Raw genomic sequence first — 57,671 nt, 5'->3', positions numbered from 1 at the left:
GAACGGGCAATGCTCGTGGGCAGTTTAATGCTAGTACCGATTGTCGAATTACTCAATTCAGCGATTGAAGCAAACGTTGATCGCGTGGGATTAGAACGGCATGAATTGTCCGGTCGTGCTAAAGATATTGCGTCGGCTGCGGTATTTAGCAGCATTGCGTTTGCCTTAGTGATTTGGGCGTTAATTCTAGTGCCGCGCTGGCTATAATGACCATCAAATAATCGTTCTTATGCGCCAACGCGGGAACGTGCTTAATAGATAATAATCATATGACGCATCATCATCACCACGCCCCCGGCGAGTTTTTACCACTCGCTATCGCCGTATTAACTGTCTCCGACAGCCGCACAGCCGCAAATGACCAATCAGGCGAATTATTGCAAAATAAAATCATTAACGCCGGACACTGTCTTGCCGCTCGAACACAAAGCACTGATGACATTTATCAATTGCGGGCGCTATTATCAACTTGGATTGCCGAGAAAAGCGTACAAGTCATTATCACCACCGGCGGCACCGGCGTGACGGGACGTGATCGCACTCCAGAAGCCGTGTTACCATTATTGGATAAAGCACTGACTGGCTTTGGAGAATTATTTCGCCAATTATCTTTTGCGCACATTGGCACTGCAACCATTCAATCCCGCGCTCTTGCTGGGATTGCGAATGGCACCCTGATTTTTTCATTACCCGGATCACCAGCCGCTTGTCAATTAGCCTGGGATGACATCCTCGCCGCGCAATTAGATCGCCGCACCAGCCCGTGTAATTTCGTGCAATTATTACCGCGATTATTAGAACAATGACTACTATCCAATCCAATTCAATAACCAATAATACTTGTGCAATGGATGACCGTCCTATTCCGGTCGCGCAAGCCTGCGGTTATCTATTAGAACAGGCGCACTCGGTGAATGAAACTGAATTAGTCACTTTGAATAAAGCACTGGGGCGGGTGCTGGCTGTGCCAATCATTAGCCCAATAGATTTGCCCGTGTGGGATCAGAGCGCGATGGATGGCTATGCGATTAACAGCGCCGATTTAACTGCCAATCAAACTGATTGGAGTATTAGCCAACGCATTGCGGCGGGACAGGCGAGTGCGCCATTATTACCGCATACCACCGCACGGATTTTCACCGGCGCACCGCTGCCAATTGGAGCGAATACGGTGATTGTGCAAGAGGCTTGTCAAGTCAATGACAATCGAATGCAGTTAATTGATTCAACCATGAGCGCGGCAATTAAACCCGGAGCAAATGTGCGGCGGCGCGGTGAAGATGTCGCCAATGGTCAAACATTAATCACCCCGGGTACGCGCTTACAACCGCAACACCTGGCATTAATTGCCGCTGTTGGTATTGATGCAATCAGCGTATATCGGCGGGTGCGTGTGGCGATCATTGCGAGTGGTGATGAATTAGTTCCGCCTGGTCAGTCATTAAACGCCGGGCAGATTTATAATTCCAATAGCACCCTATTAACTGGACTACTAACTCAATTAGAGTGCGATGTGTTAGAATGCGGTCAAGTGAATGATAACCGCGCTGCGACCGAATTGTTATTAACCCAAGCGGCGGCCAACGCTGATTTAGTGATCGTGAGTGGCGGCGTATCAGTCGGCGATGAAGATCACGTCCGCCCGGCCATTGCGCAATTAGGCACGGTGGAATTAACGCAGGTGGCAATGCGCCCTGGTAAGCCATTGGTTTTCGGGCATATTGGCACGACACCAATTCTAGCCACGCCCGGCAATCCTGTGTCATTATTTGTCACGTTTCATTTATTCGCCCGCCCGTTAATATTGGTGATGCAGGGCATATTAGGCATTGTCACACCGCCGACTATTCCCGCTCGGGCGGCATTTAATTGGTCAAAACCAGATAAACGCTGCGAATATCACCGCGCTCGTTTAGAATGGACTGATGCCGGTCAAGCAATGGTGCAGGTCTTTCCCAGTCGCTCATCCGCAGCAATTACATCATTAACATGGGCAAATGGATTGGTAATGATTCCGCCGCACACCACCCTTATTGAAGGGGATGCCGTGACCTTTTTACCGTTTTATTCGCCACTGTAATTTTATTTGTTGACTGAGTCATTAATTACGCTACAGCCAATGCTCTCTAATTTAACGATGCCAACGTTCATCACGCTTACATTAATGATTGGCGGCGGCGTGATTTTATTAATCAGTGTGATTTGGTTTTATTACCGCCGTCACCCGCGCAGTGCTATTTATTCATCCACCACTGCCCCAGCGCCCAGCGCTCTCACCACTGAGGCGGCAACGATGTCTGAGCAGGCGCTCGTGCCAACAGAAATCAGTGTTAATTCAAAAACTTGGCGCCCACCGCCGCGTGAGCAATTGTTGCGACGGCAGGAGGCACTGCTGCGGTTGACAGCAGCCGCGCCGTCGTATCACGAGCCAGCGCGTCACGGTAATCACTCGCATCCGATTGATTTACATAATGAAATGTCACAGCGGCTAGAGATCACTGACGGTCACGCCGCGCATCCCAATCCCGCCGCGCTGGTGTTGAGCAGTGGGCGAAATGGAACACCGCGAGTATCGCGTATTGGGCGGCAACGACAAGGATTAGAAAGTTTAATTACGGAATTGCCATCATCGGCGAATGACACTGATAAATAATGGTAATGGTAACGCATGAAAATACTAATAAAAACTGACGCGGTTTAATTCACACTTGCCCAATTGGTGCCCAGCATGACGCGAATGCCACCTGAATCAACCGCATTACCGCAACCCGTGACCGAAGTGGTCGCGGTGGTCAGTCAACGCGCTGGCATCGGGCGCACCACCACCGCCGTCAACCTCGCATTGGCGCTCGCCGCCGCCGGGCGTCACGTTTTATTACTTGATTTAGACCCGAAAGGCGATACGGGGCGCTGTTTGGTGCGCGGCGGCGGGCAGGGTCACGGTCACGCCGGCAGCGAGCGCGTATTGCTGGAAGCGGCGCTCACCCGAGATATGTTGGTTGCAACCGAAATACCTGATTTATATCTTGCCCCTGCCGGCAGTGCATTAGGCCGAATTGAAAGTGAATTAACTTTAATGGGTGATAGCCGCACCCGTTTATATCAGGCACTGATTACACTGCCGGCAATGCCACTCACATTTGACCACATTATTATTGATTGTCCAGCGACGCTTGGGCTATTAACTTTAAATGCACTCACCGCCGCGCATCGCGTCCTGTTACCAGTGATCGCCGACGCGCAAGCCGTCACCGAGCTTGGCAATATTCTCAAGACAATCAGTCGGTTACGCGCCAGCTTCACCCACCCACTGTACGGCGTTTATGCCCTAATTAGCCAAACCGATCAGGCGCCCACTGCCGCATTGACGCAATTGCAGCATGATTACGAGCGAATGCTGCTTACCACCACCATTCCTTTTGCCGCCGCGCTACGCGATTCATCTGAATTAGATCGGCCAGTATTAGCGCAGGGCATTGAAACGCCAATCAATCAAGCATATCTTACATTGGCGGCTGAATGGCTCACGTTAAATGAAACCGGCGATCAAGCAGATGGTACTTGGCAATTAAAAACTCAGCAAATGCGTATGAATTACCATCGCACCGCTATACAAACGCGCATTGCAGCCTGGTTAATTGATCCGTCGTCCTTATTATATGATCCGACCGAGGCTATGCGCCATCAAGACGCGGTAGTATTAGAAGAACTATTTCAAGTCACCCAGCCGGCGCGGCGCTTATCAATTAAACAGCCGCCAGTTTTAGTGAGCGCCGTATTATTATTAGTCGTGTTATTACCGTTATTGGGCTGGTGGCGTGGCTGGCAATTCGATCAACAATGGCGAATTGAACTTGGCGCTCTGTTGATTGGAAAAGCTGGCTATTGGCAAGCCGGCAGCCAGTTGTTAGCACTGGCTGATGCAACCGCTTATCGTGAATTGTTATTTGCCACGCAGCTGATTGAAAATAACCGCGCTCAATTATTGCAATGCAGCGAACATGCGCAGCACACTCGTGATTCAACCAATTGCACAATCCGCGTACTACCCAAATGAACAGTGGCGCAACGTGGGTAATCAGTGGTGCGGTATTAGTGATTGCAACTGGTATTCACTCTGCCCCGCCACCGACCATTTTACCATTACCGCACCCGTCTATTAATCCTGATCCACGCTGGGTTAATCAATTACCATCGCTCATCTTACCCTTGCCTAAACCCGCCGCGCATTCTATTCAGATAGCACCACTCTCTATTCGTCAAGCGCCCCCATCTGAATTATTAAAACCAGAGTCAAATCAACCAATCACACCATTAAATCCTGCCTTTGCCAGTGAATTACTCGCAGCAGACTGGCCACCACTATTGTTAGAAAATGATCCATTGGATAACAATAGCAATGAGCCAAATGAGGCGGCGGAGATGATTAAAGTTTTAGAAACGACAGCTATTGGCCGGCCGCGTTCTCAATTAGCACCAACACACTTATTATCGCCAATAAGATCGCGCTACCGCTGGCATGTACAATTATTAGCGGGGCGCTCGTTAGAACGAGTCAAAGTAGATCAACGCACCTTTGTACAACGCTATGGCTTTTTATTACAGGGATTAACCTTGACGATTAGTCAATCGCGTTATGGCGATGTCCGTGATGAATTTTACCGCCTGCGCGCAATTGAATGGTCAAATAAAGCCAGCGCAGTGGACTGGTGTCATCAATTGCGCACCAATGGCCATCAATGTTTTGTCACGCGCATTACTTTACCCGCAACACCGGTCATCACACCTTAAAACCTGTGTTAATAAAACAGGTTCACTGCAACAAAAAACATCAATAATGACTCAACTAAACCCGCCCCCGCCAACATTGCAAGTGCGTTTTCAATTACCCAATGGCAAATTAGGCGTACCGTATCAGGCCGTGATTACTGGTCAATTAAACAGCGGCGCTTCAGTTGACATTTTATCAATGACACTACCATCGGAATTGGGGTTAAATTTTAATGCTGATACTAATGAATTACATGGAATACCAACACAATCTGGCGATTACACTGTGACCATTAACTGGCAAATAAATGCGCAGCAATCTTATTGTAGTGATTGTCTATTTATCATTAACCCTGATCCAAAACAATTGTGGAAAATTCTTGAGCCAGCGCCAACTGAACCCTATGCAAAACCGCATCAAGCGCATCAATTCTTGCCGAATGACACTGTCAATCTTCTTGCAGCCAGCACTCGTGGTCGTGCTCATGCGCACATTGGCCAATTCCGTGACGATGATTATTTCATTAATTATCATCCCGCCAGCGGCTGGAGCGTATTATTAGTTGCCGATGGCGCAGGGAGCGCAAAGTTTTCCCGTGAAGGGGCAAAACGTGCCGTCAAAACTGCGGGTGAATATTTAATAATGACATTGGCGAGTGACTTGGCTACACCATTAGAAACTGTATTAAACAACTGGCAGGAGCAGGCAATAGATGATACGCAACTATTAATTACACAGAGCCAACCGTATTGTCATCTTTTATTCAATACCGCCGTCATACGGGCAATTGAATCATTAGAACAAGCCGCGCAAGAACAACATGCTAACGTTAATGACTATGCCACAACCTTATTAACGGCAATCGTTAAACGCCATGCACACGGCACTTTTATCGCAACCTGTTGGATTGGTGATGGTGCGATTGCCGCATATGATGCAGCAGGCATTGTATCTCTATTAAGTATACCAGACAGTGGTGAATTTGCTGGTCAAACTCGCTTTTTAGCGCGTACCATGTTAATAAATTCAGCGTTATCTGATCGCATTCGGATTGGTTACTATTCTAATTTAACGGCATTAATATTAATGACCGACGGACTTTCTGACCCGCGCTTTGAAACTGATAATGAATTGCGCGATGTCCGCCATTGGGATGAACTGTGGAATGAATTAGTGCCATTGCTCGATACACCAAATCCTAGCCAAGCATTAATTGATTGGCTCGATTTCTTTTCGCCTGGACACCATGATGATCGTACATTAGCTTTACTATGGTAAGCAATTTTATTTGCGGTTATCTATACAGCGTTGGGAATTAATGCAATGCTAAATATCATCACTTGCAAAACTTTAGATGGTAAAAAAGTTGAATTTGTAAATACAATGATTGGCAGTGGCAGCATGAAAGAAGTGTATTTCGCGCCGGACAAATCCTATGTCGTTGCCTTTTATAAGAAACCACCAGATACGCAAGCACAAGACCGTTTGCGGATGATTACGGGACAATACCGTGACAGCATTTTTAATCAAATTGGCGGTGACTATTGGCAACGATTGTTTTGTTGGCCGACTGCATTAGTCGAATATCAAGGGCAACAGGGTATTGTCGCTCCAACCTATTCCAAACATTTCTTTTTTACCTATGGTTCACGCAATAATGACATGCTGAATATTCAGGGTAAAGAAAAAGAAGGGAAATGGTTTGCGTCGGCAAATTTGCGTAATCGTTTAGTGGATCCGCGTGAATTAGGGGATTGGTTAAATCATCTCAAGATTGGTTTATTATTAGCACGGGCGGTGCGGCGAATGCACATGGCGGGATTAGCACATTCAGATTTATCTTATAAAAATGTGTTAATTGATCCGTCGCATGGGTTGGCGTGTGTGATTGATATTGATGGATTGGTGGTGCCAGGTAAATATCCCCCTGATGTCGTTGGAACACCAGATTTTATTGCACCTGAAGTTATTAAAACTGCGCATTTAGCCAAACAAGATTCGCAGCGTTATTTGCCCTGTCGAGACACTGATCTTCATGCGTTGGCGGTATTGATTTATATGTATTTACTCTATCGCCATCCGTTGCGTGGTGGTAAAATCCATGATTTGAATAATGCACAAGAAGACGAGCGCTTGGCAATGGGTGCAGCGGCGTTATTTATTGAAAATCCAACCGATTTAAGTAATCGGATTCATATTGCTGACATCAAATCAACGGAATTACCCTGGCTGAATACAGATCAATTACCGCTCACGCTGACGGGGCCGTATTTGGCGCCGTTATTTATGCAAGCATTCATAGATGGATTACACAATCCAGCGCAACGCCCATCGGCAAATGATTGGGAAACGGCACTTGTTAAAACTATTGATTTAACACTACCTTGTTTAAATCCGCACTGTGAACAACGATGGTATGTATTTGATAATCGCATTGCACCTACTTGCCCATTTTGTGGCACTGCATTTCGTGGGCAATTACCTGTATTAAATCTGTATTCGTCGCGTCAAGCGGGTGTGTTCCGCCCCGACAATCATCGGTTATTAGTATGGCCAGGGCAGAAATTATTTGCATGGCATGTAAATAGTCGAATTGCACCTAATGAAAAACTGACAGATGTACAAAAAAAACGAGTAGGATATTTTGAATTTCATTGTGGGCGCTGGCGATTAGTAAATGAAAACATGCCGGGATTACTTGATGTGACGGATAAAAATAATAAGAAAAAAGTTATAATAGGAGACGCATTAACGCTGCGAGATCAGCAGCAAATTATATTAGATCAGGGCGATGATGGTCGCCTGATCGTTGTACAAATAATTGAAGTCTAACGCTACTTTAGTTAAATAACGGGATGAAATAATGAATAAGCATTATATCTATAGTACTGATGCGCCGCAGGCAATTGGTCCGTATTCGCAGGCGGTGCGGGTTGGGCAACATGTTTATTTATCGGGACAAATTCCATTGGATTCTGCGACATTAGAATTAGTGACGGGCGATATGGCAATGCAGGCACGGCGTGTATTTGATAATTTACAAGCGGTTGCGGGAGCAAGTGGCGGCAATTTATCTGATGCTGTGAAACTCACCATCTATCTAACTGATTTAAGTCAATTCGCCATTGTGAATCAAGTGATGGAAGAATACTTCACTGCACCCTATCCTGCGCGTGCCACATTAGGTGTAGCCGCTTTACCCAAAGGTGCGGCAATTGAAGTAGAAGCAATTTTAATACTGTCCGATTAAAAAAGCGGGCAGTATTTGGTAAAATTTGTTCAAGAGTTATTCAACTATCTGCCGCCACAGTGATTGGGTTGTCAACGTGGCAACCCCATCCATTAGCTACTGTTTGATTATCAATTGATTGAAGCGTATTTCAATCGTTTTAACAAACTGATCGAATTGCTCAAAACCGGTTAATTCCATCATGTCATAATCATATTGTCGTTGCCGTTTCTGTTGATATTCGTCTAGTTGTTTTAGCTTTATTGAAAAATCATTGGGCAATTCCAGTTCAAGTTGTTGATAAATAGCGTTAATAGTCGTGAATAACTGGCTGACAAGGTGACGCCAAGTGATTGGAATTTGACGTTCTAAAGGGATTTGTTGTTGACATAAGCCCGTTAAATACAAGCTGTCATCACGCATTCGTTGAATAAAAACATCGTGCCAATTGGGTAAACTCATTGGGTCAATGCCGTTTTTTGCCTGTGTTGAAGTGCGCATCAATCCAGATAATGAACTCATAAATGCCGCTGCTGGACGAGTAACAATAATGAACCGCGCCTCGGGATAGAGCGCTATTAACGCGGGTATTTTAGTGTGACTGGTGACTTCTTTTGATAAATAATAGGCTGTTGGTTGTTGCCGTAAATATGCAATTTTTTTAATCACTAAATGATGCGTATTGAGCATCTGTTGTCGTACGCCCGCTGGCAATGATTGAAATTGATCCACCGTGTGCAATAGTGTTGGATAGGGAAAGCGTAAAAAAATAAAAAAGTGATGTAAAAAACACTCCTCAAAAAAAATACCATCTTCTTCCCAATCAGCCAATGTATCTGGGTGCATTTTTGCCGCTAAACGCCCGGCAACTGTATTTGGCCAATAATTCTTAGTCGCTAGACGGCGATTAATACCAAATAGCGCAAATAACTGTTGTACACAAATAAACGGGTAACGCCATTCGCTATGCCGAATGGCAAAGAAATGTTGATAATCATTGGCAAGTGTGCGGTGCAATAAGGTTGTACCACTGCGCGGCTGACCGACAATAAAGATCGGTTTAATCATGGTAAAGCGGTATTCAGGAAATAACCACTCATCTAAATACCAAAATAACGTCCATATTGGATTCATTAGTCCGCATTTTAATAAAAACACGGCTTGTTTGTATTTGGCAGTCAGGGTCACTTGAGATGACCAGTTTAATAAAACATACCGCCATAATAAAAAATAGGTTGGCCAATAAGGAAAATGGCTGAATCGTGCTATTAACGTGTAGCTTAAAACGATTGCACTGATGATTAATACGCTGGCTAACATACCCTGTTTAATATCCTATCAATAATGAGTTTATTGTGCAGATAGCTGTTGGATTATTTGTTCGACCATTGCAACACGTTGTTCCGCTGTTGTTATTGCTGCAAAAAATTTTAGGGCGCCCCGCGCCGGGTCAAACTTAAACAGTTTAGGTTTAGTTTGTATTAATTGTACGAGACGTTTATGGTCAATACTGGGTTGTTCATCAAATAAAAAACGTCCACCATTTGCGCCAACTTCTATTTTACGAATTCCTAAAGGCTGGGCGCATAGTTTTAATTTCGTGACTGCAAACAGATTTTTTGCTGGCTCAGGTAATAATCCGAAACGATCAATCATTTCAACTTTTAAGACACGCAATGTTTTACTATCAGTAGCGCTGGCAATTCGTTTATAAGTGACTAGGCGAATGTGAACGTCGGGTAAATAATCACTTGGCAATAATGCAGGTATCCCCAAATCAATCTCAGTACCGTGACTTAATGGCCGATCTAGTTCGGGTGATTGACCAGATTTTAATGCCATGACAGCACGTTGTAATAACTCCATGTATAAACTAAACCCAATTTCATGGATTTGCCCCGACTGTTCATCACCTAATAATTCACCCGCCCCGCGAATTTCTAAATCATGGGTTGCGAGCGTAAAACCCGCCCCTAACTCCTCTAATGATGCAATCGCTTCTAAACGCTTTTTGGCATCTTCAGTCATTGTTGCCGCTGGCGGTACAATTAAATACGCATAAGCACGATGGTGCGAGCGTCCAACTCGTCCGCGCAATTGATGCAATTGTGCCAAACCAAGTTTATCCGCTCGGTTAATTAAAATCGTATTGGCATTAGGGACATCAATACCGCTTTCAATAATCGTTGTGCAAATTAAAATCCCGAAGCGCCGATGATAAAAATCCTGCATCACCCGCTCCAATTCAGCCGTACGCATTTGACCATGCGCAATTTGCACCCGTGCTGTTGGTAGTAATGTTGCAACACGTTGGGCGGTCTGTTCTATGGTATCCACTTCATTATGCAAAAAATAAATTTGTCCACCACGTTGTAATTCACGCTGACAAGCTTCTTGAATGAGAATGTCATTCCAGGATGTAATCACTGTTTTAATCGGATGACGTGCCACTGGCGGAGTAGCAATAATAGATAAATCCCGCATTCCTGACATAGCCATATTCAAAGTACGCGGAATAGGCGTGGCGGTCAAAGTTAATACATCCACCTCTGCGCGCAAATGTTTTAATTGTTCTTTATGTCGCACACCAAAGCGATGCTCTTCATCAACAATAATTAAGCCGAGATGTTTAAAACGAACATTGGGTTGTAATAATTTATGCGTACCAATAATAATATCAATGCTGCCATCTGCCAATCCATTCAAGATTTGCGACTGTTCTTTTGCACTCCGAAAGCGCGATAGGCTATCAATACAAATTGGCCAATCCGCAAACCGATCCAAGAAATTTTGATAGTGTTGTTGCGCTAATAACGTCGTTGGCACCAATACAACAACTTGACAACCACCGCTCACCGCCACAAAAGCGGCGCGCAATGCCACCTCGGTTTTGCCGAACCCCACGTCACCGCACACGACACGATCCATCGGTTTTTGGTCAGCCATGTCGCGCAAAATGGCATCAATCGCTCGTTGTTGATCGGGGGTTTCCTCAAACGCAAAAGCATCAGCAAAAGCAACATAATCCGTCCCAGGGTCGGGGAACACATGCCCCTGACGCGCACTGCGCCGGGCATATAAGTCCAGCAATTCTGCTGCTACATCATTGATTTGTTTAGTAATTTTTTGCTTAGTACGTTCCCATTGGTCGCTACCCAACCGATGTAACGGCGCTTGTTCGGCAGTGCCGCCGGTGTAACGTGAGATCAAATGCAGCGAACTGACCGGCACATATAACTTAGCATTTTGCGCATATTCGAGGGCCAAAAACTCGGTTTCGATCCCACCAACAGTGAGCGTTTGCAATCCCAAAAACCGTCCAATGCCATGTGTCTCATGTACCACAGGCGCACCAGAATGCAACTCCGTCAGGTTGCGAATGATGGTATCAGGGTCACGTTCTCGGGCAAATTGTTGCGGTTGACGCACACGTTCGCCATACAATTGGGTGGCAGTGATGAGCGCGAGTTTTTCATTCGGTAATAAGAGCGGTTCTTCAATTGGTGCAATTGTCAGCGCACATGGCATATTACCGTGAATAAATTCAAGCCAACTATTTATATTCACAGGGTGAATAGCAAAACTGGCTAATTGTTCATTCAACAATTCGCGCCGCCCAGCACTTTCCGCAACAAATAACACCCGTTGCTGTGCTGTTTGCATAAATGATTGAAGCGCATGGGCAGGCGCCTGATTTCGCGCTTGAATCACTAATGAAGGTGGCATTGCTGTAGCAAAATTATACACGGCTGCATAGCCTTTACGCCGTTCGTTAATTGAATCAGTTTGCCAATTGATACCCGGCAATTGATTAAGGTGGGCAGCAAATTGATCTGCCGTGAGATACAGTGCAGATGGTGGTAATAACGGCCGTTCAATATCATGACGGCGCTGTTCATAGCGGGAACAGATGGTATCAATAATTTTTTGGGCGGATGAACGAATTGTGGAAGACTCAATGATTAATGTTGTGGCGGGTAAATAATCAAATAGAGTCGCCGTGTCATCAAAAAATAATGGCAAGTAATATTCTATTCCTCCAGGAAAGCGGCCGGCGGAAACTTCATTATAAATTAAACTCACTTTTGGATCATGATCTATTGCTGCACGATAGCGTTGGCGAAATCCTGCAATTGCTTCTTCTGTCACGGGGAATTCCCGTGCCGGCAATAAATAAATCTCTTCTTGTTTGTTTTTAGATCGTTGCGTATCAGGATCAAAGGTACGGATCGAATCAATTTCATTGTCAAACAGATCAATACGCAGCGGTGCTTTGCTACCCATTGGAAATAAATCTAATAATGCACCGCGTACCGCAAATTCACCGTGTGTAATCACTTGTGAAACGCAGCGATAACCTGCACGATCTAGTCGTGTTCGGAGTTGATCTAAATCGAGGCGTTCGCCACGTTTTAATACAAATGAATACGCATCTACATAATCACGCGGTGGTAATTTAGCTAATAAAGTGGCAATGGGGACAACTAATATACCTCGTGTGTATTGTGGCAAGCGATGTAGAGTTAATAATCGTTTAGAAACTAATTCTGGTAGTGGTGAAAAAATATCATAAGGCAATGTTTCCCAGTCAGGAAAATTGAATACTATAATTGAATCATCGGGTGATATTTGGTGTAAAAAAAACTGTAACTCCGCTTGCAAACGTGTTGCTTCAGCGGTATCAGTCGTAATCACCAAAACATATTGTTTAATTTGATATGCGACCTGTGCAATAGCAAGCGCCGCAGCGGCGCCCTGTAAATTGCCCCACAATAAGCGCGTATTAACTCCATCAGGTATGGGGGGGGCTAGAGGTGAATAGGTAACAGAAATTTGATTCATGGATTATTTCAAATAAATTGGAAAAATAAAGGAAACCGTCTGCTGATTAAATGATCTGACAAGATTCTTCAGTCAACAAAGTTTAGATTGACAATTTTCATTGTCAGAAAAAATTATTTTTGTTAGCTTAGTGTAGATCATAAGATACTCGCGCATAGCATGGCAGTTAGCATCTCACTATTAGTGATGTGCTGTTTAGTACAACTGCCTTTAGATGTTTAATCTGTTGATGATTTTGGTAGGCGCTTGATATTTTAATATGGTTTGATTATTTCACAACTTGCATTTAAGGTAAATACATAATGGATAACTTTACTCGTAACTACAGCATCGTTCTAGGTATTATTGTTGTATTATTATTAGGGATGTGGATTAAATCTATATGGCAGCCGCGTGTTTGGGAGTTGAATGACTTACTTGCTTCCGACACAGAGCTTGCTAATTATCCCTATCAATTTCGCTTGCGCTCACTACAGAACGGAATGGCTATTCTGTCAACCCCGCGTTCATTTGAGTTGCCAGCTATACAATTTTTGCCCATTATTCACCCGGAACTTGCCAATTTAGCACAAGATGATCCGCGTATGATTGAAGCGCAGCAAGAGTTAATCAATCATCAAAAACGCGCTCAAGTGTTAATGTTGGGTCAAGAAGACATAAAGAAAGTGGATTGGGAATTAGATGTACGCTGGTTGGCAGATCATGGCATTCAATTGCCAACTCGTTAAATCACTACTTCAATAGTGAACCATGCGGATTATATGCTGTTAGATAAACTGGCAGCATACATAATACCATACGGATTAAAAAATGTAACTCTAGGGAATAAAAGTAAATAACACGGCAGCTTCAGTTAATTCGATTAGCGCCCCTGCAGTATCGCCCGTGAAACCACCAAGACGATGGCACATGCTATACCGCCAAATAAAAAACACTGCAACCATGACCGATAATATCAATACTGATTGGAACTGAAACCATCCAACGGTTGCTAGGATGACTACAATAAAAACCGCCCATGCGCTGCGACGTGGTAGGTATTGACGCAAAGCAGCACCCAAACCATCAGGGCGGGCGGCGGCGGTAGTAACTGCTAATAGCAATAATTGACTACGCGCTAATAACGGTGTCCAAATGAGCGCAGTGATAGCCAGTGTTTGACTTGTCGTTAATAAGCTATGAATTGCTGACCATTTTGTTAATAATACTAGCACAATTGCGGTGGCACCCATTGTGCCAAGATGCGGGTCTTTTAGAATCATAAAAGTTCGTTCACGATTACCCAACCCACCTACCCACGCATCAGCGCAATCGGCTAGTCCATCTAAATGAAGTGAGCCAGTGAGCCATACCCATGCAATGATGATAGCAATAGCGGCGCTCTGTGAAATCCACATTGCAAATAGCCAGGCAAAACATCCTAATAATGCGCCTAATAGTAACCCGACAATCGGATAAGTTAATGCTGCTTGTCCGGATTCATTTGGCGTAATTGGATATGGATCAGGCAGCGGAAAACGAGTTAAAAAACGTGTAGCTATCCAAATCGCTCGAATGACGCGCATTAACAACCGCCCAACTGGTTTAATCTGGGTCATTATTTGATTCATCTCAGCAGCAATTTATTAAAAAGTTGCGACGAAATATGTCCAATGATGTGTCCGTTATTATTGATGAGTTGTTAGTTAACATTTGAACACACATATTTAAGCAACAGTCAAAAAATGATGAACTTCTTCCTGATTTAACCAGCGTCGCATCAATGGATTTATCAATTCTTGGTGTCGTTCTATAATCCAATCTGCTAATAACCGTGCCGCGGGTACTAACGGTGCATCGCGTAGTGGATCGACTAATCGCCATATTGTCATTCCAGCTTGACGTGTTCCTAATACTTCGCCCGCACCACGCAAACGTAAATCGGCATCGGCAATTTGAAAACCGCTGCATTCTTGACGCAAAATATTGAGACGTTCAGCAGCGGCGGCGGTTAATGGTGGACGGTACAATAATAAACAAAAACTGGCAGCATGACCACGTCCAACCCGCCCGCGTAATTGATGTAATTGCGCTAATCCAAGACGCTCAGGATTTTCAATAATGATTAAACTGGCATTAGCGACATCAACACCCACTTCAATGACTGTTGTGGCAACTAATAAATCTAATTCGCCCGCAATAAATGCCGACATCACGGGTTCGCGTTCAATTGCTTTCATGCGACCATGTATGAATCCAATCCGCAATTCTGGCAATTGCCCAATTAAGTTAGCTGCTGTTACTTCCGCAGCTTGGCATTGCAAAACATCTGATTCTTCAATTAATGTACAAACCCAATAGGCTTGCCGTCCTTGTGCGCAGGCGGCGCGCACTCTTTCAATCACTTCAGCCCGACGTTGATCGGGTACTGCAACAGTCGTAATTGGCTGGCGGCCAGTTGGTAATTCATCAATTACAGATAACTCTAAATCAGCGTATGCAACCATTGCTAATGAACGGGGAATTGGCGTCGCTGTCATAATCAATTGATGTGGAATACGCCCATGCGCTTCACCTTTTGCGCGTAATAATAATCGTTGCTGTACACCAAAACGATGTTGCTCATCAATAATGACCAAACCTAATGCAGCGAATTGCACTGCCTCTTGAAACAGTGCATGAGTACCAACTATAATTGCTGTGTTTTCATTACGAATGCGCGTCAAAATATGACGTCGTTCAGCACCTTTATGTCGACTAGATAAAGAAATAGGTTGCAATCCCAATGGATTAAGCCAGCGGCGCAAGTGACTAAGATGCTGTTCTGCTAATAATTCAGTTGGCGCCATTAACGCGGCTTGATAACCTGCCTCTATTGCTTGCAATGCTGCTAATACCGCGACAATAGTTTTTCCCGAACCAACATCCCCTTGTAATAATCGCATCATTGGCTGTGTCTGCACAAGATCACAGGTTAGTTCATTAATCACGCGCTCCTGTGCCGCAGTCAGTGTAAATCCTAATCCTGCCCGTAATTGTTTGCGTAGATGTCCATTGCCAATTAAGGCGGTGGCGCTAAAATGATTACGGCAGGTGCGTAGTTGTTGTAAAGCTAACTGTTTAGCTAAAAGTTCTTCTAATACGATGCGTTGAAATGCCGGATGGTGCCGTTTGATAAGTGCATCTATGTCAATCGTGGCGGGCGGATAATGGAGTAAACAAAATGCCTCAACTAAAGTTGGCAAAGACAGTTTAGTTAACTGTTCAGGTGGAATAAACTCAGGCAACAAGTCATCTGCTGAGATTAAAACAGCTAAGGCTTGTTTGGTTAAATGACGCCATATTAATTGGGTAATACCGGCTGTTGAAGGGTATACCGGAGTTAAGGTTGTCGCGGTGGTGATAGGGTCAAACTGTGGATAAAAATCACATTCCGGATGAATCATTTCTAAATCATAAGGTCCCTGACGGGCTTCACCGTAACAGCGCAATTGATTGCCACGAGTGAATTGGTGAATTTGCGCTGAAGAGAAATGAAAAAAGCGTAAAATCAACAATCCACCACTATCATCACAGAGTGTAACTTTTAATGACCGCCGTTTGCCGTGACTAAATGCGACACTCATGATAGTGCCTTCAACTACGACTTCTTGTCCGACTCTTAAATCCGCAATGCAGTGCGCTCGTGTTCGATCTTGATAGCGAATAGGTAGATGCAATAGCAAATCAAAAACAGTCGCAATACCAATCCGTGCTAAACGAGTAGCAACTTGTTCACCGACACCAGGCAGTGTTTTAACTGATAATTCTTCAAGTGCGGTGCGATTCGTTAGGGATTGGGTTGCGTAGCTAATGAGAGTTTCACCAAGTTGTTTCGGTGCTGTGAAAGTATAATCCCATTTGGATTATTTTGTTCAACAATTGATCTGATTATTCGTAATTTTACTGTATTTTCTTGTATTAGTTAAGGGGGTTATTGCTTTAGTTGTGAAACTATCACTTTGGTGTGGCGCTGTAACCGATATAGCTTTAAGTGTTTAATCAATTAAATATATTTTCCGCGTTTAAACCGATATAAATGGCAATTTAGAATAAAAATTCTGCATTTAATAATGCACCTAGTTGATTTAAACGTGTTAGAATGCGTGACCAATTGTGAGTGAGGTGCATTATTATGTTGACACTGACAACACTAGCACAGCAAATACGGCAAATCGCATTCGCTGAAATCCTCCCCCGCTGGCGGCAAACGCCGGTGGAAATTAAAACAGACGGTAGTTTTATTACCGCCGCAGATTTAGCGGTGCAAAATCGTTTAATGGCTGTTTTGCGTGATCATGATCCGTACATACCGATTTTGAGTGAAGAATTACCCGCTGCTGAACAATCGTCATTACTTGCAGCTGCAATAAACGGCAAACGATTTTGGTGTCTTGATCCAGTGGACGGTACCAGTAATTATGCCTGCGGGTTTCCGTATTTCGCCGTGTCATTAGCATTATTCACGGCCGGTCGCGCACAATTAGCCATTGTTTTTGATCCAGTGCATGATGAATGCTTTACGGCAGAACGCGGTCAGGGCGCTTGGTGTAATGGTCAACCAATCACACCATTTGCGCCCAGTCCATTATTAACCAATGCGTTGGCAATGATTGATTTGAAACGCTTGCCAGCGGCGCGTTTAGCACCATTATTAACAAACAATACCTTTCGGTCACAGCGCAATTTAGGCTCAGTTGCATTAGATTGGTGTTGGTTAGCCGCCGGGCGTTATCAATTGTATTTGCACGGCGGGCAACGCTTGTGGGATTATGCCGCCGGGCGTTTAATTGCCACTGAAGCGGGCGTGACGAGCGCGTTATATGCGCGTGATGGAACACAATCGTTTAATGATCTTGATTTAATGCCGCGCATTGCCATTGCCGCCGCGAATACCAACTTATTCGAGCAGTGGCAAAGTTTTGTCAATTTACCATTGGAAACGGCGTAATCGTTCCCATATTTTTTATGGTTATCGAGTGGATAAGATTTTTATTATCGCGGTGGGGCATTTGCATGTGTTATTAGGCGATTGGCTTAATAGCACAGGTTTAATTGGACGGCGTTCTAATTGGGAGTGAAGATAATGATTGATTCATCTGTGCCAGAGTCTATTACCGAACAGGATGTGATGTTGAGCAGTGGGATTGCCGCATTTGAAGCCAAACAATTTTCCCGCGCTGTGGGTTTATTAGCGCCATTAGCGGAGGGCGGTCATATTGATGCGCAATATCGCATGGCAATTATGGCGCAGAATGGCTTGGGGATGCTGGCGAATCCGTTAATGGCATTTAAATACATGCAGGCGGCAGCGACTGCTGGATTGGGATTAGCACAACACGGTTTAGGATTTATGTATTTGGTGGGTGAATGTGTGGATAAGAATCCGCAACGGGCAATGGAGTGGTTTAATAAAGCGGCCGATCAAGGATTAGCCGGAGCGCAGGCTATGTTGGAATCATTGCGCGATGCTGAGAATCAACCAGCCAATTAACCGTGATGAGTTTGGCAATGATCTGCAATTGAATTGGGCTAATAAACGCGATCTTGCGGGGGAAATGAACTGATTGTCAACGGCTTGGTGCGCACGGGTTTATATTCAATACGATCACCAGTGCGGGTGTATAAACTGTGTTTTAACCAGCGTTCATCATCTCGCTGCGGAAAATCCACCCGTGAATGCGCGCCGCGACTTTCCTGCCGTGCCAGCGCCGCGGTGAGGGTCGCCATGCCAACGTCCACGAGGTTATCAAGTTCCAATGCCTCGATGCGGGCGGTGTTAAACACGCGGCTGTGATCTTGTAACTTCACCCCGTCGAGGCGATCACGCAGCGCCCGCAGCTTGTGCAAGCCGTCGCGCATGGTGGCGTCATCGCGGAACACGCCGCAGTGCGTCTCCATTAATTTGCGCAATTCCGTCTTCACAACGTGGACGTTTTCGCCATCGCCGCGCCGTTCCCACCGTGCCAGGCGCGCCAGTGCCGGGGCGATGGTGGACTCGTTGAGCGGCCGATGTCTGGGATTTTCAAGCACATAGCGCAGGATGTCGCTGCCCGCCGCTCGCCCAAATACGAGGATGTCGAGTAGCGAGTTGCCGCCCAAACGATTCGCGCCGTGTACGGACACGCAGGCGCATTCGCCCGCGGCGTACAGTCCCGGCACGACTTCTTCTGGCCCGTGACCGGCGGGGGCGACCACGCGGGCGTGGCGGTCGGTGGGGATGCCGCCCATTGCATAGTGCGCGGTGGGGAATACGGGAATTGGGCGGACGGCGGGGTCAATGCCTAAAAAAACGCGGCAAATATCGCATACGCCGGGCAAGCGTTGGTGAATAAGATTGGCGTCAAGATGATTTAATTGTAATAAGACGTGATCTTTTTGTGATCCACAACCGCGGCCGGCGCGGATTTCATTCACAATTGCGCGTGCAACCACGTCGCGGCCGGCAAGATCGCGGGCTTGCGGGGCGTATTGTTCCATGAAGCGTTCGCCATTGGCGTTAATTAAATAACCGCCCTCGCCGCGGGCGGCTTCGGTAATTAACATGCCTTTGCCGGCCACACCCGTTGGGTGGAATTGAAAAAACTCCATGTCTTGTAATGGAATACCGACGCGCAATGCTAATCCCATGCCGTCGCCGGTATTGATATGTGCATTAGTATTGGTGCGAAATAATTGCCCATAACCGCCGGTGGCTAATAAAGTTGTTTTGGCAGCAATAATCAACGGGGCGCCGCTTTCAATGTCTAATACCAATGCACCGAGGACATACCCATCTTCATCGCGCAATAAATCAACGGCGAAATATTCATCAAAAAAATGACTGCGGGCGCGAATGTTTTGTTGATAAAGCGTGTGCAAAATTGCATGACCGGTGCGGTCAGCGGCGGCACAGGTACGCGCTGCTTGTTCACCGCCAAATGCTTGACTTTGCCCACCAAATGGCCGTTGATAAATCTTGCCATTCTCTAATCGAGAAAAGGGAACACCGGCGTGTTCTAATTCATACACGGTGGGAATAGCTTCACGGCACATGTATTCAATGGCGTCTTGATCGCCGAGATAATCCGATCCTTTGACGGTATCAAACATGTGCCATTGCCATTCATCAGGTGAGACATTGGCTAATGCGGCATTCACACCGCCCTGTGCGGCAACGGTATGAGAGCGCGTCGGGAATACTTTTGACACAATTGCGACGCGCAAATCAGCCTGTGCTAAACGCAATGCGGCATTTAATCCAGCGCCACCTGCGCCAATAATGAGTGCGTCAAAATGGCGCTGGGGAATTGAATGTGACATGGCTGTTTTTTTAATTAACCCGCGTTGAAATGTGCGCGTAATAATGCTTGCCCCGCCCATAGACCAGAGGCAAATAATAGGGCGGCAAACAGGATTAAAAAACCCAAGCGCAGCGTAAAGGGTTTCAAGTAATCAATCGCAATGTTGCGCCCGCCAATCCAGGCGTGAATGAGCAGCAGTGGAATAAATAATAACATGCCTAAAAAAACGGCGGGTGTCACTAACCACTGGATTAAATCGCTGTAATGGTGGGCGGGTGCGTAGGCAAAATGTCCAATGAGATAGAGGCTAAATACCGCTAGATAGGCGGCGGTCAACCGCTGCATGAACCATGCTTTTAATCCCGATGCTTGGCGGCTGTTCATAATAATAAACTTCCAAGGAGCAAGGTGAATATGACACTGACAATGAGCGTGGCCGCAGCGGTGTAACGCGCCATTGGTCGTGTGATTCCCCAGCCAAAATCCAGTGCCAAATAGCGTACCCCGGCAATGAGATGATGCACACACGCCCAAATTAAAACTAACCGTACTAATTTAGTGGCGGGATGAGAAAACAGGGCGGCCGCGGCCATAAACTCGGCTTCACCGACCAGGGCATAAGCGAATAACCCAATCCCAATGGGAATGACTAATAATAATATCAACCCGCTGAGACGGTGCAGAATAGATACCACGCCCGGCAATGGTAAATGAATATGGCGTAGGTCAAGAAATACGGGGCGCTGAGTGCGCGGCGGCATTCTATCTAATGGCAGTTTGGTTGATAGCATTGGTGTCTAATAACCCACGCGGGTTGACAATGGAGTGATTCATTTGAGATAAAATGAACCCCGGTTATAACTGCGCCACCAATTGCTCGAAATCAATAAAGGTGACATTGGGTTCTGGGTCGAGCGGTTCACCAGTTTGTGCGTCAGTTAAAAATGCCTGCCGCATCTCACCCGCAGTTAATGAATGTACTTCGCCATCTTGAATAAAACAGCCAGCAATACGTTTAATTGGAATACCTGTCACTGCGTCGCGCAATGCAGTGAATTCGCGGATGACTAATGACAACACACCTGCTTTTTTGTTCTTTGAGTATTTATGCCTCTGCAATTTTGCCAATTGAACTAATGTCCAGGGTAAAAAATGTTCGATATTGTCAGGACCAAATGTTGACACTTCATTTGCCGTCAAAACAGTGATAAAAAGCGATTTTTTCGAGTGTGCAATACGCTGCACGAGTTCGTCTGTTTCCATCACATGACCAATGATTATGTTGACGAGTGCGGTGTCTGCGTTTTATCACGTTCAATCAAGGCATAAGCCGAATGATTATGAATGGATTCAAAATTTTCCGATTCAACAATATATGACAAAATACGCGGGTCATCATTCAAGCATTGGGCGACATCGCGCACCGTGTCTTCGACGAATTTGGGATTATCATAGGCGTGTTCTGTGACATATTTTTCATCAGGGCGTTTTAATAAACCGAATAATTCACATGAGGCTTGCGCTTCAACCAAATCAATGATTTCTTCAATCCACACGAAATCAGAAGTGCGGACTTGCACCGTCACATGGGAGCGTTGATTATGCGCACCATAGGCCGAAATTTCTTTTGAACACGGACATAAACTGGTGACAGGTACGACAACTTTCATTGCCATTGTCGGATGTTGGTTATGGATTTCACCAATAAAAGTCACGTCATAATCCAATAAACTTTCGACACCACTCACTGGTGCTTTTTTATTGACGAAAAACGGAAATCGCATTTCGATATGCCCAGCTTTTGATTCAAGTCGCTGCGCCATATCGGTCAGCATTTCTTTAAAACTATTGACGCTGATCTCGCGTTCGTGGCTATTCAGAATTGCGACAAACCGCGACATGTGCGTCCCTTTAAAATTATGTGGCAAATACACATACATATTAAAAGTTGCGACAGTATGCTGCTCGCCGCCACTGCGATCACTCACGCGCACCGGATGACGAATATCTTTAATCCCTACGCGATCAATCGCAATATGACGGCGATCCACGCCCGATTGCACATCGGCGATTACCGTATGATCTGATTTGCTGCTGGCACAGCAATTGGCAGCGTCAGATGCCATCATTATTTCCTCTTGCATCATAAAATACTGGTGTTAATGATCGCGCTTAATAATATATTCAGCAATATTACGCAGGGCATCAGCATTGTCATCAAATAATCGTAAACTCGCCAGCGCTTCATTGACCAAATTAGCTGCCGCTTCATGTGCCGGTTTCACACCTAATAATGCGGGATAAGTCGCTTTTTGATGCGCAATATCTTGACCACTGCGCTTGCCAATAATAGCGGTTTCACCTTCAACATCTAGTAAATCATCTTGAATTTGAAATGCCAGCCCAATACATTTAGCATAGTGATCTAATGCCGTGCGCTGTTCTATTGACAAATGCGGTGCTGTTGTGGCGGCCATATTTACACTGGCACGAATTAATGCACCAGTTTTATGAATATGAATGTTTTCTAGCATCACTAAATCTAATTCTACGCCTTCGGACGCTAAATCGAGTGCTTGACCACCCACCATTCCCAATGAACCGCTGGCATGTGCCAATTGTTCAATTAAACGAACACGCACAGCGGGCGGGTTCATTTTATCCTGTGCCAAAACATAAAATGCCAATGTTTGCAACGCATCACCCGCAAGAATGGCCGTTGCTTCATTAAATGCTTTATGACACGTCGGTCGCCCACGCCGCAAATCATCATCATCCATTGCTGGCAAATCATCATGAATGAGTGAATAAGCATGAATCAATTCTAATGCAGTGGCAGCTGTATCAATCTGTTCTAATGGAATGCTACAGGCATGGGCGGCGGCGTATGCTAAAGTTGGCCGCAAACGTTTCCCGCCACCGAGAACGGCATAACGCATCGCAGCATGAAGTTGCCCAGGCGGTTGATCATTAGTAGGCAAATGGGTATCAAGCACATGTTCAACCCGCGCCTGACAAGCATGTAGAAATGTGGCAAAAGCGTATTCAGACATATTGGTTAGCAGATATTATTAAATGGTCAGGAGTCGTAATACTAATACCGCGCAGCGCGTAGTATATTAAGTATAAATTAAATCGTCATCGGATGTCATCTATTTTAACTCAAATCCATTTAAGATAGCAGCACTCTATTAAACAGTTATCATACTCAACCATATCTAGCATTTTATCCAATCCCATGATACTCGGCATGTTGGTAATTCAACCAATTTTTAGGAAAAATAATGTTGTATACGACACTTGAAACTTTAAATGATTTATTAACTAATCCGGTATTGTTGTATAGTTTAGCAACGATAGTTGGTTTAATAGTTGGCAGCTTTCTTAATGTCGTTATTTTGAGACTGCCGCGCATGATGGAATTAGCATGGCGGCATGATTGCAATGAATTCATGCGCTCACTTTCGCCGGCATCAGTGCTGAACGACAACCCATCATCAGAACAATCTACAGTAGCACCTTTTAATTTAGCCTATCCACCTTCACACTGCCCAAACTGTCAGCATCGTATTCGCAGCTGGGAAAATATTCCGATTTTGAGTTATTTAATATTGGGCGGGCGGTGTACGGCTTGTCAGTGTCATATCTCACTACGTTATCCATTGATTGAAGCATCCACTGCATTATTAACCGTTATTGTCATTTGGCAGTTTGGCATTACATGGCAGGGTGTTAGCGCACTGGTGTTAACCTGGGGGTTGATTGCGTTAGCGATTATAGATTTTGACACTCAACTATTACCTGACGTGGTCGTTCTCCCATTGTTATGGTTAGGGTTGCTATTGAGTGTATTCAATATATTTGTAGATAGTTCAACCGCAATTTTTGGCGCTGTGATTGGGTATCTCAGTTTATGGTTTGTTTTTCATTTATTCCGATTATTGACGGGTAAACAAGGCATGGGCTATGGTGATTTTAAGCTTTTTGCCGTCTTTGGGGCATGGTTAGGTTGGAGTGCTTTACCGCAAATTTTATTGTTATCCGCACTCCCCGGCGCGGTTGTTGGTATCGCTTTGATTGCCTTAAAACGTCAACAACCACAGTCACCTTTACCATTCGGACCCTTTTTAGCTATTGCGGGTTGGATCGCTTTATTATGGGGTCAAGACATCACAACAGTATATTTAAGTTGGAGCGGTTTAGGTTGAGAATAGAGTTTTTTGAGATTTAGCTAAGTAGCCAATCGTACAAAATTCATTCACTGGAATATGTATTCAATTGCCATTTTTTGTGTTGGTATGACTAAAATATATTCGCATTTGGCAATCCCATATAGCGCAATTTGTAAACCACCATCTCTAGATGTTTATGGTTGCTATTGCATAAACACTAGCAATTCATACTGATTTTGTTTAATTTCACATTGTAATCCACCAAGAACTGATACTTTCAGTGAGTAATGGCTATAATACATCGTCAACAGAAGCGGAAATCATGCCGTTGCTATTGGCTATGTGGTGAAAAATCCGTCGGCTTGCCCCTTAGGGTAATTGTTTTCTCGGCACTAATCACTAATCTAAGCAGCTATCACATCGTTAATCTAATACAAGTAGCGAAACCGCTTGACAAATATGTAAAATTTTTCGTTACATTCAAATGGATTAGAACTAAAGCATTCAACTGTGATCCCTCAATTTAATTTCGTATTGGAGTACAATTTTATGAATACAAATACTGATTATTTTGACTATTGTGATTCGTTCAATTTACCCGCAATTGAGCGCATTCGCTATTACCAGCGTGAACTAGAGAAAATTACACCACCTAAAAGTTTTCGCGATCAAGTATTGGTAAATGTTTATCGGTGTTTATTAGTGCAATACACCCTCGAGTTGCCATTAGAGCCGTTTATTAAAAAAAAACAGACGCAGCATCCAACTGCGACAATTCACTATCTGAATACGCGCTCGCGTCTTAACAGTGAACGTCCTCCTATTATAGCGCATCACATGATGCAACTGAATCGAAATCAAACATCTAATTAAATATTACACCACAATGCTCAAACAGCGTCGCAACACGACAACATTGCACTGGGTTAAATTCAAATATTAATTAGAGATAACCTGTTTTTAATAAAGCCTCTAATTCATGGGGTAATTTAGGGCGACACAATCCGAATCCTTGCCCCGTATCACAATTAAGACCGAGCAGGTGCTGACGCTGTGCCTCAGTTTCAATTCCTTCAGCAATGATTTCTAATTGCAAACTTTTACCCAACTGTACAATCCCTTGTAAGAGGGCTTCTGATTTAGGTGAATGACCAATGGTACTCACAAATGAACGATCAATTTTTATAACATGAAACGGGAAAGCATGAAGATAAGTCAACGCACTATAGCCGGTACCAAAATCATCTAACGCGATTTTAATTCCCATTTGCTCCAATGTTTGTAGTAGTTGCAGGGTGCCGGGAAAATCTTCTACTAATAAACTTTCCGTGACTTCTAATTCAATTTGGTCAGTTTTTACACCGCTGGTTGATAGTGCAGTTTCAATTTGCGTTAATAAATTATTGCCTTGAAATTGTCGGGGCGATAGATTGACTGCCATACATAGGGGCGGGAAACCAGCTTGTTGCCATTGCCGTGCTTGCATTAAAGCAGCCTGCAATAGCCATTCCCCGACTTGTAAAATTAACCCGGTTTGTTCCAGTACGGGAATGAATTGCGCGGGGGAAACAATGCCACGAATTGGATGACGCCAACGCAATAATGCTTCGACACCGCGAATACGTCCTGTCGCCAGATCGAATTGTGGTTGATAGACTAAAAAAAACTCTTCGCGTTCTAATGCCCGATGTAATTCCGCTTCAAATTCCAATTGTTCCCGCACCCGCGCATCCGTGCCGGGATCGCAAAACGCATAGGGCAAATCAGTTTGTTGTTGTGCTTGTGCTAAAGCAGCTTCGGCGCGGGCAAGTAAATCCGCTGTATTCGTGGCATCTTCTGGATAGACGGCAGCACCAATATGTAGGGCGGGGCGAATTTCAACTCCATTGAGTTCAATTGGTGAATGCAGGCGGGCTATGAGGTTTTCAATAAAGTCTGCTAAGACCGCGCTGTCTTTGCCTAACCCGGGTAATACAATTAAAAACCGGGCGCCTTCAACGCGCCCCAGCACAGTGCGTTGACCAATTAGCAATTGTTGCAACCGATCTTTTAATAACCGTAATAAATCATCGCCTGCTTCATAGCCAAAACTTTGATTAATGCGCTTAAATTGCTGTAAAGCTAATAACAAAATGGTCGTTGATTGTGTGTCATCTAACGCATTACCAAATGTCTGTTGCAATAATTGCATGGTATAGGTGCGATTTGGTAGCCCCGTGACAGAATCAAAATGGGCATAAAACCGTAAGCGCTGTTGTTCGGCTAATTGTATTGCCAGCATGTTTTGAATGCGGACTAATAATTCAGCACGATCAAATGGTTTAGTCACAAAATCCCGCGCTCCACCTTGCAATGCGCGCAGGCGAGATGTTTGATCACTTTGCGCCGTTAATACCACGACTGGCGGCATGGTATTGGGTGTATGAGTACGCAATTGTTCCAACACCGCAAAACCGTCTAAATACGGCATATTGAGGTCTAATAAAATGACCCCGGGGCGATGCGCATCAAATAAGGTGAGTGTTTGGCGTGGATCATTAGTTACAATGACAAATTGGTAGCCTGCTTTAGTCAGAATTTTATCAAGCAAACGGGTATTAGTTGGTTCATCATCAACAACGAGAATTGGCATAGAAAATAGCGTGTCGTCAGACTTAAGCATAGTATCAATTCCAAATACAGGTTATGAATGCAACACACGACATTATAGTAACGGAAATCCCAGTAAGCCAATTATTATTGAGACACACAGAGCTTAAAACCTCTTGTAACAAAGAGGTGCAATTTATTAGCCACGTCATGTTCGGTAACGGCGAATCATAGCATTTTTTAAGATAGTAAGCATGTTTGTTCATAATTCAGTTTCTGCTTGTATCAAATTGCTTATTTAGTTGTACATTTTCCATGAACTTTACAAATTGTTCAGCAGCGCTTGATATAGTCAATTCAAGATAGTTTGATTCTAATACTGCAACAAATAAAATCCTCACTCACACGATAACGGGAAACCAGAATATGGCGCTGCTGGATTCCAGCATATGCGGGAATGACACAAAGAGAGTAGCAATTCAACAATCATTTTATATTAGTTTACTTTATTAGATGTTAGGGTTGTGTGTGGATTTATCTAACTGTCTTAACGATTCTGTAGTGCATTTCACAATAGGATTTTAGGCAAATTTTATGTCTTCTATTCAGCTGGATACACCCGATTGATCCTATCAAGCACTGCACCATAATGATCAAATACTCTCTTCTAGTTCTTGAATTGGTGCTGATTGCGGCAATGATTGAACGTCAGTTGGTGATGGTGCGAATATCAATCGCGGCGGGGCGGCAGACTGTGCTAACTGCGCAATTAACGCAGCATCTTGCTGATAGATATCCGGACGAAAACTGAGATGCCTATGTGTATTGGCAAATACGGTTAAATAATACAAAACCACTGGCAGATGTTGGGGTAATTGCACATGACGGGTGCGCCCGCGTTCTAATACCTCAGTAATGTGCGTTGTATTCCAACCTGAATGAGACTGTAAAACTCGCCGTGCCAATTCTAATGGCTGCTCAACCCGCACACAACCGTGACTAAAGTCGCGTCGTGTTTTTTTGAATAGATGCTTTGCGGGGGTATCATGCAAATAAACCGCTAAATGATTCGGGAATATAAACTTGACTCGTCCTAGCGCATTTTTATCTCCCGGTACCTGCACTACCCGATAGCGCTCGGTATTCGATACATGACGTTGATTAACACGTTGTCCGGTGCGCCGATCAAATACCTGATATTGTTTTTGATTGACTGTTTGCATCGTGCGTTGAATTGAAGGCGGCACTATCCATGTTGGATTAAAAACAACATGTTCCAGATCATCGCGCAACATAGGGGTTGGGCTGTCGGTCGCGCCAACAACAACTGCAGTTGTCCAAACCGTCTGGTTATTTTGCACTAGGTGCAATTGAAATTGTGCAATATCAACAAATAAAAAATCACTGGACAGGTCATTATAAAGCCAGCGCATCCGTTCCAAGTTGGCCGCTATTTTTGTTAATATTTTTGGCAATGATACGTTGAGTGCTGCTAATGTACGCGCTCCAATAATGCCATCTGCTGTTAATCCCGAGCGCCGTTGAAATTGTTTAATTCTTTTAATGAGACTGTCATCATACACTTGAGCGTTAGTATGAGATGGTAATGGCTCACCATCTAATAAGGCAAGACGGGCGCGAATTGCGGGTAATCGTGCATCATGTTGTCCTAGTGCTAACGCTGTGCTATTTGGAATTGGTGCGCCGAATCCATTGGCAATAGCTAAACGATAGCGCTGATAAACTTCGACTAATTGTGTATAAAAAAAAGGGCGGGGTAAATGCGTTGATAACCAGCTAGATAAGTCCGGTGCAAATAGACTGGCGGCCATGTCGGCTTTTATTAATTCGGCATTAGCTGCGTCGCGTACTGCTAAACAACTTCTAATGATTTTTGGATCATATTTGCCATAACGGTGATGGTGAATATAGCGCACCAGAGCATCACTCAGTAATAAATCGGCATCAATACGCTCTGGAATCACAAAGCGATTGAAAGTGCCTGATAATAGTAATTGTGCAATCGCTGTGGCATGAAAATCATCTGGATTAAATCCTTCATCTTGACTGGCAATCGCTAGGTTTAATAATGCTCGCGCCTGCACTTCGTGCCAAAGTGGCTGCGAGGGGCTATAGGTGGCATAAAATTCAATAATTAACCGTGCAGATAGCGGTGTCCACGCTTGCGCATGAGTGATGGTAGACGCCGGGACTGATGACGAAAACCGCCCGCTGTCTATTGCGTTCACTGGTGCAGTGAACAGACAACAAACAAATAAAATAGGGAGTATAAAACGAATTAAAAAAATCATGTCAACAACCACGCTATAACCATGCCGACATGACTAAAATGCTGGTGCGTAGGTGTCTTAATTGATTAAATAACATGCAGCAATTGCGTTCGGTGTTCATTACCAGGGTATAAATGAGTTCATCGTATTCATTGGACGACTGATGCTGTTACTCATATTACCCAGATCATCGCGCATATTCGCTGTGGTATAGGTCATTAATTGCATAGAGCGCCCCATATTTTCAATACTGGCTTGCATGGGTTCTAGGGTGCGCACATCTCGCGCCATTGAATCAACTCCGACTGACATATTACGCACATTGACGCTGATTTGCGTCATGTTATCAGACATGGCCTGCATATTACTGGCCAGAATGGTCATATTTGAATCAACGCTAATGGCAAGGTAATGCACATCTTTGGCGAGACTGAATACGAGATAAAACCCGTAGGCGGCGAGGATAATAAACGCAAAGAGTGACGGATAGGCAATGAGTTCCCAACGGCGGGCGCTGGTTTCAAAGGCCTGGGATAATCGCCCAACGGCAAACGCATCAGCGCGAATCTCTACTTCGCGTTGTCCGGTATTGATGTCATTTTGGGAGTCAATTGGCGCTGCTGGCACCGGCTGATCGGGTGATGATTCGTTATTCACACGGCGTGCCTTTGAGAATGAATGGTTGGGGGAATGACGTAAGGATTAATTGACAATGGCGGTGGTGTTTATATTTGGACTTTTATTAATTGAAATCAACGATGACCTCGGGTAAAATTGCGTGACTTACGCAGCAAATGTAATACAATTGTGCAGTAAAATAGCTGGTTGATTAATTGAATGTTAAACGATCTTTAGTTGATTAGATAGCGCAATATCAATACGCACCTTATGGTGCGTTGTTTAAAGCACTACGAAAGCCTTTTAACACCACAACTCGCGCCGGGGTCCGGCATGAAGAGACGGTTGCCGTATAGCTTGCGCATTGCAAATCAAGAAAGATCGTTGTCCCGCCGCCGGTTTTATCTCGAATACGCGACACGATTAAACTAATGTCTTCATCGGAGGTGGGCGGCAGGGTTAACATCACTTTATCACTGCTACTTTCAACGGGCATGGTGGCATGAGTTTCCACATAGCTCACTGCCTGACGCCATAATTGATCACATTCAGCGGGAGTGGTGCAAACAATGAGATTATCTAGCTGCATCGGCTGTGCTTCTTGGGCAACTTCTTGCGGTGTGGCTTGAATATCTTTTAATCGCCGGAAGCGTTCCAATTCGGCCGCAAACTTTTCATAAATATCTTGTTTTGCACGTTCGTGGCGTAGAATAGCGCCCAAATCATCTTCAATGCCGTTTTCGGTGGCAGTGACATCACGAATTAACGCGGGATGAACCGGTTTGCCCACGCGCTCCAAATTGGCTGCATCCGCCTGCAAGCGGTTTAATCGGTTTTGTTGCCGGCGGATATTGCCTTTGGTGGATTGAATCATCACATCAATCGCGGCTAATTTGCCGTCGCGCATCATCATTAAATCATCGACCGAACGGTAGGTGCGCAATAATAAGCGGTCAGCGGCGCGTTGCCGTTCTAATAATTCTGCGCGCTCGTCACGCAGGCGTTGTAATTCCTGTTCCCGCCGTACTTCTTCGGCAGATTTGACCGGATCAATGGTGCGAATAACAGCGCCTTCATTAGATAATTCAACATGCGCTTTATCTATCGCGGTTGGGGGTATGCGGTCAGAGTATTGTACTCTGCCGGTTTCATCAACCCAGCGATACAATTCAGCCGGCGCTTCGCTGCTGGTTATTAATAAGCATAATAACGCGCTGGCGCTAATCAAGTTAGATTGGAGCGACATAACCGACAATCCCGAATAACACAGGGGACGTATTCATTATGATTGAAAGGATGCGTATCTCACAACACAATTTAATAATGGTTGTCAGTGGCAGTTTGCAATGAAGTTTGGCGTGATTGGAATTGGCGGAGAGGGAGGGATTCGAACCCTCGATAGGCGATTAACCTATACACACTTTCCAGGCGTGCTCCTTAAGCCGCTCGGACACCTCTCCATTGAGAATCAATTGCTGCGGATCGGGCTGAATTGAAAAACCGACAACGGGCGCTGTCGTGCAATCGCCTGAATTAGCAAGATAGCGCGATATTAGCGGTAAAATCAAGTGTTGAGTGACGGACACTGCCCGTGCGGGTGGCGGGCGCGGTGCGAATTGACTACCGCCCGGGGCGACTGATGGTATAAATTCAGCCCGATCAGTCGCGTTGCCGCCGCCGCTGCGTTGACGCTCAGTGGCACGGACGCCGATTTCCATTGCCGTTTGATCCGCACTGTCACACAGTAATCCTGTTATGTTCAAAATCCAAACCTTAAATAATATCTCAGTCACCGGCTTGAATCGTCTGCCGCGTGAACGGTACGAAATCGCCTCCGAATTGGCGCATCCTGACGCAATTTTGGTGCGTTCGGCCAAGTTGCACGAGCTGCCGATCCCGCCGTCACTCAAAGCGGTGGGGCGGGCGGGTGCCGGGGTGAATAATATCCCAGTGGACGCGCTGAGTGCGAAAGGCATCGCGGTGTTCAATACCCCGGGCGCAAATGCCAATGCCGTCAAGGAGTTAGTGCTGGCGGGTATGTTGCTGGCGGCGCGTAACATTGCGCAAAGTTGGCAGTTTGCCCGCAATTTGACCGGCGATGATGCGGCGTTAAATCAAGCAGTTGAGGCGGGTAAAAAGCAATTTGTCGGGTTTGAATTACCCGGGCGGACGCTCGGCGTGATCGGGTTGGGCGCGATTGGCGTGTTAGTTGCGAACGCGGCGCGGGCGCTGGGGATGCGGGTAATTGGTTATGACCCGAGCATCACGGTGCGCAGCGCGTGGCAGTTGGAGTCGCAGGTCGAAGCCGCGCTGTCGGTGGATGATCTGGTGACGCGCTCCGATTTCATCAGTTTTCACGTCCCGCTGACCGAGCAGACACGGCACATGATCCACGCCGAGCGGCTGCGGGTGATGCGCGACGGCGCGGTGCTGCTGAATTTTTCCCGCGCCGGCATTATTGACGATCACGCCGCTGTTGAGGCGTTAAACAGCGGCAAGTTGTATGCGTATATCTGTGATTTTCCAAGCAATTTGTTGAAAGATCACCCGCGAGTCGTCACGCTGCCGCATCTGGGCGCATCCACGCATGAGGCGGAGGAAAATTGCGCGGTGATGGTCGCCGATCAGGTGCGGGCGTATTTGGAGGACGGCAGTGTGCATAACTCGGTGAATTTTCCCGATATTCACCTGCCACGCAACGGCGGGACGCGGCTGGCAGTGGTCAACAGTAACGTGCCAAATATGCTCGGGCAGATTTCGACCTGTTTGGCGGCGGCAAAATTGAACATTCTCGACATGCTCAACCGCTCGCGGGGCGATCTGGCCGTCACCCTGATTGACAGTGACCAGCCGCCATCACCTGACACATTGGCGCAACTCAGCGCGATTGACGGCGTGTTATCGGTGCGCGATTTGGGCTGCACCCACCGCGCCAGCACCAACGGGTAAATCAAGCAATGGACGCCGCCACTCGCCTCGCCGACATCCGCCAACGCATTGATGCGATTGATAGCCAACTGCTCGCGCTGTTATCAGAACGCGCCCGCTGTGCGCAAACGGTGGCGGAGATCAAAGCCGATACCGTGCCCGGCAGTCATTACTACCGCCCCGAGCGCGAGGCGGAGATTTTGCGGCGGATCAAAGCCGATAACCCCGGCCCGTTGGATGGCGAAGAGGTAGCGCGGCTGTTTCGGGAGATCATGTCGGCGTGTCTGGCGCTGGAGAAACCGCTGGCGGTCGGCTACTTGGGTCCCGAAGGCACGTTCACGCAGGCGGCGGCGCTGAAACATTTTGGCCACTCGGTTCACACGCTGCCGTTTGGCACCATTGGCGACATTTTCCGCGAAGTTGAGGCCGGTTCGTGCCAATTCGGCGTGGTGCCGGTGGAAAATTCGACCGAAGGCGTGATTAATCACACGCTCGACATGTTTTTGCAGTCACCACTGCGCATCGTCGGCGAAGTCACGCTGCGCATCCACCAGCACCTGATGAGCCAAGCGGGCGTCGTCACGGCAATTAAACGCATTTTTTCCCACCAACAATCGTTCGCCCAATGCCGCGCTTGGTTGGATCGCCATTTGCCCAACGCCGAGCGCATCCCCGTCGGCAGCAACGCCGAAGCCGCCCGCCGTGCCACCGAATCCACCGACTGCGCCGCGATTGCCGGTGAAGCGGCGGCGGAATTGTATTGCCTGCGCATTCTCGCCAATCGGATTGAAGATGATCCCGGCAATACCACGCGCTTTTTAATTATCGGTAAAGAAGATGCGCCAGCCAGCGGGCGGGATAAAACCAGTTTATTATTATCCTGCCGCAATGAAGCGGGCGGATTGTATCGGTTATTAACGCCCTTTGCTGAACAACAAATCAGCATGACGCGCATTGAATCACGCCCCTCGCGGCAGGGGATTTGGGATTATGTGTTCTTTGTTGATTTAAGCGGTCATCGCACCGATCCACCCATTGCCGCCGCGCTTGAACAATTAAAAGCGGCGGCCAATTTATTCAAAATTCTAGGGTCTTATCCCGAGGCTGTATTATGACTGTGCCAACGCATCCCGTGTTGTCTTGTGCTGCGCCGCACATTGCCCAATTAAACCCGTATTTACCCGGCAAACCGATTTCTGAATTAGAACGCGAATTGGGATTGCACGGCATTATTAAACTTGCCTCGAATGAAAACCCACTCGGCCCCGGCTTGTGCGCCCGCGCCGCTTATATCGAAGCCGGCAGTGAATTGGGGCGTTATCCCGACGGCGGCGGATTTGAATTACGCCAAGCAATTGCGAAACATCACGGCATTGATGCGGGCATGATTACGCTCGGCAATGGCTCGAATGATGTATTAGATTTAATTGCCCGCAGCTTTCTTTACCCCGGACAAGAAGCGGTCGCCGCGCAATACACCTTCGCCGTTTATCCCATTGCCACGCAAGCGGTCGGTGCGGCGTTGCGCGTCGCCCCCGCCCGCGATTTTGGTCACGATTTGGACGCGATGTTGGCGCTGGTCACGGAGCAAACCCGCGTGGTGTGGATCGCCAACCCGAATAACCCGACCGGCACTTGGCTGACCGCGACGGCGCTGCGGGATTTCATCAAACAACTGCCGCCGAGTTGCGTGTGCGTGGTGGACGAGGCGTATGCCGAATACGTCAGCGAGCCGCATTATCCCAACTGCATCAAATGGTTAGCCGAGTTTCCCAACCTGATCGTCACCCGCACCTTCGCCAAAGTTCACGGACTGGCGGCGCTGCGCATCGGCTATGGCGTCAGCCATCCCGAGGTCGCCGAGTTGCTCAACCGCGTCCGCCAACCGTTCAACGTCAACGCGCCAGCGCAGGCGGCGGCGATTGGGGCGCTGTGTGACACCGAACACGTTGAACGCTCAATTGCGCACAATGACGCCGAGATGTTGCACGTTACGACCCAACTGCGGCGGCTAGGCTTGGAATTCATCCCGTCGGTCGGCAACTTTGTCACGGTCAACCTCGGGCAACCCGCCGCGCCGGTGGATCACGCATTACTCCACGCCGGCATCATTTGCCGCCCCATCGCCAACTACGGGCTGCCCAATCACCTGCGCATCACGCTCGGGTTACGCGGCGAAAATGATCGCCTGCTCGACGCATTGGCAACGGTATTGCGGCGATGATTGCGCGGCTGGCGGTGATCGGCGTGGGCTTGATCGGCGGGTCACTCGCCCGTGCGCTGCGGGCGGCCGATCAGGTGCAGGACATCATCGGCTGCGGGCGGTCACTGGACAACCTGCTGCTGGCGCGGGAATTGGGCGTGATTGATGCGTACACGCACGACCCGGCGACGGCGGTGCGCGATGCCGATCTGGTGTTTATCGCCTCACCGCTCGGGGCGATGCGCGAGATTTTCAGTCAAATCAAGGACGTACTGCGTCCCGAGACCGTTATCACCGACGGCGGCAGTGTCAAGGGCAGCGTGGTCGCAGATGCGCAGGCGGTATTCGGTCACGTCCCGCCCAATTTCGTCCCCGGCCATCCGATTGCCGGCACCGAACGCAGCGGCGTCGCGGCATCCTTTCCCGAATTATTCCGCAACCGCCGCGTGATCTTGACACCGCTGGCGGAGACGGATGCGCAGGCGTTGGCGCGGGTGACGGCACTGTGGCAGGCGGCGGGGGCGGAGGTGAGCGTGATGTCGGTCGCGCATCACGACGAGGTGCTGGCCGCGACCAGTCACCTGCCGCACATGCTGGCGTTTGGTTTGGTGGATTTGCTGGCGCAGATGCAAAATAACGCCGAGGTGTTTCGCTACGCGGCGGGCGGGTTTCGTGATTTTACCCGCATTGCATCGAGCAATCCCGTCATGTGGCGTGACATTTGCTTGGCAAATCGCCACGCCCTCAGCGACATGTTGGCGTGTTTTAGTCACGAAATGACCGAATTAGCGGCGACCATTCGCAATGGTGATGGTGAACATTTATTGGACATTTTCACTCGCGCCAAAGCGGCACGCGACCGGTTTATTGATGGTGCGCATTAAATCAACTCTCACGAGGTGACAAGGTGCGTTTCGGCGTACTTTGCAAAACAGCATGGCTAATTATTACCGCGTCTTCTATACAATTCACCGCTCTAGCGACCACATTTCATCAGTCAATACCGTTGAAATGAGCGCCAAAGACATCCGCGATCAATTATTAGATCGCCTGCAATCGGCAGATGATTATTTGGGATTAATGGACGCTGCCGATCATGTCTTGCAAATTCTCCCGCAACCCGAGCAGCAGCAGTTTTATATTGAATTGCCAATGGATGCGGAAAAGGCATCTTATGGGCGGGTAGTCAATCGCGTTGAATTAGACGAGTTTATTCTGCATTTGCCCGCGCATTTGACGCCCGCCACCATTCCGGGACTGAGTTATCAACAGTGGTAATTCACCACGCGGCGGGGCTTGAGTGAATTGAGCGCCGCGCATCACCCGTACCGTTAATTAAACAATGCGTCAATTAGTATTAGACACCGAAACCACCGGGTTAGACGTCGCCGCTGGGCATCGTTTAATTGAAATTGGCATTGTCGAATTGGTCAATCGTGAATTGACTGGTAACACTTTTCATTGCTACCTTCAACCTGACCGTAAAATAGATGACGATGCCGTCAAGGTGCATCATTTAACCAATCAATTCTTGGCGGATAAACCGCGCTTTGCTGACGTGGCCGCTGAGTTATTAAATTATCTGCAAGATTCCCCGCTCATTATTCACAACGCCGCTTTTGATTTGGGATTTTTGAATAGTGAATTGCGCCGCTGGCGGTCGTCAACTACGCAATTAGAAAGTCAGCACACCATTATTGATACGCTCATATTAGCCCGCGGGCGGCATCCTGGTCAGCAAAATACATTAGATGCGCTGTGCAAACGCTACAGCATTGCGAATGATTTACGCGACGCCCGCCAACAACAGGGGCATGGTGCGTTATTAGATGCGCGGTTATTAGCGGAATTATATTTATTAATGACCGGCGGGCAGGTCAGTTTATATTTAGACGCCACGCCCGCGTCAAATAACGCGACAACAACCACGAATACGGTGACGGCGTTATCGGTTAAAGATCGCCCGCCGTTGCGCATTGTGTTTGCGAATGAAACTGAATTAACCGCGCACGAGCGGGGTTTAGAACGGATTGATAAAGCGAGTAAACAAGCGACCGTGTGGCGGCGGTTGGTGGAATAAAAACGCAATGAGCGCGTTCCCACGCTGGAGCGTGGGAACGATCATCAGTCAGTGGATTTATTTAATGACCAGCGGGCAAGCTGAATGTGTGTGCGTTAATTAACAGATGCACGACAATTGCCGCAAAATAACCCAATGCAATGTGCAGCGTCCAGCGCAAATGACCAAAGAACGTATAATGACCCCGCGCCTGACCCATTAACGCCACCCCCGCTGCCGAGCCAATAGATAATAAACTCCCACCAATTCCAGCGGTCATAGTGACCAATAACCATTGCCCCTGCGACATGTCGGGATTCATGGTTAAGACTGCAAACATCACCGGGATGTTATCTACCACGGCCGACAATAAACCAATTAACGTATTGGCGGCCGTGGCGCCCAATGTGCCATAAGAAAATTGGGAGAGCAGTTCCAAATAACCAATGAATCCTAATCCACCGACGCAGAGAATCACGCCGTAAAAAAACAATAGCGTATCCCATTCTGCTCGCGCTACTTGGCTAAAGATGTCGAATGGTAAACCATCTTCCACTGGATGAACTTTTCGATTGGTGGGTGAATGGGTGTGTTTCAAATAAAAGCCAAAGAATTTGAGATACGCCAATCCGGTCATCATGCCCAACACGGGCGGCAAATGAAAATAATGGTGGAACACAACTGCCGTTGCGATGGTTAATAAAAACAATAGAATAATTCGTTTAGCACCGCGTAAAGTCGAAACTTGCAACTGCGTTGTCGTTGGCGTGGTATCGGGAATAGCGCGGTACATTAATGCTGCCGGAATCAAATAACTGACAACCGCCGGTATAAATAATAAAAAGAAGGTTTGAAATGCAATTAACCCCTTTTGCCACACCATTAACGTCGTAATATCGCCGAATGGACTAAAGGCGCCGCCGGCATTGGCCGCAACGACAATGTTAATACAGGCTAAACCAATAAACTTAGGATTATTCACCCCAACAGCTAATACAACCGCGCACATCAATAGCGCCGTCGTGAGATTATCAGCCAGTGCTGAAATAAAAAATGCCAACCAACCCGTCAGCCAGAACAATTGCCGATAACTAAAACCCCGCTGAATTAACCACGCCCGCAGTGCATCAAATACGCGCCGTTCTTCTAACGTGTTAATATAAGTCATGGCGGCCAGCAGAAATAAAAATAACTCGGCAAACTCCATGATGTGATGACGAACGGCGGTCGCCGGGGCGGTTTGATCGCCATGTTGATTATAATAAATTGCAATCAATAACCAAATTAACCCAGCCGCAAAGATGACAGGTTTAGACTTGCGCAGGTGCGTGAATTCTTCCACCATTACCGCCGCATAAGCAGCCATGAATAATAATAAGATGCTAATGCCCAGCGGGTGTATGGTCAAATCAAACATGGCAGCAGGATCGGCGGCGAACGTTGGCGTTGGGATAATAACTAAACCGACGAGCAATAATAATACGCGCATGATTAATCGGTTCATCGTACTGGAATTGCAAAGGTTGATGCATTAATGAATAAATGACTAACGATGGCGATAAAATATCCCAAAGCAATGTGTGGCGTCCAACGCAAATGCGCAAAGAAGGTGTAATAACCGCGTGATTGCCCCATTAACGCCACGCCCGCCGCCGAGCCAATAGATAATAAACTGCCACCAATGCCGGCCGTGAGTGTGACTAATAACCATTGCCCCTGAGACATGTCAGGATTCATAGTTAAAACCGCAAACATCACCGGAATGTTATCCACAATAGCGGATAAAACACCCACCAATGTATTAGCGGCTGTCGCACCTAGCATGTCATAAGATAAGTGTGAAAGTAATTCCAAATAACCAATAAATCCTAAGCCACCAACACAGAGAATCACGCCATAAAAGAATAGCAACGTATCCCATTCCGCCCGCGCAACGGGAATGAAAATATCAAAGGGTAGGGTGTCTTCAATGTGACCGGCTTTGACCGTTGTTCTTTCCCCAGTTTGTTTAAGATAAAACCCAAAAAACTTCAAATAGGCCAAGCCCGTCATCATCCCTAAGACTGGCGGTAAATGAAAATAGTTATGAAAACTCACCGCCGTAGCAATGGTTGCGAGAAATAAAAAAATCATCCGTTTTGCGCCGCGTTTCGTGGCAATTTGTTCATTACCCGGCGGCGGCATTTCAATTGGAATAGCGCGGTGCATCAGAGCGGCGGGAATGACATAGCTCACAACCGACGGTATAAATAATAAGAAAAACGTTTGAAAATCAATTAACCCTTTTTGCCAAACCATGAGCGTGGTAATATCGCCAAAAGGACTAAAGGCGCCGCCGGCATTCGCCGCGACTACAACATTGATACAGGCTAAACCAATAAATGTTGGGCTTTTAATTCCAACGGCCATGACAACCGCACACATTAACAATGCTGTGGTTAAATTGTCGGCAATGGGCGAAATGAAAAATGCTAACCAGCCGGTCAACCAAAACAATTGTCGGTAACTTAATCCTAAACGAATTAACCAATCACGCAAGGCGGCAAAAACGTGGCGTTCTTCTAGCGCATTAATGTAAGTCATTGCGGCTAAAAGAAATAAAAACAGTTCACCAAACTCCATGATATTATGCCGCACGGCTTCGGCCGGCAATGCTGACTGACTATGTTGAGTATAATAGATAGCAATTAATAACCAAATTAAACCGGCAGCTAACATCACTGGCTTTGATTTACGCAAATGGGTAAATTCTTCTGCCATGACCAATGCGTAAGCGATAACGAAAAATAATAACGCTGTAATCCCAACCCAAGTTGTCGTTAAATTCAGTGTTATCGAATGCTCACTCGCAATAACGATGCTCGGTGTACAAGTCAATGCGATAATTAACCCCCAGTGGCTTTTGGAAATTTGCATCTTTTGATCCTTATAGTGGCGGGTTGTTACAATCAACTATTAATGTCATTTACTAAAACAGTGAATAGTGGGAAATAGTTATGGCAAAGTCTCCTCAAAAAACACCCAGCGGTGGCAATAAAACCATTGCATTAAATCGTAAAGCTGGGCATGATTATTTTATTGAACAACGCTTTGAAACTGGGATGGTGCTGGCCGGTTGGGAAGTAAAAAGTCTCCGCGCAAACCGTGCTCAATTAAAAGAAAGCTATGTTAAAATACTGCATGGTGAGGCGTTTTTAATTGGTGCGCACATTTCGCCACTCACTTCAGCTTCGACCCATGTCACACCTGATCCAACTCGCTCGCGCAAATTGTTGTTAAAAAAAATGGAATTAAAACGGTTAATTGGCCAAATTGAACGTGCCGGTTATACCTTGGTGCCAACGGCATTGTATTGGAAACATGGATTGGCAAAACTGGAAATTGGATTGGCTAAAGGCAAAAAACAACACGATAAACGCGATAGTGAAAAAGACCGCGATTGGCAACGTGAAAAAGAGCGTTTATTTAAACAACACTAAATAAAAGCACGGCTCAACTTTAATGATGATCGGTTAACTAAGCATTTTTTACTACATTATCAATAATTAAATATTCAAAACAGCGGGGGGTAACTGCGCTATTACTTCCCGCACCGGACGAAATGAACGCCGATGTTCAGGACACGCTCCCAAGCGCTTTAATGCTGCAAGATGTGCCGCCGTTGGGTACCCTTTATGTTGCGCAAATCCATAGCCTGGATAGCGCGCATCTAATTCGATCATTAAACGATCACGAGTGACTTTAGCTAAAATAGACGCCGCGCCAATTAACGGCATCAATGCATCGCCGTGTACAACTGTTTGAGCTGAACACGGCAGCCCGGTTGGACATTGATTGCCGTCAATAAAAACCTGCTGCGGCGTTGGTGTTAATTGCAACACGGCTTGTCGCATTGCTAATAAACTAGCCTGTAAAATGTTTAATTGATCTATGTCGGCAACCTGCACGACAGCAATGGCATAACTGGTTGCGGTTAATTGGATTTGTTCGGCTAATTGTTCGCGTTTAATTGCAGTTAATTGTTTGGAATCGCGGATGCCAATTGGCAGATTTTTATCAGCAAACATGACGGCGGCGGCCACGACAGGACCGGCTAAAGGGCCGCGCCCGGCTTCATCAACGCCCGCAATGAATGCGTAATTGGATTCAATGATGCTGGGCATTATCATTTGATTAAACTTGCGATTGCAATTGCCGCTTGATGTGCGGCATCACGACGCAGGGTTTGCTGAATTTGCGTATAGGTGTGAATAATCTGGGTTTGACGTTCTGAATCATTCAGTAATGCAAGTAACGCCGGACCAAGGTCATTCGCATTGCAACGGTCTTGTAAAAACTCCGGTGCCAGTTCACGTTCAACTAATAGATTTGCCATCGCGGCATACGGCACGGTGACTAATTTCAACTGTTTAATTAAAAACCAGGTGATCGGATGCAGCCGATAACCAACCAACATCGGGCGTTTTAATAATAGCGTTTCTAATGTCGCCGTGCCAGACGCAGTTAAAACGACATCTGCTGCGGCAATCACTTCATGGCTACGTCCATCCACCACTGTGATTGGTAATTCGGGTGCTAATGTCGCTAATGTTGCGGTGAATTGGGTGCGCAATTGGGTTGAAATGATTGGCGTAATAAAACGTAGATTAGGTTGGCGTTGATGACACCACTGCGCAGTTTGAATAAAGGGCGCGGCCAAGCGGGTAACTTCACTCATGCGACTGCCTGGTAATAGCGCAACTAATGGGGTATCAAGTGATTGACCGAATGATTGACGTGCCTGATTTTTATCAACTTGGAGCGGAATAGTATCGGCAAGTGGATGACCAATATATTGCGCTGGCACCTGATGTTGGCGTAAAAACGCCTCCTCAAATGGAAACAAACTTAATAATAAATCCACCGCTTTCCGAATGGTTTTCATGCGCCCCGGGCGCCATGCCCACACGGTTGGACAGACAAGATGCACTGTTGGAATACCGGCGTTGCGCAATTGGCGTTCTAAATGAAGGTTAAAATCGGGGGCATCAATGCCAATAAATACCGCTGGCCGATGAACTAAAAAATACCGCAATAACTGGCGACGGGCTGCTAATAAACTTGGTAAAACGCGCAGTACTTCAATTAAACCCATCACAGATAAGCGTTCCATTGGTAATAGCGTTTGGCACCCGGCGTCTAACATGCGTGATCCGGCAACACCAATAAAATGGCTATTCGGATAAAGCTCACGCAATGCAGTGATTAACGCCGCGCCGAGTATATCGCCTGACGGTTCATTTGCAACTATACCAATTGTTTTCATTGAAAAAGGCAGCGGAACTTGGGCGGAAAGAATGAGCGTTAGCGCAAAATACCACGCTGACTATTTTGAATAAACTCAACCATCGTTAATATATCTGGGCAATTAGGTGCAAATTGTTGTAAAGCAGCTAATGCCTCGTGTTGTAATAATTGAGAACGGTACAACAGGCGATAGGCATGGCGAATGCGGCGAATTAACTCGGGCGAAAAGTGGCGCCGTTTTAATCCTTCAGTATTAATCCCATGCGGGGCGGTTGGTTGACCACCCACTATGACATAGGGCGGGACATCTTTGTTAATGACTGATCCCATTGCAGTAAAACAGTGCGCACCTAAACGGCAAAACTGATGAACAACGGTGAAGCCGCCAAGAATTGCCCAATCGTGGATTTCAATATGTCCACCTAATGATGCGGCATTAGCTAAAATGGTGTGATTACCAATACGGCAGTCATGCGCAACGTGGGTATAAGCCATTAATAAATTGTCATGACCAATTTGGGTGACACTTTGATCTTGCACAGTCCCGCGATGAATGGTGGCGAATTCACGAATGACATTGCGATCACCAATGCTTAATGATGTTTTTTCACCAGCGTATTTTTTATCTTGTGGGTCTTCGCCAATAGAAGCGAATTGAAAAATCTGATTGTCTTGCCCAATAATAGTTGGACCGCGTAATACAGCATGTGGCCCAATACGGCAGCCGCGATCAATTTGTACCTCTGCGCCAATAACAACATAGGGACCTATGTCAATATCATCATGCAGTTGTGCATGGCGATCAATAATGGCGGTGGAATGAATCAAGGCTTAAAAATCCCGCGCTGTACACATGATTTCTGCTGACGCAACCAAATAATCTTCAACGCGAGCAACACCGTCAAACTTCCAAATCCCACGCCGCACTTGTTTAATCGTCACTTCGAGTTTTAATTGATCGCCCGGTTCCACAGGGCGTTTAAACCGTGCATTATCAATCCCAACAAAATAGTACAGTGATTTTTCACTCACTTGATCTGGACGTGACGCCATTGCTAATAGCCCAGTTGCCTGCGCGAGGGCTTCAATAATGAGTACACCAGGCATCACTGGTCGGATGGGGAAATGTCCCATGAAAAATGGTTCGTTAAAGGTCACATTTTTAATCGCAAGTAACCGTTGGTTTGGTTCAAATTCAATCACGCGATCAACCAATAAAAAAGGATAGCGATGCGGCAATAAGCTCAACACGCGGTGAATATCCATCTTGATCAATGTGACCTCCAAGAGCCAATCATATTTATCGTGCTGAATTTATGTCTGGAGTGACAAAACTCAATTGAAATAATAAAGGTATTTGAGTCAACACTCATTCATCGTTATTGTGCGATGGAGTGTCGCTAATATATTGCTTCACATCATTAAGCTGTGCTTCTAGTATTTTTATTCGCTGGGTTAATTGTTCAAGTTGTCGAAAGCGTACTACAGTGCGGCGCCATTCTTGATTTGGCATGATGGGAATACCGCTGCTATACACGCCAGGCTGCGACAATGAACGTGTCACCATTGCCATACCAGTGAAATGAATATTGTCGGCAATATTTAAATGACCTGCAATACCAACTTCACCTGCAACTGTGCAATAGCGACCAATCCGAGTTGAGCCGGCAATACCTGTACAACCGGCTATAGCCGTATGTTCACCAATTTGAACATTATGGCTAATATGAACAAAGCTGTCTAATTTAACGCCATCGCCAATGAGTGTGTCATCAATTGCGCCGCAATCAATACTGGTATTGGCGCCAACTTCGACATCATTCCCCAAGCAAGCCCGCCCGATTTGTGGAATACGCACCCATTGATTGCCATCTTTGGCAAAGCCAAATCCTTGGCGGCCAATAATTGCGCCGGGGTGAATTAAAACTCGCTCACCAATACAACTGTGTTCACAAATAACCACCTGCGCAACTAATTGCGTATCGGCGCCAATTTTAGCGCCCGTGCGCACAATACAGCCCGGTCCCAGTTCAACTCGCGCCCCAATGTCTACTTCATCTTCAATCACGCAAAAGGGTCCAATTGCAGCAGTTGCATCAATACGCGCACTTGCGGCAATGACAGCCGTCGAATGACAACCCATTGGCAAACGTGGGCGCGGATGTAAATGACCAATCGCTCGCGCAATTGCTAGATAAGGATTGTCGGTGATTAACGCGGCGGCGGGGCAATGTGATATGTCGGCTGGTTTAATAATCACCGCGGCCGCTTTGGTGGTTGTTAAGTGTGTGCGATATTTAACATCACCATAAAAACTTAAACAATCTGGTAGGGCGCGTTCAAGTGTTGCGACCCGCTTTACTAGCGTATTGGTGTTGCCGTGTAGCTCTAAATTAAGCCAGTTTGCTAGTTGTCCAAGCGTTGTTGCCACGAATAGGTTACTTAAAATAAATGAATAAAAATGACTAATTAAATTAGTCAGTGTTGTGCAAATTCTTTTTTAAGGCGAATAATGATTTCGTCCGATAAATCAATGCGTTTACTGAAATATACCACGCCCTCTGTCAGAATTAAATCAATATTTTTCTCTTTAGCCAATTGCCGTACCACTTCTTCTACTTGCTTGACTAATCGGGTGCGTAATTCATTTTTGCGCAAAGCAAAATCTTCTTGTAATTCTTCACGATCATAACGCAATCGCCGGGTGCGAGAGCGAATGTCATTACGCAACCGCTGCATTTCATCTTCGCTCATTAACGCGGCATTTTGTTCCAAATGACGTTGCAGTTTATCAATATCGTCTTGCCGGGCAATTAACGTCGCTTCACGTTCATTGATTTCGGCAAGTAACGCTTCTCGCGCGGCGGCGTATTGCGGTGATGCTTCAACAATGCGATTGGGGTTGACAATTGCAAGACGAATCTCTTCTGTATGAGCGGTTGGCATATAAATTAACCAGACCGCTATTGAATAGAAAATCGCTAATGTATGCTGATTAAAACGCATTGTAAATAAACGACAACAGAATTAAACAGGATTAAAAGTTTTGCCCAAATGAGAACTGAAACATTTGTGTTTTATCCTCATCTTCAGCATTGATCGGATAGGCAAAACTCAGTGCTAATGCACCAACTGGTGAGAGCCATGCAATTGAAATGCCAGTGGAATATCGCAAGTCTCCCAAGTCAAATCCCGTGCCACGAATTAAATCAGCATCCTTTGTCCACCAGACATTGCCGAAATCAAAAAAGGCGCCAAGTCGTAATGTCTTTTCAAAATCACCGCCGACCGGTGGCGGGGCGAACAATTCAAAACTGCCGCCTAATTTGAAATTACCGCCAACTGGATCGTATTCACCGGTGGCTTCGCGTGGCCCGAGTGTATTGGCTTTCCAACCGCGTACTGAATTGGGACCGCCGGCATAAAAGTTTTCAAAGAATGGCATTTGTTCAGTGTCGCCATAGCCATCGCCATATCCAATATCAGTGCGTAATGAAAAGGTAAAGCGGCGGGTTAATGGAATGTAATGTTGACTGCGATAATTCAACCGATAGTATTGTAAATCACTGCCCGGTACAGTGAATTCACCCGAGAGCCGTTGTAAGCCACCTTTATTGGGAAAAGTGGCGGAATCGCGTGAATCTTTGGTATAGCTGGCGACTAAAAAGAAGTCATTAAAATCTTCACCGTGTGTTGTGACAAACTCTTGCGCAAGGTCTGAATCATCACCGGCAAAAAAGTGAGTGAATTGATAGCGAATGGCTAATCCCGCTCGGCTAATATCCGAAACAGGTAAACTGAAGTTTAATTCGGCAACGCCAACGTCAGTAGCGTAATCAGCGCCAATGTATTGGTCAAAATCGGTGGTGCGATAACTTAAATCAAAGCCGCGACTAATGCCGTCAACAGTGTAATAAGGATTGGTATAAGCGAAGCGATACAGTTGATTACTGTCGCTGGTATTGAATGCGAAGGTGACGCGCTTGCCGGTGCCTAAAAAGTTATTTTGCGTGATGCTAGTGTTAAATAAAATGCCTTGTGATTGTGAATAGCCCACGCCCGCTAATAAATTGCCGGAGGGTTTTTCTTTCACACCAATATTAATATCCACCATGTCGGCGGCTTCTGGAACTGACGGTGTTTCAATCGTCACGTCATCAAAATACCCCAGCCGTTGCAAGCGTTCACGCGAGCGCCGTAATAAATCACTAGAAAACCACGCCGTTTCCATTTGTCGCATTTCGCGTCTTAATACTTCATCGCGGGTGCGCGTATTCCCTTTCATATTAATACGGTGAACGTAAGTGCGTTTACCGGGATCAACAAAAAAGCTCACCACGACTTGTTTCTTTTGCCGATCTATATCGGGAACGCTATTCACATTGGCAAAGGCATAGCCTTGTTCACCTAATAAGGCTGAAATGCGCTCGGCACTGTCAGTGGTGATTTTGCGTGAAAATACATCGCCGCGCCGCAAGTGAACTAATGGAAATAAATGTTCAGCGGGGACGGATGGATCACCCACTAATCGAATGTCGCTAATATGAAAAACGTCACCTTCGTTCACAGCAACGGTGACATAAATATCTTTTTTATCAGGACTGATGGTGACTTGTGTGGAAGTAATTTGAAAATCAATGTAACCGCGATCTAAATAGAACGAGCGGAGTGTTTCTAAATCGCCGCTGAGTTTTTCTTTCGCGTACTGATCGTTTTTGGTATAAAAAGATGACCATTTACTGGCACCTAATTTGAACTGTTTTAATAGGGTTTCATCATCAAATGCCTGATTTCCAATGATATTAATTTGCTTTAAACGAGTGGTTAAGCCTTCGGTAACTTCAATGCGCACACCAACGCGGTTGCGTTCTAATGGTGAAATAGTGGATTGCACGGTTACGCCGTATTTGCCGGCAGCGAAATATTGCCGCCGCAATTCTTGTTCAATTTGATCTAACAATAACCGATTAAATACCCGTCCTTCGGCTAATCCAATTTCTTTTAAGCCTTTTTTCAAATCTTCAGTTTTAATGGTTTGATTGCCGACGATATCAATGTGTGCAATTGCCGGACGCTCGCGCACTTGAATGACTAAGACATTACCGTCCCGCTTGACTTTGACATCATCAAAAAAGCCGGTAGCGTAAAGTGTGCGAATACAATCAGCCGTGACGCTATTAGTAACGCTGTCATTCACTTCAACTGGCAGATAATTAAACACGGTGCCGGCGGCAATGCGTTGCAGACCTTCAACGCGAATGTCGGTAATAGTAAAGGTGGCGGCAGTGGTTGGCGTAGTTAATATCACATCATCGGATGGATTTTCAATTGGATCAGGCGTGGTGACTGGTGAATTAACTGGCGCCGTTTTGGTGGCGGGTTGATTGGCATGAGCCGGCGCCAATGCCAACCAACAGAGCAACGGCACGGTGCAGTGTTTGAAATAAGTATTTTGACTTGACACTCGTCCCGTCTCCCGCAAATTTAATAATGAAATGCCATCAAAGTGTGAGGTAAATATTCGGTGATTTAACTAATTAATCGAATAATCTTACCACGTCCATATACAGCGCCAGCGACATTAAACTAATTAATAACACGGTGCCAACACGATTCATCTGTTCTTGAATGTTGATTGGAAATGGGCGGCGCGTAATGAGTTCATACCCCAAATACCAGAATAGATGTCCACCGTCGAGCATAGGCAGCGGCAATAGATTTAAGACGCCGAGACTGACACTTAATAATGCCAAAAAGTTAATAAACGCCCCAATGCCAAGCGTGGCTGTTTTACCCGCGGTGTCGGCAATTCCAATTGGGCCGCTTAAACTTTTTAATGACGCTTGCCCAGTGAACATGCGTCCAATAATTCGCAACGTTAATACCGATACATCGGTGAGTCGTTGCGCGGCTGCAACAGTGGCATCCAATGGACCCAACCGCACCAACACTTGCTGGGCTTCCAATTGTGCGGTCGGGATCGCCGGCGCGGCGCCAATCCGTCCAATCCTGCTGCCGTCCTCCGCCGTCGCAGCCGCCGGCGTGATGGTCAATTGCACCGTATCAGCGCCACGTTCCACCTGAAATTGCAGCGATTTTTCCGCATTTACCCGCACAATAGCAACCAAATCCTCCCAGTTCGCCACCGCCTGCCCATCAATTGCCGCAATCCGATCACCCGAGCGCAGCCCGGCTTGACCGGCGGGTTGGTCGGCGCTCACCTCATCCAACACCGGCGGTACTTCCAGTTGCACCGAGCGTAACCCTATGGCAGCTAACACATTTTGCCCCGGATCGAGCGGCGCCAGCGCACTGCCGGGCAGGTAGCGCGTGACGTTTTGACCGTCAGCCGTGCGCACTTGCACAGGCAAATCTTCGGCATCCAACGCGCCCTCGAGGACGCCAAACCACACCGCGCTCCACGTCGGCGTCGCGGCGCCGTCCACTTGCACGATCACATCACCCGGGACAAATCCCGCCGTGGCCGCGACCGAGGCGGGTGTCACAACCCCGACTTCCGGGCGGGTGCCAACTTCGCCCGCCATGATAATTAACCAATACGCAATGAATGCAAATAATAAATTGCACACCGGGCCGGCTAATACAATTGCGGCGCGTTTCCACACCGCTTGGCGATTGAATGCAAAGGGTAAATCTTCCGGTGCTACGGGATTATCATCATCCGCTCGTTCGCCAACCATTTCCACATAACCGCCAAAGGGTAATGCTGATAAAACGTATTCGGTTGGATCATTTGGGCGGTGCCAGGTGAATAGCGGGCGGCCAAAACCAATGGAAAACCGAATGACTTTAACACCTAACCGGCGCGCAACCCAGAAATGGCCGAATTCGTGAATGGTAATTAAAATACCAATGGCGATTAAAAACGCGGCAATACTAATCAATAGTTGTGTCATGGTATTAGCGTTGTAATGTCGTAATGAATTGCGTGGCACGAGCGCGGGCGGCCACATCCACTGCTAATAATTGATCTAAATCGGTGACGGGCGCGGCGGGCAATTGATCTAATACATGCGCGACCACCCGACTAATGGCTGTGAACCCAATTTGCTCGGCTAAAAACGCCGCGACAGCTATTTCATTTGCCGCATTCATAATCGCCGGCGCCGTGCCACCGGTTTGCGCGGCTTGATACGCCAATGTTAAACACGGAAACCGCTCCGGCGCGGGCGGTTCAAAAGTAAAATTGCCGCAAGTGAATAAATCAAGTGGTTTAACACCCGAGGTCATCCGCTCCGGCCAAGCCAATGCGTGGGCAATGGGTGTGCGCATGTCGGGATTGCCCAATTGCGCTAATACCGAGCCATCGCAGTATTGCACCATTGAATGAATCACGCTTTGCGGGTGAATGACCACCTGCACACGGTCGGGCGTGGTGGCAAATAACCAGCAGGCTTCGATCAATTCCAGCCCTTTATTCATCATGGTGGCCGAATCTACCGAAATCTTCCGCCCCATTTTCCAATTCGGATGCGCGCAGGCTTGATCGGGGGTAATGGCTTCTAATTCAGCAACCGGCGTGTGCCGAAATGGCCCGCCCGAGGCGGTTAATAAAATCTTCTCAACACCAGCGCGAGTTAAATCCCGCTGCGGCTGCACCGGTAAGCATTGAAAAATCGCATTATGTTCACTATCAATCGGTAATAACTCAGCGCCGTGATCGGCCACCGCTTGCATTAACAACGCACCCGCCACGACCAGCGCTTCTTTATTCGCCAATAAAATCCGTTTACCCGCTCGCGCCGCCACCAGCGTGGACATTAACCCCGCCGCGCCGACAATTGCCGCCATTAAATACTCCACCTCCGGCAGCGCGGCGACCGTTTCCAACGCCGCCGCTCCGGCCAAAATCTCCGGCGGGTTGGGCATGTCCGCCAGTGCCACGCGCAACGCGGCCGCGGCGGCTGCGTCCACCATCACCGCCACTTGCGGCTGGACAGCGCGACATTGTTGCGCCATGCGCTCGACGTTGCTGTGCGCTGTCAACGCCACCACGCGGTAGCGGTCAGGATGCCGCGCCAGCACGTCCAGCGTACTGACACCGATGGAGCCGGTTGAACCGAGTACCGCCACGCCGATCATAAGTATTTCTCCAGTAACAAAAATCCCACGACAAAGAGTGGCGCGGCCGCGATCATGCTGTCCACGCGATCTAACATGCCGCCGTGGCCGGGTAACAGGGTACCGGCATCTTTCACACTGCGCCGCCGTTTGAGCCAACTTTCGTACAGATCGCCGACGATGGACAGTAAAACGGTGACAATGCACAGGGCGTTCAGGGCGATGGCGTGCACTGGGGCGGGGGAGAGCGCGATGAGTAGAACGCCGCTCCACAGTACCGCGATGGCGACGCCGCCGCCGACGCCGGCCAGCGTTTTGCCGGGACTGACCACTGGTGCGAGTTTGCGGCGACCCCAGCGGCGGCCGGCAAAGTACGCGGCGGAATCGGCAAACCACACCAGTAGCATCAAAAATAGCACCAGCCAGCGGTTGCCCTGCTGGTCGAGCAATATTAACGCCAGCCAGCTCGCGGTTAATAACCCAATGCCGGTGAGCGCCAACTTGGGTTCAACGCCGCCGCTGATCGGTTGAATGTGGCGCAACTTGAACAGCGTCACGGTCAGCAGCAACCACCACGCCACCACTGGCAGCAGGAGTGGCAAATACCAACTCGGCGGGATCAGCCACCACGTCAACATCACCGCCGCGACGACGCTGGCCAGATAACTCAAGCGCCCGTTGGTGGTGGTCAAACCAACCAGTGGCGCCCATTCCCACGCCGCCAGCGCCAGTACCGTCATCAGTAGCAGGGCAAAGCCGGTGGTTGGCAGCACAATCACCAGCGCCATGACGCTGTTGCCAAGAATGAGCGCAAGCAGCCAACGCTGTTGCAATTCGGTGCGGGGGGGCGTGACGGGTTTAATCGTGAAACTTCCTAGCTGGAGGGCGCGGCGGCGATCTGCTCGCTGGTTAAACCAAAGCGCCGTTGACGACGAGCGAAAGCGGCGAGCGCGTGACTAAAGGCGGTGGCGTCGAATTCTGGCCACATCAGGTCAGAAAAATACAACTCGGCGTAGGCGCACTGCCACAGCAAAAAATTACTCAGGCGCTGCTCGCCACCGGTGCGAATAAACAAATCTGGATCGGGCAAATCGGCACTCGCCAAGCGGTCGGCAATGGCGCGCTCGTCAATCTGCTCGGGCGTCAACTGCCCCGCCAGCATTTCCCGCCCCAACTGCCGCACCGCTTGCGCAATATCCCAGCGCCCGCCGTAATTGGCCGCCACCTGCAACGTCAACTTGCGGTTATGTTGCGTCATCTGCTGGGCATCGGTGACCTGCGACTGCAATTTGGCGGAAAACGCGCTCAAATCACCGATCACCCGCAAGCGCACCTCGTTCGTGACCATGCGGCGAATTTCGCTGCGCAACGTGGTCATAAATAATTCCAGCAACACGCTGACTTCTTTGGGTGGCCGCCGCCAATTTTCGCTGCTGAACGCAAAAATGGTCAGCACGGGAATGCCGAGACGGATACATTCTTCCACCACCGCCCGCACACCTTTTGCGCCGGCACGATGTCCCGCCGTGCGCGGCAACCCCCGCTGGCGCGCCCACCGCCCATTGCCGTCCATGACAATTGCCACATGCAATGGCAACGCCGCCGGCGGGTCGAGCGTGGCATTGGGCACCGGATCAATTGCTCCGGAGTTGGCGGTTGCAGTCATTCATTCCCTACCGCTCATTAATGACAGCGCAATGTGCGTGAATTAAAAATCATTGGACAATTGAATAACGCGCTAAATTGCCATTAAATCCGTTTCTTTGCGTTCCAATACCTGATCAATTTCTTTAATAAATTGATCGGTCAATTTTTGTACCGCATCTTGGCCATGATGCTCATCATCCGTTGAAATCTTTTTATCCTTGACCAATTCTTTTAATTCTTGATTCGCATCACGGCGAATATTGCGCACCGCCACCCGCGCCTGCTCGGCTTCGTGACGGGCAATGCGTTGTAAATCCCGCCGCCGTTCTTCGGTTAATTGCGGCATGGGAACGCGAATCACGGTGCCGGCCGTATTCGGGTTAATGCCTAAATCCGATTGAATAATGGCCTTTTCGACCACCGTCACCATATTCCGTTCCCAGGGCGTGACGGTTAAAGTTCGGGCATCTTCAACGGCAACATTGGCGACCTGACTAATCGGCACTTCACTGCCATAATAATTGACGCGCACATGATCTAATAACGCCGGATGAGCGCGGCCGGTGCGGATTTTTGCCAATTCATGCCCGAGTGCTTCAACACTCTTGCGCATTCGTTCAGTGGTGGTTTTTTTAATATCATCCAACATATTTCATTATCCATGTTGACAAATCACCGTCGGATGCGGTGAACTTAAAAACCGCATCATTCGCGGCAACTTCATTGATGCGGTTCATCGCTCACCGCATTCTACGCAGTGATTAAAGACCCAATCGCCTCACCGGCAATCACCCGCGCCAGCGCACCGGGTTGATAAATGTTCAATACGCGCACGGGAATATGATGATCGCGGCATAACACCACGGCGGTCGTGTCCATCACTTGTAAATTATCCCGCAACACTTGCGCATAGGTTAATTGGGAATAGAAATGCGCGTCGGGCTGTACTTTTGGATCGGCCGCGTAAATGCCATCCACCTTAGTTGCTTTAATTAACAAATCAGCGCGAATCTCCGCCGCCCGCAAACTCGCCGCCGAATCAGTGGTGAAAAATGGATTGCCCGTGCCAGCGGCAAATAACGTCACCCGCCCGCGTTCCAGATGCCGCACGGCGCCGCGGGCGGTGTACTCCTCACACACCTGCTCCATGCGCAGTGCCGACAGTACCCGCGCTGCCACTCCGCACTGTTCGAGCGCATCCTGCATCGCCAGCGCATTCATCACCGTCGCCAACATGCCCATGTGATCGGCGGTGACGCGATTCATGCCCGCGGCCGCTAACCCCGCGCCACGAAACAGATTTCCGCCGCCGATCACCACCGCCACCTGCATCCGCTGCGCGGTCAAATCCGCAATTTCCTGCGCCAGGCGGGTGAGCAACTGCGGATCAATGCCGTGCGATTGACCGCCCAGCAACGCCTCGCCGCTGAGTTTGAGCAAAATACGCCGATACTGCGGAGTAGTCATGGTAGTTACTAACGCCCTTGCGCTTGCGCCTGCACTTCGGCAGCAAAATCCTCGGTTTTTTTTGCAATGCCCTCGCCGACTTCGAGTCGGGCAAAACGCACCACGCGAGCGCCGGCCTGTTTCAACAGGTCAGCCACCGTCTGATCGGGATTTTTGACGAAATGTTGCCCCAACAGCGTCACTTCCTCCAAATATTTGCGAATGCGCCCTTCGACCATTTTTTCCATAATGGACGCGGGTTTACCGCTATCGGCTGCTTGAGCGCGGAAAATTTCGCGTTCCTTATCCAACAACTCGGCCGGCACCTGCTCGGCGCTGACACACAGTGGATTGCTGGCGGCAATGTGCATCGCCACGTCGCGCCCGAGCGCCGCGTCGCCACCGACCAATTCAATCACGACGCCGATGCGGTTGCCGTGACTGTAATGATGACACACGCCCTCGGCTTGATCGAAGCGCACGAGGCGGCGGACTTGGATATTTTCACCGATTTTACTAATCAACGCCGCCCGCGCTGCGTCAACCGTCATGCCCGAGTCAAGTGGCTGCACCGCCAGCGCCTCGGCATCCGCCGCATCACACGCCAGCGCACACTCGGCGACCGTGTTGGCAAAGGCGGTGAAATTGGCGTCTTTGGCGACGAAATCGGTCTCGCTGTTGATTTCCACCAGCACCGCCCGCTTGCCGTCGGCCGTCACGCGCACGGCAATTACGCCATCAGCAGCGGTGCGGCCAGCTTTTTTCGCCGCTTTGGCTTGACCCGATTTGCGCATCGCTTCAATTGCCGCTTCAATATCGCCATTGGTTTCCACCAATGCAGCTTTACATTCCATCATGCCAGCGCCGGTGCGCTCGCGTAATTCTTTCACTAATCCGGCAGTAATTGCCATAATCACTCATTCCTAAAATAAAGCGGGGGTGGTTCATTGCACAAATTGCACAATTCAATTGCGGCTTCACCCGCCACGCCCGTTAAAACAAAAGCATTATCATCAGCAGTATCATTAACGCCAATTGCAACCGCTCGATTAAAAAAATGCCACGAATTCAATGGCGCATAATTCAATTGCGTTATTCGGCATCCGCCAATGCTTCAAACCCATCTGGATCACGGCGGCCGGACATGGCGGCGGCGGTTTGACGCCCATCGAGAATGGCATCCGCCGCGCCTTCTAAATACAAGGTGACGGCGCGAATCGCATCATCATTGCCCGGCACGACATAATCAATTGCGCTGGGATCATTATTCGTATCCACCACGCCGACCACTGGAATCGCCAATTTATTCGCCTCACTGACGGCAATGCGTTCATGGCCGACATCAATCACGAATAACGCATCGGGTAAATGCGACATGTGTTTAATCCCGCCCAGACTTAATTCGAGTTTATCCAATTCACGCCGCAGCGTGAGCGCCTCTTTTTTACCGAAGCGTTCAATTGAGCCATCTTCAAACATCGCCTCCAAATCCTTGAGACGTTGAATAGACTTGCGCACCGTTTGGAAATTAGTCAACATACCGCCGAGCCAACGATGATTGACATACGGCATTCCACAGCGCGCCGCATGTTCAGCGACTGGATCATGGGCAGCGCGTTTCGTACCAACAAATAATACCTTGCCGCCATTAGAGGCTAATTTACCCAGATAATTCGTCGCTTCCAAATATAATGGCAAAGTTCTTTCCAAGTTAATAATATGAATCTTATTGCGCTGACCAAAAATGTACGCCCCCATTTTTGGGTTCCAATAGCGGGTTTGGTGTCCAAAGTGAACGCCCGCTTGTAACATCGCACGCATGGTTATTTCGCTCATCATTCGCTCCAATTCAATTGGGTTAGACCTCCACGCAACCCCATAACGCAACCTGTCGCAGACAGGCACCCCGCGTCGCAGTGTCGGTTGGTGTGTGGTGTGATTTCAACAACGTGACTAGACTATCCAGTCACGACAACGACGCTCCCAGTGCATCAAAATTGCCGACAATTGCGCCAAGAACGACGCAATATGCCACATTTAACACCAAAATTGTGACAACGTGGTCAATCATTCAGGATTGATGATACTGGGGCGATGACTGACGCAATGGGCGAGTGACGCGACATTTGCGGCAGTACGGCACGTTTTATAACATGTTGCGATCACAATGGGCAATGGATTACCCAATAACGGCGCCCTCGATCACGGCGCATGGTTATCATGTTCAATACCATTTCGTCACCATTTTTTTAACCAGCGCGGCACAAAACAGGATGATCTTATCAAAAAATACGCCGAGGGTTTTTAGTCGTAAATTCTTCTGCCAAAATGCTATGAGGTTAACCCGTCAATCCAATGAGTGTTTCAATTAAAACAGCAGCTGAAATTGCCAAAATGCGGGTCGCCGGTCGCCTGGCTGCCGACGTATTAGAAATGATTAGCCCCTATGTCGTAGTCGGTATTACCACCGACGAATTGGACTACATTTGCCACGATTATATTACCCGCAAACAGCGCGCTATTCCTGCCCCGCTGCATTATCGCGGTTTTCCTAAATCCATTTGCACGTCAGTTAATAATCAGGTGTGTCATGGTATTCCCGGCACTAAACAATTAAAAAAAGGTGACATCCTGAATATTGATGTCACGGTGATTAAAGATGGTTATCACGGTGATACCAGTAAAATGTTCACCGTTGGCGACGTGTCAGTTTTAGCGCAGCGTTTAATTAACGTGACACAGCAGGCGCTCTGGGCGGGTATTACGCAGGTGCGCCCCGGCACGACCTTAGGCGATATTGGCCATGCAATTCAAACTGTCGCTGAAACTCAACGTTTTTCAATTGTACAAGAATACTGTGGGCATGGTATTGGACGAGCGTTCCATGAAGACCCGCAGGTGTTGCATTATGGCAAACGCGGTGATGGATTGGCATTAGCGGCGGGCATGTGTTTTACCATTGAACCAATGGTGAATGCCGGTAAGCGGTTTATTAAATTATTACCCGATGGCTGGACGGTAGTGACCAAAGATCGCAGTTTGTCGGCGCAATGCGAGCATACGATTTTAGTGACGCCTAATGGTTATGACGTATTGACTTTGCGCGCTGAAGAAGCGGCGTTTTTTAATTCGGCAGTCTAGTCATATTTGCATTAACACAACTCAGATCGGGATTAATCAACACCGCTTGAGTGGTTGATTAGACTGATGTGGTCAATTTTAATCCCACAATGCCCGTAATAATTAATCCCAAACTGATTATCCGCAAAAGACTGGCCGCCTCGCCCATTAGAATCATTCCAAGGACGGCCGTTCCCACTGCGCCCACGCCAACCCATACCGCATACGCTGTTCCGACCGGTAATGATTTCATGGCAACGCCGAGTAGAATAAAGCTCATACTCATTGAAAGTAGTGTGCCAATGGTCGGCCACAACCGAGTGAAACCTTCGGTGTATTTAAGCCCAATTGCCCAGCCAATTTCAAATAGACCGGCGATGATTAGAATGAACCAGTTCATAATAGGGTTGTTTTAACTCAAAAAATTAGCTAGTTAGCTGGATAAAAATTTCATAGTTCCGCACAAATAAAAGCCGCTTTGAAAAAATAATAAATCGCTTTAATCCAGAAATATTTTGCTTAACAGACAGGCGTTCTAATGCTAATTGTGGCAGCGTTTTTTTGATTCTTTGTATAGAATTGAGATGCTTTGGCACGGATATAGTCAATTCAGCATATTGGCGGGTGCCATTCGCTAATAACCTAGCCAAACGTATGATGCGACTGGCTAAAGTGAAGTTAAAAGTGATTGGTAATTTTTGTGCTCAAGCGGGTGCGCGGGCGTTTTAGGTGATTCGTTCTGCTTGGGAAACTTATTTGTTGCGAAAACTCAATCCATTTGAGCAATTCAGACTCGTATTTGAGGGTTGAGTAGTTACAAATTACTTTTATAATACCCTATAAACTTTAACACTACCGTTGTTTCAAAGCGGCTGCATTTCGTATTGAATCTGCATTATGTTTTTTTGCTTAACGGCTAAACTACATTGCGGTCAAGCCGTCGGCACCAGTTGTTTATTAGGCAAAATCGCTCAATCACTTTATGACTTTATTTCCCCAGTCATGGGGTTAATAATCAACTTGGTCTTTTTTCCATTCTTGTAAAGATCAACCTCCCAGAAACCATCGTCGAACTCAATTTCGGTAA

56 protein-coding genes and 1 tRNA gene (1 of these 57 running past the window's edge) are annotated in these 57,671 nt (G+C 47.3%); 23 read left to right on the top strand and 34 right to left on the bottom strand.

The genetic code is table 11. From position 1 onward, the window contains the following. The 9 genes from HUK38_RS09350 to HUK38_RS09310 all read left to right on the top strand — a co-directional run. A protein-coding gene (locus tag HUK38_RS09350; RefSeq protein WP_182584065.1) for a diacylglycerol kinase crosses the window boundary here: on the top strand, nt 1-207 show its 3' portion. 165 nt of this gene lie to the left of the window's left edge; 207 of the gene's 372 nt are visible here — the last part of the coding sequence; its start codon lies off the left edge, out of view; it ends in the stop codon at nt 205-207. A 62-nt stretch (nt 208-269) separates the two neighbouring features. Then, entirely contained in the window at nt 270-806 is a 537-nt protein-coding gene (gene moaB, locus HUK38_RS09345; RefSeq protein WP_182584064.1) for a molybdenum cofactor biosynthesis protein B, read from the top strand. Further along, nucleotides 803-2,080: a molybdopterin molybdotransferase MoeA gene (locus tag HUK38_RS09340; protein ID WP_238787568.1), complete on the top strand. Its 1,278-nt coding sequence runs from the start codon at nt 803-805 to the stop codon at nt 2,078-2,080. Before moaB ends, HUK38_RS09340 begins: the two co-directional genes overlap by 4 nt. 57 nt (nt 2,081-2,137) lie before the next feature. Further along, nucleotides 2,138-2,653 carry a hypothetical protein gene (locus tag HUK38_RS09335; protein ID WP_182584063.1) on the top strand — a complete coding sequence of 172 codons (516 nt, stop codon included), beginning with the start codon at nt 2,138-2,140 and terminating at the stop codon, nt 2,651-2,653. A gap of 75 nt (nt 2,654-2,728) precedes the next feature. Then, a complete protein-coding gene (locus HUK38_RS09330; RefSeq protein ID WP_238787567.1) occupies nt 2,729-4,057 on the top strand; it encodes a DUF6118 family protein in 1,329 nt (442 codons plus the stop codon). Further along, nucleotides 4,054-4,791, top strand: coding sequence for an SPOR domain-containing protein (locus HUK38_RS09325; protein WP_182584061.1), 738 nt, complete (start codon nt 4,054-4,056; stop codon nt 4,789-4,791). Before HUK38_RS09330 ends, HUK38_RS09325 begins: the two co-directional genes overlap by 4 nt. A 46-nt stretch (nt 4,792-4,837) precedes the next feature. Further along, entirely contained in the window at nt 4,838-6,049 is a 1,212-nt protein-coding gene (locus HUK38_RS09320) for a PP2C family serine/threonine-protein phosphatase (protein ID WP_182584060.1), read from the top strand. A gap of 45 nt (nt 6,050-6,094) precedes the next feature. Beyond that, complete coding sequence (locus tag HUK38_RS09315; protein WP_182584059.1) at nt 6,095-7,603, top strand: helix-hairpin-helix domain-containing protein; 1,509 nt, start codon at nt 6,095-6,097, stop codon at nt 7,601-7,603. 31 nt (nt 7,604-7,634) lie between these two features. Next, nucleotides 7,635-8,021: a RidA family protein gene (locus tag HUK38_RS09310; RefSeq protein WP_182584058.1), complete on the top strand. Its 387-nt coding sequence runs from the start codon at nt 7,635-7,637 to the stop codon at nt 8,019-8,021. Nucleotides 8,022-8,117: 96 nt separating this feature from the next. Here the strand turns inward: HUK38_RS09310 and HUK38_RS09305 are convergent, their stop codons facing one another. Together HUK38_RS09305 and mfd are read right to left on the bottom strand one after the other, a co-directional pair. Then, nucleotides 8,118-9,320, bottom strand: coding sequence for a sulfotransferase (locus HUK38_RS09305; RefSeq protein WP_182584057.1), 1,203 nt, complete (start codon nt 9,318-9,320; stop codon nt 8,118-8,120). Nucleotides 9,321-9,350: 30 nt separating this feature from the next. After that, nucleotides 9,351-12,842, bottom strand: a complete 3,492-nt coding sequence (gene mfd, locus HUK38_RS09300) for a transcription-repair coupling factor (RefSeq protein ID WP_182584056.1) — start codon at nt 12,840-12,842, stop codon at nt 9,351-9,353. A 302-nt stretch (nt 12,843-13,144) separates the two neighbouring features. On the opposite strand from mfd, the gene HUK38_RS09295 reads away from it, so the two are divergent. Further along, entirely contained in the window at nt 13,145-13,570 is a 426-nt protein-coding gene (locus HUK38_RS09295) for a hypothetical protein (RefSeq protein WP_182584055.1), read from the top strand. Between the two features lie 90 nt (nt 13,571-13,660). On the opposite strand, the gene cobS is transcribed toward HUK38_RS09295, so the two are convergent. Then, on the bottom strand, nt 13,661-14,440 hold the full coding sequence (cobS, locus tag HUK38_RS09290; protein WP_182584054.1) for an adenosylcobinamide-GDP ribazoletransferase: 780 nt from the start codon (nt 14,438-14,440) through the stop codon (nt 13,661-13,663). 108 nt (nt 14,441-14,548) lie between these two features. After that, nucleotides 14,549-16,675 (bottom strand): ATP-dependent DNA helicase RecG, encoded by a 2,127-nt coding sequence (recG, locus tag HUK38_RS09285; protein WP_182584077.1) that lies wholly within the window; start codon nt 16,673-16,675, stop codon nt 14,549-14,551. 320 nt (nt 16,676-16,995) lie between these two features. Between recG and HUK38_RS09280 the strand changes: the two genes are divergently transcribed. From HUK38_RS09280 to HUK38_RS09270, 3 genes are read left to right on the top strand one after another with little or no spacing between them, the layout of a single operon-like run. After that, nucleotides 16,996-17,811, top strand: a complete 816-nt coding sequence (locus HUK38_RS09280) for an inositol monophosphatase family protein (protein WP_182584053.1) — start codon at nt 16,996-16,998, stop codon at nt 17,809-17,811. Then, on the top strand, nt 17,783-17,941 hold the full coding sequence (locus HUK38_RS09275) for a hypothetical protein (protein ID WP_182584052.1): 159 nt from the start codon (nt 17,783-17,785) through the stop codon (nt 17,939-17,941). Before HUK38_RS09280 ends, HUK38_RS09275 begins: the two co-directional genes overlap by 29 nt. A gap of 5 nt (nt 17,942-17,946) precedes the next feature. Beyond that, nucleotides 17,947-18,354, top strand: a complete 408-nt coding sequence (locus HUK38_RS09270; RefSeq protein WP_182584051.1) for a tetratricopeptide repeat protein — start codon at nt 17,947-17,949, stop codon at nt 18,352-18,354. A 38-nt stretch (nt 18,355-18,392) separates the two neighbouring features. On the opposite strand, the gene sdhA is transcribed toward HUK38_RS09270, so the two are convergent. The 6 genes from sdhA to ispA form a co-directional block, all read right to left on the bottom strand. Then, nucleotides 18,393-20,162 carry a succinate dehydrogenase flavoprotein subunit gene (sdhA, locus tag HUK38_RS09265; protein ID WP_182584050.1) on the bottom strand — a complete coding sequence of 590 codons (1,770 nt, stop codon included), beginning with the start codon at nt 20,160-20,162 and terminating at the stop codon, nt 18,393-18,395. Nucleotides 20,163-20,176: 14 nt separating this feature from the next. Beyond that, nucleotides 20,177-20,527, bottom strand: a complete 351-nt coding sequence (sdhD, locus tag HUK38_RS09260; RefSeq protein ID WP_182584049.1) for a succinate dehydrogenase, hydrophobic membrane anchor protein — start codon at nt 20,525-20,527, stop codon at nt 20,177-20,179. Beyond that, on the bottom strand, nt 20,524-20,934 hold the full coding sequence (gene sdhC, locus HUK38_RS09255; RefSeq protein ID WP_238787566.1) for a succinate dehydrogenase, cytochrome b556 subunit: 411 nt from the start codon (nt 20,932-20,934) through the stop codon (nt 20,524-20,526). The genes sdhD and sdhC overlap by 4 nt, the downstream gene beginning before the upstream one ends. A 64-nt stretch (nt 20,935-20,998) precedes the next feature. Then, on the bottom strand, nt 20,999-21,406 hold the full coding sequence (locus HUK38_RS09250; RefSeq protein ID WP_182584048.1) for a hypothetical protein: 408 nt from the start codon (nt 21,404-21,406) through the stop codon (nt 20,999-21,001). A gap of 14 nt (nt 21,407-21,420) precedes the next feature. Then, entirely contained in the window at nt 21,421-22,269 is an 849-nt protein-coding gene (gene folE2, locus HUK38_RS09245) for a GTP cyclohydrolase FolE2 (protein WP_182584047.1), read from the bottom strand. Between the two features lie 33 nt (nt 22,270-22,302). Continuing rightward, nucleotides 22,303-23,196, bottom strand: a complete 894-nt coding sequence (gene ispA / locus HUK38_RS09240; protein WP_182584046.1) for a (2E,6E)-farnesyl diphosphate synthase — start codon at nt 23,194-23,196, stop codon at nt 22,303-22,305. 231 nt (nt 23,197-23,427) lie between these two features. Between ispA and HUK38_RS09235 the strand changes: the two genes are divergently transcribed. Further along, a complete protein-coding gene (locus HUK38_RS09235; RefSeq protein WP_182584045.1) occupies nt 23,428-24,351 on the top strand; it encodes a prepilin peptidase in 924 nt (307 codons plus the stop codon). 513 nt (nt 24,352-24,864) lie between these two features. Continuing rightward, nucleotides 24,865-25,188 (top strand): hypothetical protein, encoded by a 324-nt coding sequence (locus tag HUK38_RS09230; RefSeq protein ID WP_182584044.1) that lies wholly within the window; start codon nt 24,865-24,867, stop codon nt 25,186-25,188. A gap of 70 nt (nt 25,189-25,258) precedes the next feature. Here HUK38_RS09230 and HUK38_RS09225 read toward each other — a convergent pair whose 3' ends face one another. The 5 genes from HUK38_RS09225 to HUK38_RS09205 form a co-directional block, all read right to left on the bottom strand. After that, on the bottom strand, nt 25,259-26,977 hold the full coding sequence (locus HUK38_RS09225) for a GGDEF/EAL domain-containing response regulator (protein ID WP_182584043.1): 1,719 nt from the start codon (nt 26,975-26,977) through the stop codon (nt 25,259-25,261). A 580-nt stretch (nt 26,978-27,557) separates the two neighbouring features. Beyond that, nucleotides 27,558-29,216, bottom strand: a complete 1,659-nt coding sequence (locus HUK38_RS09220; RefSeq protein ID WP_182584042.1) for a L,D-transpeptidase family protein — start codon at nt 29,214-29,216, stop codon at nt 27,558-27,560. A gap of 99 nt (nt 29,217-29,315) precedes the next feature. Further along, nucleotides 29,316-29,789 (bottom strand): hypothetical protein, encoded by a 474-nt coding sequence (locus HUK38_RS09215; protein WP_182584075.1) that lies wholly within the window; start codon nt 29,787-29,789, stop codon nt 29,316-29,318. Between the two features lie 292 nt (nt 29,790-30,081). Beyond that, entirely contained in the window at nt 30,082-31,059 is a 978-nt protein-coding gene (locus tag HUK38_RS09210) for a DUF4124 domain-containing protein (RefSeq protein ID WP_182584041.1), read from the bottom strand. Between the two features lie 123 nt (nt 31,060-31,182). After that, nucleotides 31,183-31,273: transfer RNA gene (locus tag HUK38_RS09205), tRNA-Ser, on the bottom strand. Between the two features lie 295 nt (nt 31,274-31,568). Between HUK38_RS09205 and HUK38_RS09200 the strand changes: the two genes are divergently transcribed. From HUK38_RS09200 to dnaQ, 6 genes are all read left to right on the top strand, one after another. Then, the gene (locus tag HUK38_RS09200) at nt 31,569-32,762 is read left to right on the top strand and encodes a phosphoglycerate dehydrogenase (RefSeq protein WP_182584040.1); all 1,194 of its coding nucleotides are present in this window, start codon (nt 31,569-31,571) and stop codon (nt 32,760-32,762) included. Between the two features lie 8 nt (nt 32,763-32,770). Further along, nucleotides 32,771-33,856: a prephenate dehydratase gene (pheA, locus tag HUK38_RS09195; protein ID WP_182584039.1), complete on the top strand. Its 1,086-nt coding sequence runs from the start codon at nt 32,771-32,773 to the stop codon at nt 33,854-33,856. Next, nucleotides 33,853-34,965, top strand: coding sequence for a histidinol-phosphate transaminase (gene hisC / locus HUK38_RS09190; protein ID WP_182584038.1), 1,113 nt, complete (start codon nt 33,853-33,855; stop codon nt 34,963-34,965). The genes pheA and hisC overlap by 4 nt, the downstream gene beginning before the upstream one ends. Further along, on the top strand, nt 34,962-35,828 hold the full coding sequence (locus HUK38_RS09185) for a prephenate dehydrogenase (RefSeq protein WP_182584037.1): 867 nt from the start codon (nt 34,962-34,964) through the stop codon (nt 35,826-35,828). Before hisC ends, HUK38_RS09185 begins: the two co-directional genes overlap by 4 nt. A gap of 52 nt (nt 35,829-35,880) precedes the next feature. Further along, complete coding sequence (locus HUK38_RS09180; protein WP_182584036.1) at nt 35,881-36,222, top strand: hypothetical protein; 342 nt, start codon at nt 35,881-35,883, stop codon at nt 36,220-36,222. A gap of 64 nt (nt 36,223-36,286) precedes the next feature. Continuing rightward, the gene (gene dnaQ / locus HUK38_RS09175) at nt 36,287-37,024 is read left to right on the top strand and encodes a DNA polymerase III subunit epsilon (protein WP_182584035.1); all 738 of its coding nucleotides are present in this window, start codon (nt 36,287-36,289) and stop codon (nt 37,022-37,024) included. A 61-nt stretch (nt 37,025-37,085) separates the two neighbouring features. Here dnaQ and nhaD (HUK38_RS09170) read toward each other — a convergent pair whose 3' ends face one another. Together nhaD (HUK38_RS09170) and nhaD (HUK38_RS09165) are read right to left on the bottom strand one after the other, a co-directional pair. After that, nucleotides 37,086-38,507: a sodium:proton antiporter NhaD gene (nhaD, locus tag HUK38_RS09170; protein ID WP_238787565.1), complete on the bottom strand. Its 1,422-nt coding sequence runs from the start codon at nt 38,505-38,507 to the stop codon at nt 37,086-37,088. After that, nucleotides 38,504-39,919 carry a sodium:proton antiporter NhaD gene (gene nhaD, locus HUK38_RS09165; RefSeq protein WP_182584034.1) on the bottom strand — a complete coding sequence of 472 codons (1,416 nt, stop codon included), beginning with the start codon at nt 39,917-39,919 and terminating at the stop codon, nt 38,504-38,506. The genes nhaD (HUK38_RS09170) and nhaD (HUK38_RS09165) overlap by 4 nt, the downstream gene beginning before the upstream one ends. Nucleotides 39,920-39,999: 80 nt before the next feature. Between nhaD (HUK38_RS09165) and smpB the strand changes: the two genes are divergently transcribed. Then, on the top strand, nt 40,000-40,482 hold the full coding sequence (gene smpB, locus HUK38_RS09160; RefSeq protein ID WP_182584033.1) for an SsrA-binding protein SmpB: 483 nt from the start codon (nt 40,000-40,002) through the stop codon (nt 40,480-40,482). Nucleotides 40,483-40,548: 66 nt separating this feature from the next. Here smpB and rnhB read toward each other — a convergent pair whose 3' ends face one another. The 15 genes from rnhB to rpsB all read right to left on the bottom strand — a co-directional run bounded on the left by rnhB (nt 40,549) and on the right by rpsB (nt 55,300). After that, nucleotides 40,549-41,166, bottom strand: coding sequence for a ribonuclease HII (rnhB, locus tag HUK38_RS09155; RefSeq protein ID WP_238787564.1), 618 nt, complete (start codon nt 41,164-41,166; stop codon nt 40,549-40,551). Between the two features lie 2 nt (nt 41,167-41,168). Next, nucleotides 41,169-42,308 carry a lipid-A-disaccharide synthase gene (lpxB, locus tag HUK38_RS09150; RefSeq protein ID WP_182584031.1) on the bottom strand — a complete coding sequence of 380 codons (1,140 nt, stop codon included), beginning with the start codon at nt 42,306-42,308 and terminating at the stop codon, nt 41,169-41,171. A gap of 38 nt (nt 42,309-42,346) precedes the next feature. After that, nucleotides 42,347-43,117: an acyl-ACP--UDP-N-acetylglucosamine O-acyltransferase gene (gene lpxA, locus HUK38_RS09145; RefSeq protein ID WP_182584030.1), complete on the bottom strand. Its 771-nt coding sequence runs from the start codon at nt 43,115-43,117 to the stop codon at nt 42,347-42,349. A 3-nt stretch (nt 43,118-43,120) separates the two neighbouring features. Next, entirely contained in the window at nt 43,121-43,555 is a 435-nt protein-coding gene (gene fabZ, locus HUK38_RS09140; RefSeq protein WP_182584029.1) for a 3-hydroxyacyl-ACP dehydratase FabZ, read from the bottom strand. Between the two features lie 103 nt (nt 43,556-43,658). Then, a complete protein-coding gene (gene lpxD / locus HUK38_RS09135; RefSeq protein WP_182584028.1) occupies nt 43,659-44,720 on the bottom strand; it encodes a UDP-3-O-(3-hydroxymyristoyl)glucosamine N-acyltransferase in 1,062 nt (353 codons plus the stop codon). 47 nt (nt 44,721-44,767) lie between these two features. Continuing rightward, on the bottom strand, nt 44,768-45,235 hold the full coding sequence (locus HUK38_RS09130; RefSeq protein WP_182584073.1) for an OmpH/Skp family outer membrane protein: 468 nt from the start codon (nt 45,233-45,235) through the stop codon (nt 44,768-44,770). Between the two features lie 91 nt (nt 45,236-45,326). Then, entirely contained in the window at nt 45,327-47,618 is a 2,292-nt protein-coding gene (gene bamA, locus HUK38_RS09125; protein ID WP_182584072.1) for an outer membrane protein assembly factor BamA, read from the bottom strand. Nucleotides 47,619-47,826: 208 nt separating this feature from the next. Then, nucleotides 47,827-49,206, bottom strand: a complete 1,380-nt coding sequence (gene rseP, locus HUK38_RS09120; protein WP_182584027.1) for an RIP metalloprotease RseP — start codon at nt 49,204-49,206, stop codon at nt 47,827-47,829. Nucleotides 49,207-49,210: 4 nt separating this feature from the next. Then, on the bottom strand, nt 49,211-50,392 hold the full coding sequence (ispC, locus tag HUK38_RS09115; protein ID WP_182584026.1) for a 1-deoxy-D-xylulose-5-phosphate reductoisomerase: 1,182 nt from the start codon (nt 50,390-50,392) through the stop codon (nt 49,211-49,213). After that, on the bottom strand, nt 50,389-51,204 hold the full coding sequence (locus HUK38_RS09110; protein WP_238787563.1) for a phosphatidate cytidylyltransferase: 816 nt from the start codon (nt 51,202-51,204) through the stop codon (nt 50,389-50,391). Before HUK38_RS09110 ends, ispC begins: the two co-directional genes overlap by 4 nt. Before the next feature lie 41 nt (nt 51,205-51,245). After that, nucleotides 51,246-52,037: a polyprenyl diphosphate synthase gene (gene uppS / locus HUK38_RS09105; RefSeq protein ID WP_182584025.1), complete on the bottom strand. Its 792-nt coding sequence runs from the start codon at nt 52,035-52,037 to the stop codon at nt 51,246-51,248. A gap of 72 nt (nt 52,038-52,109) precedes the next feature. Beyond that, nucleotides 52,110-52,667: a ribosome recycling factor gene (gene frr / locus HUK38_RS09100; protein ID WP_182584024.1), complete on the bottom strand. Its 558-nt coding sequence runs from the start codon at nt 52,665-52,667 to the stop codon at nt 52,110-52,112. Nucleotides 52,668-52,768: 101 nt separating this feature from the next. Beyond that, on the bottom strand, nt 52,769-53,485 hold the full coding sequence (gene pyrH, locus HUK38_RS09095; protein WP_182584023.1) for a UMP kinase: 717 nt from the start codon (nt 53,483-53,485) through the stop codon (nt 52,769-52,771). Nucleotides 53,486-53,493: 8 nt separating this feature from the next. Next, nucleotides 53,494-54,375, bottom strand: a complete 882-nt coding sequence (gene tsf / locus HUK38_RS09090; protein WP_182584022.1) for a translation elongation factor Ts — start codon at nt 54,373-54,375, stop codon at nt 53,494-53,496. Between the two features lie 181 nt (nt 54,376-54,556). Then, entirely contained in the window at nt 54,557-55,300 is a 744-nt protein-coding gene (gene rpsB / locus HUK38_RS09085) for a 30S ribosomal protein S2 (protein WP_182584021.1), read from the bottom strand. Nucleotides 55,301-55,819: 519 nt separating this feature from the next. Here rpsB and map point away from each other — a divergent pair. Continuing rightward, on the top strand, nt 55,820-56,605 hold the full coding sequence (map, locus tag HUK38_RS09080; RefSeq protein ID WP_182584020.1) for a type I methionyl aminopeptidase: 786 nt from the start codon (nt 55,820-55,822) through the stop codon (nt 56,603-56,605). 58 nt (nt 56,606-56,663) lie between these two features. On the opposite strand, the gene sugE is transcribed toward map, so the two are convergent. Both sugE and HUK38_RS15610 read right to left on the bottom strand, forming a co-directional pair. After that, nucleotides 56,664-56,984, bottom strand: coding sequence for a quaternary ammonium compound efflux SMR transporter SugE (gene sugE / locus HUK38_RS09075; RefSeq protein ID WP_182584019.1), 321 nt, complete (start codon nt 56,982-56,984; stop codon nt 56,664-56,666). A gap of 580 nt (nt 56,985-57,564) precedes the next feature. Beyond that, nucleotides 57,565-57,663: a PepSY domain-containing protein gene (locus tag HUK38_RS15610; protein ID WP_420825167.1), complete on the bottom strand. Its 99-nt coding sequence runs from the start codon at nt 57,661-57,663 to the stop codon at nt 57,565-57,567. Nucleotides 57,664-57,671 lie beyond the last annotated feature (8 nt).

Source organism: Thiospirillum jenense (assembly GCF_014145225.1).
GTDB lineage: Bacteria > Pseudomonadota > Gammaproteobacteria > Chromatiales > Chromatiaceae > Thiospirillum > Thiospirillum jenense.
The sequence above is the reverse complement of the archived record's forward strand: the minus strand, read 5'-3'. Positions and strand labels throughout refer to the sequence as shown.

Bases quoted from the DNA above. Each gene is read 5' to 3' on its own strand.
- moaB (WP_182584064.1), top strand. From the start codon at position 270: ATGACGCATCATCATCACCACGCCCCCGGCGAGTTTTTACCACTCGCT.
- HUK38_RS09340 (WP_238787568.1), top strand. From the start codon at position 803: ATGACTACTATCCAATCCAATTCAATAACCAATAATACTTGTGCAATG.
- HUK38_RS09335 (WP_182584063.1), top strand. From the start codon at position 2,138: ATGCCAACGTTCATCACGCTTACATTAATGATTGGCGGCGGCGTGATT.
- HUK38_RS09330 (WP_238787567.1), top strand. From the start codon at position 2,729: ATGACGCGAATGCCACCTGAATCAACCGCATTACCGCAACCCGTGACC.
- HUK38_RS09325 (WP_182584061.1), top strand. From the start codon at position 4,054: ATGAACAGTGGCGCAACGTGGGTAATCAGTGGTGCGGTATTAGTGATT.
- HUK38_RS09320 (WP_182584060.1), top strand. From the start codon at position 4,838: ATGACTCAACTAAACCCGCCCCCGCCAACATTGCAAGTGCGTTTTCAA.
- HUK38_RS09315 (WP_182584059.1), top strand. From the start codon at position 6,095: ATGCTAAATATCATCACTTGCAAAACTTTAGATGGTAAAAAAGTTGAA.
- HUK38_RS09310 (WP_182584058.1), top strand. From the start codon at position 7,635: ATGAATAAGCATTATATCTATAGTACTGATGCGCCGCAGGCAATTGGT.
- HUK38_RS09305 (WP_182584057.1), bottom strand. From the start codon at position 9,320: ATGTTAGCCAGCGTATTAATCATCAGTGCAATCGTTTTAAGCTACACG.
- mfd (WP_182584056.1), bottom strand. From the start codon at position 12,842: ATGAATCAAATTTCTGTTACCTATTCACCTCTAGCCCCCCCCATACCT.
- HUK38_RS09295 (WP_182584055.1), top strand. From the start codon at position 13,145: ATGGATAACTTTACTCGTAACTACAGCATCGTTCTAGGTATTATTGTT.
- cobS (WP_182584054.1), bottom strand. From the start codon at position 14,440: ATGACCCAGATTAAACCAGTTGGGCGGTTGTTAATGCGCGTCATTCGA.
- HUK38_RS09280 (WP_182584053.1), top strand. From the start codon at position 16,996: ATGTTGACACTGACAACACTAGCACAGCAAATACGGCAAATCGCATTC.
- HUK38_RS09270 (WP_182584051.1), top strand. From the start codon at position 17,947: ATGATTGATTCATCTGTGCCAGAGTCTATTACCGAACAGGATGTGATG.
- sdhA (WP_182584050.1), bottom strand. From the start codon at position 20,162: ATGTCACATTCAATTCCCCAGCGCCATTTTGACGCACTCATTATTGGC.
- sdhD (WP_182584049.1), bottom strand. From the start codon at position 20,527: ATGAACAGCCGCCAAGCATCGGGATTAAAAGCATGGTTCATGCAGCGG.
- sdhC (WP_238787566.1), bottom strand. From the start codon at position 20,934: ATGCTATCAACCAAACTGCCATTAGATAGAATGCCGCCGCGCACTCAG.
- HUK38_RS09250 (WP_182584048.1), bottom strand. From the start codon at position 21,406: ATGGAAACAGACGAACTCGTGCAGCGTATTGCACACTCGAAAAAATCG.
- folE2 (WP_182584047.1), bottom strand. From the start codon at position 22,269: ATGGCATCTGACGCTGCCAATTGCTGTGCCAGCAGCAAATCAGATCAT.
- ispA (WP_182584046.1), bottom strand. From the start codon at position 23,196: ATGTCTGAATACGCTTTTGCCACATTTCTACATGCTTGTCAGGCGCGG.
- HUK38_RS09235 (WP_182584045.1), top strand. From the start codon at position 23,428: ATGTTGTATACGACACTTGAAACTTTAAATGATTTATTAACTAATCCG.
- HUK38_RS09230 (WP_182584044.1), top strand. From the start codon at position 24,865: ATGAATACAAATACTGATTATTTTGACTATTGTGATTCGTTCAATTTA.
- HUK38_RS09225 (WP_182584043.1), bottom strand. From the start codon at position 26,977: ATGCTTAAGTCTGACGACACGCTATTTTCTATGCCAATTCTCGTTGTT.
- HUK38_RS09220 (WP_182584042.1), bottom strand. From the start codon at position 29,216: ATGATTTTTTTAATTCGTTTTATACTCCCTATTTTATTTGTTTGTTGT.
- HUK38_RS09210 (WP_182584041.1), bottom strand. From the start codon at position 31,059: ATGTCGCTCCAATCTAACTTGATTAGCGCCAGCGCGTTATTATGCTTA.
- HUK38_RS09200 (WP_182584040.1), top strand. From the start codon at position 31,569: ATGTTCAAAATCCAAACCTTAAATAATATCTCAGTCACCGGCTTGAAT.
- pheA (WP_182584039.1), top strand. From the start codon at position 32,771: ATGGACGCCGCCACTCGCCTCGCCGACATCCGCCAACGCATTGATGCG.
- hisC (WP_182584038.1), top strand. From the start codon at position 33,853: ATGACTGTGCCAACGCATCCCGTGTTGTCTTGTGCTGCGCCGCACATT.
- HUK38_RS09185 (WP_182584037.1), top strand. From the start codon at position 34,962: ATGATTGCGCGGCTGGCGGTGATCGGCGTGGGCTTGATCGGCGGGTCA.
- HUK38_RS09180 (WP_182584036.1), top strand. From the start codon at position 35,881: ATGGCTAATTATTACCGCGTCTTCTATACAATTCACCGCTCTAGCGAC.
- dnaQ (WP_182584035.1), top strand. From the start codon at position 36,287: ATGCGTCAATTAGTATTAGACACCGAAACCACCGGGTTAGACGTCGCC.
- nhaD (WP_238787565.1), bottom strand. From the start codon at position 38,507: ATGAACCGATTAATCATGCGCGTATTATTATTGCTCGTCGGTTTAGTT.
- nhaD (WP_182584034.1), bottom strand. From the start codon at position 39,919: ATGCAAATTTCCAAAAGCCACTGGGGGTTAATTATCGCATTGACTTGT.
- smpB (WP_182584033.1), top strand. From the start codon at position 40,000: ATGGCAAAGTCTCCTCAAAAAACACCCAGCGGTGGCAATAAAACCATT.
- rnhB (WP_238787564.1), bottom strand. From the start codon at position 41,166: ATGCCCAGCATCATTGAATCCAATTACGCATTCATTGCGGGCGTTGAT.
- lpxB (WP_182584031.1), bottom strand. From the start codon at position 42,308: ATGAAAACAATTGGTATAGTTGCAAATGAACCGTCAGGCGATATACTC.
- fabZ (WP_182584029.1), bottom strand. From the start codon at position 43,555: ATGGATATTCACCGCGTGTTGAGCTTATTGCCGCATCGCTATCCTTTT.
- HUK38_RS09130 (WP_182584073.1), bottom strand. From the start codon at position 45,235: ATGCCAACCGCTCATACAGAAGAGATTCGTCTTGCAATTGTCAACCCC.
- rseP (WP_182584027.1), bottom strand. From the start codon at position 49,206: ATGACACAACTATTGATTAGTATTGCCGCGTTTTTAATCGCCATTGGT.
- ispC (WP_182584026.1), bottom strand. From the start codon at position 50,392: ATGATCGGCGTGGCGGTACTCGGTTCAACCGGCTCCATCGGTGTCAGT.
- uppS (WP_182584025.1), bottom strand. From the start codon at position 52,037: ATGACTGCAACCGCCAACTCCGGAGCAATTGATCCGGTGCCCAATGCC.
- frr (WP_182584024.1), bottom strand. From the start codon at position 52,667: ATGTTGGATGATATTAAAAAAACCACCACTGAACGAATGCGCAAGAGT.
- pyrH (WP_182584023.1), bottom strand. From the start codon at position 53,485: ATGACTACTCCGCAGTATCGGCGTATTTTGCTCAAACTCAGCGGCGAG.
- tsf (WP_182584022.1), bottom strand. From the start codon at position 54,375: ATGGCAATTACTGCCGGATTAGTGAAAGAATTACGCGAGCGCACCGGC.
- rpsB (WP_182584021.1), bottom strand. From the start codon at position 55,300: ATGAGCGAAATAACCATGCGTGCGATGTTACAAGCGGGCGTTCACTTT.
- map (WP_182584020.1), top strand. From the start codon at position 55,820: ATGAGTGTTTCAATTAAAACAGCAGCTGAAATTGCCAAAATGCGGGTC.
- sugE (WP_182584019.1), bottom strand. From the start codon at position 56,984: ATGAACTGGTTCATTCTAATCATCGCCGGTCTATTTGAAATTGGCTGG.